The sequence below is a fragment of the Micromonospora sp. DT4 genome, assembly GCF_049841675.1.
Taxonomy (GTDB): domain Bacteria; phylum Actinomycetota; class Actinomycetes; order Mycobacteriales; family Micromonosporaceae; genus Micromonospora.
This window is the reverse complement of record NZ_JBNCKT010000027.1, coordinates 1-55,126: the sequence shown is the minus strand read 5'-3', so window position 1 is coordinate 55,126 and position 55,126 is coordinate 1. Positions and strand designations below refer to the sequence as shown.

The following is a 55,126-nucleotide window of genomic DNA, read 5'->3' as shown; positions in this document are numbered from 1 at the left end:
AGCACCCCGACAAAAACGCACAACTCATCACACTAAGTAACGCAATCTTCGACTGCAACAAAAATGATCTCAACTAAGAGTGACCGGCAATAGGCGTCACCTGAGTCGGCGGGTTGTCGGTCGGGTGTCCCAGCGATAGAGCGTGCGGGCTCGTTGGATGAGTTGACGGATCGTGACCGATCGCGGCGGCCAGGTAGAGGTAGAAGTCGATGATTTTGGCGTTGCGGTCGGTGCAGCGGCGGATCTTGCCGAAGCCGTTCATCCACGAGTTCGTGCGCTCGACTACCCACCGTTTGCCGACTTGGATCGGGGCGGGTACGCCCTTGCGGGCGATCTGCGCGTCGAAGCCGATCTCGTCGAGCAGCTCGCGGGTGCGGTAGCCCGCACCCGCAAAAACCCCACCAGCAAATACAGCCCAAACGCCGGACAACACCCCACAACCACACAGACCTACAGCTTCCACGCCGAAATCACAGTCTTCGAGAAAGGACTTGCCTCCCGCTCACAGCGCTAAACGCAACGACGTTGACCTCCTGGTTCCAGCGCGATCATGAGCGGGAAGGCGCGACCAAGCTGGCTTTGGCGCGGGCGAGCGGGCGGCGCTGCGCGGCGGGTCAGCCGGCCTGGCAGGTACGGCACCAGTAGAGGTTGCGGCCGGCCAGCTCACCCCGACTGACCTCGGTGTCGCAGATGTGGCAGGGCGCGCCGGCGCGGCGGTAGACGTACACCTCGCCGCCGTGGCGGTCGACCCGCGCCGGCCGGCCCATCACCTCGGGCAGGTGGACGTCGCGGACGGTGTCGATCCGACCGCGTTCGAGGGCGAGCCGCATCAGGTCGACCAGGTCGGCCCAGAGCGCTTCCCAACCGGCCCGGGTCAGCCCTCGACCGGGCATCGTCGGCGGCAGGCCGGCCCGGAACAGCGCCTCGGTCACGAAGATCAGACCGGCGCCGGCCACCACCGACTGGTCGAGCAGCAGCGCCGCGAGGGGCGTCGGGCTGCGGGAGATCCGGGCGTACGCCCGCTCGGGGTCGGCGTCGGCGCGCAGCGGGTCCGGGCCGAGGCGGGCCCGCAGGGCGTCGACCTCGGGCGGGGTGAGCAGTTCGCAGGCGGTCGGGCCGCGCAGGTCCAGCCAGTGCCGGTCACTGGCCAGCCGCAGCCGCACCTGGCCGACGGGCTCGGGTGGGGTCCCCGAACCGTCGGTGAACTTGCCGTACAGCCCGAGGTGCACGTGCAGGGTCAGCTCGTCGGCGAAGTGGTGCAGCAGGTGCTTGCCGTACGCCTCGGTGCTGTCCAGGACGGTGCCGGAGAGCCGCGCGGCGCCCTCGGCGAAGCGGCCCTGCGGGCTGGCGGCGTGCAGCTTGTCGCCGGCGAACAGCTCGGCGTGCCGGGCCGCCAAGCGGTGGATCGTGTGTCCCTCTGGCACGGGTGCCAAGGATAGCCAGCCGTGCCGGGGATGACCTGGTCAGCCTTGGCGCTGCTCCTTCACGCCGCTGACGAACGCCGCCCAGATGGCCGGGGTGAAGGTGAGCGCCGGGCCGGTCGGGTCCTTGCTGTCCCGCACGCCCACCACGCCGGGGAGGTTGTCGGCCACCTCGACGCAGTTGCCGCCGCTCCCGCCGCTGCGGGTGCTCTTGCGCCAGCGGGCCCGGGCGAGGTCAGTCATGATGCTCCTCGATGATCGAAGTGATCGTTTTCTCTGATTCTGCCTCAGTGGACGCGAGCGTCTCCAGGTCCGACCAGACCTGTTCGAAGGCCGTCACCTCGGCCGGCTTGTCCAGGTAGAGCGCGCCGGTGATGTTCTCCAGGTAGACGGTGGTCGGCTCGGTCGAGGCCCGCCCCAAAGGTTGCGGGAAGCCCAGCAGCACGAAGGTGCCGGTCTCGCTGGCCAGGGGTGGGCCGGCGGCGAACGGCAGCACCCGCAGGCTCACGTTCGGCAGCGTGGCCACGTCGAGGAGGTGGCGCAACTGCCCCACCATCGCCCGCCGGTCGGGGATCGTGCGCCGCAGCACCGCCTCGCTCAGGACGACCCGCAGGACGGGCGCGGCGGGCAGTCGACGCACGAGGATGCTCTGCCGCTGCAATCTCAGCTCCACCAACTTCTCCCGATCCTGCGGGCTCATGGTCGGGTTCTTGCGGCGGAACAGCTCGCTGGCGTATTCGCGGGTTTGCAGGAGGCCCGGAATGAGCTCTGCGTCGTATTGACGCAGAGTCGAGGCGGACGATTCCAGGCCGACGTAGAGCGAGAACCAGGACGGTACGACATCGCCGTACGAATGCCACCAACCCTTGGCGCGCGTCTCCTTCGCGAGCGCGGCCACAATGTCCCTCATTTCTTCGGGAACCCGGTAGAGAGAGCACATGGCGCGGGCGTCCACCACGCGCACCGGGACCAGCCCCTTCTCGATGCGCCATACCTTCTGCCGTGAGCAGTCCAGCGCATGGGCAGCGGCGTCCAGCGTCACTGCGGCGTCCTCGCGGAGCTGGGTGAGCAGCCGACCGAGCTGCCGCCGAGGGACCGTGGACCCGCCTGTTTCATCCGTCATGCAACATCACCGCGCCCTTCCTGCAACATTGATTGTTGCGCCTCGCACGCATTTGTCGTGCATTCCTCGTGCGTCAATATGAATTGAGGCTATGGGGGCGGGTGACGTTGCACAAGGGGGCCAGCATGGAACAGGCTGTCTCCTATTCGAGTCACCGACAAATGAGGCAGCATTGGCCGAGGAGCAGCGCGTGTCGTACAACGAATATCTCTTGGTCACCGCGCTGACCCTCGCCCGCCGGCATCAGCCCGTCTGGAGTTGGGCGCGCTGGCGCAGGGTGTGCCGCTGCGGCGCGGAGCTGCCCTGCCGGGCCCGCCACCGTATCCCGATCAACCGTGGGCACTGGCCGACGTGACCAAGCTGAAACCCGGCGACCTCCTGCTGATCGGCGCGGCCTGCTCGGTGCAGTTCTCCGGCGACCGCGCGCTACGCCTCCGACTGGTGAGCGTGGACGCGCGACCGACGTACGAGGGGTGGGTCTGGTTGACCGGCTACGTCCTGAGCGACAAGGGCCTGGCCGTCGACAAGCGGGAGGTGTACGTACGACGGGACGGGTTGCGGGTGCTGCGCGCCACCACCAGGCCCGACGGTCGGGTCCGCACCTGATCGAGCGGCCCTACCCGGAATCGGTGTCAGGAAACGCCCAGGTGGGTATTTCGGGGTCGTAGCGCGTGGGTGCCACCCCTGAACGTCGGCCACCACGCATTTAACAGGAGGTGTGTAGTGGTCAAGATTCCTTCGCTCTCCCGCCGGTCGGAGCAGACGCCGACGCGGGACGAGAACCTCGACGGCCGGGCCGACGGCCGTGATACCCCGGTCGAGGACCGGGGCGCCGACCAGACGTACCGCAGCACCACGGCGACCGGCGACGCCACGGCGACCCCCGGGCGGACCGGACGCACCGGCGAGGCCGAGCGGCGGGCCGCGGAGCGCGCGGCCGTGGTCCGCGCCGCCACCGCCCGGCCGGTGGAGACCGAGACCCGGTCCGACACCACCCGCACGACGGAGGGCGAGACCCGGTCCGACGCCGCCCGCCCGGGTGCCGCCGCCGCGACGGTCGCGGCCCCGACCATCGAGCGCGACAAGGACCTCGACGGTACGACCCGACTGCCCGAGCGCGACACCGACCTCGACCGCACCAGCCGGCGGTCCGACGTGACCGACCGTCCGGTCGACACGACCCCCGCCCGCGACACCGAGCCGGAGCCGCCGGTGACGCGCGGCCCGAAGCCGCGGGCGAGCCTGCTCGCCACCCTCGGCCTGATCGTCTCCGTCGTCGGTGCGCTGTTCGTGCTGAGCGGCACGCTGGCCGGGTACGGCATCGGGCTCGGCGCGGCCGGCGCGGTGCTCTCGGTACTCGGCCTGATGGCGACCCGCCGCCGGCACGTCGCCGGCAAGACCGACGCGCTGTTCGGCATCCTCATCGGGCTCGCGGCGGTGGTGCTCGGCGTCCTCGCGATGACCGGACAGTTCGTGTGGCCGACCACCGACGGCGACTGGGGGCAGCGCCTCCGTGAGTGGCTTGACTCACAGTTTGTTGATCGTTTCTAGCGGGCACTGATCCGCTCGCCGGTGATGCACCGGCGAGCGGCCTGCGGTTCGTCGGCAGCCCGATCAGTCCGGTGGTTCACCGGCGGGAGACACACTTTCAGGGGCGGCGATTCGCCGCCCCTGAAGTGTGTCCGAGGTTCACACGGTCGCCACGTCGCCTCCAGGCGGAGACATCGCGGGCACCCGCTCGCCGCTCGCCTGATGCACCTCGGACGCACGCACGGACGACAGCCGCCGCACAGCGGCACCGGGTGACCGGAGCACGCACCAGCCTTCGCCAGCCGGTCCGCGCAACGAATCGCGGCCAGGCATCCCTCACACGCAACGTATCTACGGTCTGCGCAACTCTCGGTGGTGGATCCTGCCGCTGACGCCGCATAACGTTGAGCAACGGCGCCAGCCCGTGGGCCACGGTGGCCGGGCGCGCCCGACCCCTGGGAGCAGGACAATGACGATGGACGCCACCAGCCAGCGCCTGTTGATGTGCCGGCCGACGTACTTCGCCGTCGACTACGCCATCAACCCCTGGATGGACCCGAGCGCGCCGGTCGACGTCGCGCTCGCCGTCCGGCAGTGGGAGCAGCTGCGCCAGACGTACCTGGACCTGGGCCACACCGTCGAGGAGATCACTCCGGTGCCCGGCCTGCCCGACATGGTCTTCGCCGCCAACGGGGGCACCGTGATCGACGGCAAGGCGATGGCCGTGCAGTTCCGCGACCCGCAGCGCGCCGACGAGGCGCCGGCCTACCGGGCCTGGTTCGAGGCCGCCGGCTTCGAGATGTACGACCCGAAGCACGTCAACGAGGGTGAGGGCGACGTCCTGCTGGCCGGCGACCACCTGCTGGCGGGCACCGGCTTCCGTACCGCCCACGCCGCGCACGCCCAGTTGCAGGAGGTCTTCGGCTACCCGGTGATCACCATGCAGCTCGTCGACCCGCGCTTCTACCACCTGGACACCGCGCTGACCGTCCTCGACGAGCGGACCGTGGCGTACCTGCCGGAGGCGTTCTCCCCCGGCAGCCAGGCCGTGCTGCGCCGGCTCTTCCCCGACGCCGTGCACGCCACCATGGCCGACGCCGAGGTGCTGGGCCTGAACGCGGTCAGCGACGGACGGCACGTCGTGCTACCCGCGCAGGCCACCGACCTGGCCGCCAAGTTGCGCGACCGGGGTTACGAGACCATCGGTGTCGACCTGTCCGAGCTGCGTAAGGCCGGCGGCGGACCGAAGTGCTGCACGCTGCGACTCCGTCAGGGAAAGGCAAGCAAGTGATCGTGGACGACATGCTGCGTACGCCGGGAGCGGTCCGGGACGCCGAGCGCTGGACGGCGCACAACTACCACCCGCTGCCGGTGGTGATCTCGTCGGCCGAGGGCGCGTGGCTCACCGACGTGGACGGCAAGCGCTACCTGGACTGCCTCGCCGGCTACTCGGCGCTCAACTTCGGCCACCGGCACCCGCAGCTCATCGCCGCCGCGCACGCCCAGTTGGACCGGCTGACGCTGACCAGCCGCGCGTTCATCCACGACCAGTTCGCCGACTTCTGCCGGGAACTGGCCGAGCTGTGCGGCAAGGACCTCGTGCTGCCGATGAACACCGGTGCCGAGGCCGTGGAGACCGGGATCAAGGTGGCCCGCAAGTGGGGCTACCAGGTCAAGGGCGTACCGGCCGGTCAGGCCAACATCGTGGTGGCCGAGGGCAACTTCCACGGCCGGACCACGACCATCGTCAGCTTCTCCACCGACGAGGACGCCCGCGCCGACTTCGGGCCGTACACCCCGGGCTTCACGGTCGTGCCGTACGGCGACCTCGACGCGCTCGCCGCCGCGATCGACGAGAACACCGTTGCCGTGCTGCTCGAGCCGATCCAGGGCGAGCAGGGCGTCGTGGTGCCGCCGGAGGGCTACCTGCCGGGCGTACGCCAGGTCTGCACCGAGCGGAACGTGCTCTTCATCGCCGACGAGATCCAGTCGGGTCTGGGGCGCACCGGTCGGACGTTCGCCTGTGACCACGAGGGCGTCGAACCTGACATGTACCTGCTGGGCAAGGCGCTCGGCGGTGGCATCGTGCCGGTCTCCGCAGTGGCCGCGAACGCCGACGTGCTCGGCGTACTCAAGCCCGGCCAGCACGGCTCCACCTTCGGAGGCAACCCCCTCGCCTGCGCGGTGGCCGTCGAGGTGGTCCGACTGCTGGCGACCGGTGAGTTCCAGCGCCGCTCGGCCGAGCTGGGCGAGCGGCTGCGGGCTGGCCTGGAAGGGCTGGTCGGCAAGGGTCTCGTCGGGGTACGCGTCCGGGGCTTGTGGGCCGGTCTGGACATCGACCCGGCGCTGATGAGCGGGCGCGAGGCGTGCGAGCGGCTCGCCAAGCGCGGCATCCTCGCGAAGGACACCCACGGCTCGACGATCCGGCTGGCCCCACCGCTGGTCATCACCGAAGAGGAGATCGACCTGGCGGTCGCCGCGCTAGCCGAGGTACTGGCGGCCTGACCCGACGTGGGAAGGGCGGGCGTCGATGCCGACGCCCGCCCTTCACGTCAGGGGCGGGGCAGGCGCATCGCCATCGTGGGCGCCTCGGCCATCACCGAGGTCGGGGTGAACGGGGCGCCCGTGGGCAGCTCCTCGGCACGGCCGATCTGCACACCGGGGTACAGCTCGATCATGTCGTTCTCGCCCAACACCCGGGACTGCTGCGGCGTCAGCGCAATCCGGTCCGCCTCGGCCATCGACCCGGCCGGTCGGATGCCCGAGCCGTTGGTGCTGACGTCGGTCACGATGACCTCGCCGACCCGCAGCTCGAAGCGCACGTGACCCCGGCTGATCCACCTTCGGGCCTCGTCGTTGAGCCACTGACCGAGCATGATCCCGCCCTCCTGCTCGGGCGCCCGGCCGGCCACCACCGGCTGCTCCTCGCTCAGCACGAACCGCCGCCGGACCAGGCCGCCGACGCGTACCGCGAGCACCTCCGTACGCGGACGCGGGCCGGCGTCGCCGAGCCGCGCGCCGTGCCGGGGGCAGGTCGGCACGCCGTTGCGCAGCGACGGCGGCGGCTGCGCGGCCGGGCTGCGGTCCGCGCCTCCGGCGAGGTCGGCGAACGCGCCACCCCCACCACCGCTGCCGAACAGCGCGCAACCCGACTCCGGGCAGCGCCACTGGCGGGCGAGCAGCTTCGCCTCGGTCGGCGAGCGCTTGCCGGCGACCGGCACGTGCCCCCCGCCCACGTGCGCGATGAACACCGGACCACCCGCGCCCGGCACCGGGGCGACCACCCGACCCGGCCGCTCGACCAGCCACGGGAACCGCCCGCGCAGCCCGTCGAAGCGAACACGGCTGAGCACCGGAAGGCCGAGCAGGTCGGCGACCTCCAACATCCGGTCACCCGGATTGTCGAGCACCTCGACGAGCCCGTCGTCCGCCCAGCGGCGCACCACCATCCGCTCGTTGGACGTCAGGTCGGCGTCGGAGAGCAACGCCCGGTGCACGATCGCGTACACCTGGACGCTGTCCTCCTCCAACTCGCGGGAGAGCGCGTCGATGACCATGCCGAGGCGCAGCAGGCTCGCCGGCCGGCCGCCGTCGATGTCCTGGTAGCGGATGATCTCGGCCAGGTCGAGCACCGCCCGGGCCAGCGACGGGTCGGTGCAGACCCGTCCCTCGATGGCGTCCAGGACCTTGCTGATCTCAAATCTCATGCCGCGCTCCGGACGATGTCGTCAATCCGCTTGGCCAGCTCGATGTCGCGGTGGGTGACCCCGCCGGCCGAGTGCGTGACACAGCGGAAGGTCAGGGTCCGCCATCGGATGTCGATGTCGGGATGGTGGTCGAGTTCCTCGGCCACCGCCGCCACCCGGTCCACCACCGCGATGGCGTCCGGGAAACTGCCGAGCTGGGCGCTACGGCCGATGCCGGTCGGGTCACCCGACCAGTCGGACAATCCGCCCAGCTCTTTCCGCACCGCGTCCGCGGTGAGCAGGTCTACCATGACCAGACCCTACCGGTGACAGTTCCCGTCAGCCGCGCAGCGGCCGGCCCACCTCGTGCAGGTGACCGAGCGCCTGCCGGTACGACTCGACCAGCCCGGTCTCCGCGTACGAGATGCCCTGCTCCGCGCAGTAGGCGCGCACGATCGGCTGCGCCCGGCGCAGGTTCGCCCGAGGCATGTTCGGGAACAGGTGGTGCTCGATCTGGTAGTTGAGCCCACCCAGCGCGGTGTCGACAAGCCGGCTGCCCCGCACGTTGCGCGAGGTCAACACCTGCTTCCGCAGGAAGTCCAGCTCGTCCTCGGCGGTCGGCATCGGTATGCCCTTGTGGTTCGGCGCGAACGCGCAGCCCATCGTCCATACGAGGGCGCCCGCGCCGACGTCCGGGTCCTCGTCCTCGTGGTTCGGGTTGGCGTGGTGCCGGTTGTGCTTGTCGACCCACCAGCCGTAGCTGAGCCCCACCGCCGCGTTTCCGGCGACCAACCCGACCAGCTCGCTGGGGAAGCGCCGACGGAACATCTGACGGTGCCCCGCATCGTGGCCCAGGAAGGCAACCTGGGTGGTGGCCACCGCCAGCACGGCCGCGAGCGCCACCTGCCACCAGGAGTCGCCGACGAGGAACACGGCGACCCAGCCGGCCACGAACGCGCCGAGGGTGAGCACGAGGCGGGCACCGTACGAGGCGGGCCGCCGCTCCAGCAGGCCGGCCTGACTGATCCGTCGGGACAACTGTGCGTAATCACTGCCCCGCCGTCGTACCGGCGGTTCCGCCACCGCTCCGAGCGCCATCGCTGCTCCCCGCCTCATGTGGATCGGACCTGATGGTCCGGGCTCACCGTCAACCCTGCCCGAAAAAGTTGCGCTGAGTAACCCTGAAAACCCCCGAACGGGGGGTAGGGCGAGCCCTACCCCCGGCCTCCGCTCAGCCCAACCGGGCCACCACGGCGCGCAGCCGGGCCAGGTCACGCCGCCGCCGCTCGTAGCTGGCCGCCAGCCCGATCAACGCCAACCCGCCGATACCCAGGTAGATCCACCGGGGCAGCAGGTCCCAGCCCCGGGCGAGCTCGTGCAGTGCCAGGACCGCCAGCACGCCACCGGCGACCAGCACCGGCGCCTGCCAGCGGCGGTGGGCGCCGGCCAGCACGATGCCCAGCGCCGCCGCCCCGAGCAGCAGCCGCCGCCACGGCTGCGGGTCCGACCCGGCCAGCACCGACACCAGGCTCGGCAGCAGCGCGGCGACGAGCCCCGGACCGAGCGCCGGCCAACTGGTCAGCCCCGGCCGCGTTCGCAGCGCCAGCAGGCCCGCGCCGACGGCGAGCGCGGCGGCCGGCAGGGTGTACGCCTCCAGCACGGTCACCCCGCCGGCAGCGAGCAGCACCCACGCCCCGAGCAACTCGCTGCCCGCGGCAACGGCGGCGAACCGCCACCGTCGACCGGCCGGCTCGCCCCGCCGCAGCAGCCGCAGCGCCATGGCCGCCCCCCACAGCACGCAGACGGTCGCGAGATGCCGGGCCACCTCGACGGCGAGGACCGCCGCCACCAGCGCCACCGCCTGCGCGGCGGCGTCCAGCACCCGCCCGACGGGCGCGCGTCGGCCAGTCGCGGCGGCCGCCGCGACGAGGACCAGCGCGGCTACCCCCAGCAGCGGGTACGCCGCCGCCCGCAACGGCTGCCCGGCGGCGAGCGGCGCCGTCACCGCCAGCGCGCAGGCGGCCCCCACCGCCACGACGCTCCCGACGACGCGCACCTCGCCGACCCGCGCCCCGACGGCGACGACCACGGCCGCCACCAGGAGCGTGCCCTCGGCGGCGAGCGTGCCGGACCGGGTGGCCAGGAGCCCCGTCACCCCGGCCACGGCCAGCACGGCCCCCGCCGGCGCGACGATCGACGCGAGCGCCAGCCGGGGCGTCAGCAGGGCGGCGAGCAGCAGCGCGGACACCCCGGCGAGCAGGGTGGCGGCCGGCAGCATCGGCCAGGGCACGCCCACCGCGACGAGCAGCACCGGCAGCGCAGCCCCGACGAACGGCACGGCGGCCAGCAGCGGTGGGCGTACCCGCCGACCGGCCACGACCGCGGCCACCGCCAGCGTGACGAGCGCCAGCCCGGCGGGGAGCAGCCCCCGGTCGGCGACGACGGTCGGCGCGCCGGACCAGACCCGCCCCGACGAGCCGTAGGGAGCGACAAGCGCCACGAGCACCGCCGGCAACGCGGCCAGCACCGCGACCCCCGCCAGGACGACACCCACCGCCGCCAACACACCCGGCGCGCCGGCCACCGGCGGCCCCCCAGCCGCCGCTTCCCGGACCGCCGGCCCCACGGCCCCGGCCGCGCCCGCCCCGGCCGCGCCCGCCCCGGCCGTCTCGCCCGTCGACCGCCCCCCGACCACCCACTGCTCCCCCGGCCCGACCGGCTCTTCGGCGGTCGTCGACAGACCGCCCCGGCGGGCGACGAGAGCGACGCCCAGCGCCGCCAGCGCGGCGTACAGCGGTACCGGCTCGTCCCCCGCCGCCAGCAGCGGCGCGACCCCCGCCGCGAGCACCGCGACCACCGCGCCCGGCACCGCGTACCCCAGCAGGTCGACCCGGTGGCGACGCACCGCGAGCGCCGCGACCAGCGACAGCCCGGCGGCGGCCAGGGCCGCCCGGGCCTGCCACCACGGCGGCGCGCCGGCCGCGAACAGCGCCACCGCGGCGAGGCCGGGCGGCGTGAGCTGCGCGAACAGCAGACCCACACCCGCAACCCGGCGGTACGCCCCGGTCCCCCGCCGCGACGCCACCGCCACCCCGAGCACGGTCCCGACGCCCAGCACCACCACCACGCCGACCGGATCGGCCAGCGCCACCAGCAGCGCGTGCCCGAGCAGCAGCACGCCGCCGCAGGCCCAGCCGAGCAGCGTCGCCGCTCGGGTCGCCGGGCGGGCCAACACGGCGAGCAGCAGCACGGACCCACCCACCAGGTCCACGGCCACCACCGTCGCCCACGACGCCGTCCAGCCGGCCGGGACGGCGAGCAGGACCGCCACCGCACCGACCGAGGCCAGCACCACCCACACGCGCCGCCTCACCAGCGCCACGGTGGCGGCCAGCGCCAGCGCCACGGCGGGCGCCACCTGCCAGCCCCAGCTCAGGTCCGGCCCCAGGCGGGCGCCGTGCCACGGCGGCAGCGAACGGGCGGCGGCGGCCAACGCCAGCGCACCGGCGATCACCACGGTGATCTGCGCCGTACCGGCGGCGACCAGCAGCGCGCCGGCACGCGGACCGGTACGCCGACCCGTGGGCAGCAGCCGCACCGCCCCGGCCAGGGCGAGCGCCACCATCGACGCCGCGAGCAACAGCAGCGACGGACGCAGTTCACCCACCGGGCGCAGCAGCGCGGCGGCGAGCACCGGAACCAGCAGCCCGCCGGCCACCGCCCGCAGCGCCGGACCGCCAACCAGCCAGGCCGCGCCGACCCCCGTCACCGCGACCAGCAACAGCGGCGCCCCCGCCAGCAGCGGCGAGCCCCCCGCCCGCCCCAGCAGCAACGGCACCAGGGCACACGCCGCGGCCCCGGCCAGCGCGCCGACATGGGCCACCCCAACGAGCACCCGACCGGCGAGCCGGCCCCCACCCACCCCATCGCGCAGCGCGACCAGTACCATCAGGTCGAGCAGCGCCACCCCGAGCAGCGCCACCCCGAGCAGCGCCACCCCGAGCAGCGCCACCCCGAGCAGCGCCACCCCGAGCGGCGCCAGCGCCCAGCCCGCCGCGCCGGGCTCGGCCTCCACCGCGAGCAGCGGCAGCACCGGCTGGCCCACCACGAGGGCGGCGAACCAGGGCCCCGCCAACCCGCTGAGCCGCCCGTACGCGACGGCGACCGCCGCGCCGGCCCCCCCGACCAGCGCGGCGTAACGGGTACCCGGCCAGTCGGTTACCCCGGCCAGGTCCACCGACCAGGCGGCGTACCCGTCCAGCAGCACCAGCACCAGTCCCACCGCGGCGAACGTCTCCGCCGTACCCCGCAGGCCCCGCCGAACCGCCAAGAGTGGGCCGGCCAGGACGAGCGTCGTGACCGCCGCCAGGATCAGCGCCCGGCCGCCGACCCCCACGGCCGCCCAGGCCACCGCCGTGAAGACCACCGCCGCGGTGCCCAGCAGGAGTCCACCCAGGACGAACAGCAGGCCCTGGACGGTCCGCGTCGAGGTCTCCGCCACGCCGGGCGGTGGCGTCCCCACCGCGCCACCGACCGTCGTCGACGCGGCACGCGGCGCGGCCCCGACGGTTGACGCCCCCGCCGCCACCTGCGCGCGGACGACCGCCGCCAGCTCGGCGCGCCGCCGCGAGGCCGCCGTCAGCAACCCCGCCAACTCGGTGTACGTCCGGCGGGCCCGCTCCACCTCCGGCTCGAGCCGAGCCATTTCCCGGCCGAGTCGGACCACCTCGGCCGCGATCGGGTCCGGCGGTCGGCCGCAGCCGGCACAACCGGCGCCCAGATCGGCCGGGGCGCCGCAGGCGGGGCAGGGATAGCGGGTGTCGTCCACCCGGTCATCATCGAGAAGCCGGAGAGGGCCGGCCCAGAGTGCGCGTACCTAGGGTCGGGTGTGGTCGTGCACCCAGGCCGCGTACCCGGGGTTGCCGCTCTCCACCCTGGACACCAGGATCTCCGGGACCTCGTACGGGTGGCTGGCCCGGAGCTGGTCCACCAGCGCGGCCAACCGGTCCGGTGCGGTCTTGAACTGCACGGACCACTCGGTGCTGGTCTCCACCCCGGAACGCCACCAGTAGGTGCTGTCCACCTGACCGCCGACCTGGGCACAGGCGGCGAGCCGCCCGGCGACGGCCGCGGCCGCCAACACGTCCGCGACCGAACGCGCATCCACCACCGTCGTCACCACGCAGATCTGGTCCACGAGCGCACCCTACGCGGCGACGTCCCGATTGGCCGCAATCCACGTGTCAATCTGCGCCCACCAGTCGAAGAGCCAGTCGATGCGCTGCTGCCGTTCGGTCGGCACCTCCTCGGGCGGCACCGACCAGAAGCGCATCACGATCCGCTTGTCCATGGGCAGTTCCCGCCACACGTCGGCGATCGTGAGCATCCGGTCCAGTCCGGTGTGGGCGACGAAGATGACCCCGGCATCCGGTGCGGCGTCCAGCGCGGCGAGCACCCCACCGGGCTGCGGTGCGAGCACGTGACGCATCCGTTCGGCACGCTGCGCCATGCGTTCGAGGCCGAGCGAGCGCAGCCGGGCGATGGCACGTACCCGCCGCCCCGGGGTGAAGTTTCCGCCCTCCGGGAAGATCACGAAGGCGTCGTTGTCGTCCAGGCCGGTGGCCAGGTGCCCGACCTGGCGTACGGTCTCCTCGCCACGCTTCGAGGCGGGCGCGATGAACCGGTTGGGCAACCGGTTGAGCAGCACGTCGATCGCCGGGTCCCACTGGAGGCTGTCCTTGAGCACGATCCGCGGCTCCCGGTTGAACCAGTTGACCAGACCGTGGATCAGGATGAACGAGTCGCCCGGCCCGGCGTGTCGGGACAGCACCAGCTCGGGGCGGCCGGGCAGCGCGGTGTCCGGATCGGTGCCGACCACGTCGATGTGCAGCCGCAGCGACCAACGGGCCTGCCAGAACAGCACCCGCAGGAACCAGCCGGCCAACACGTAGTGCGCCCGCTGGAAGGCCGGGGACCGGCTGCGCCAGCCGAAGCCGGAGACCAGCCAGAGGACGAACAGCGCGAGCAGCGCGGCAGCGTCCCACACCAGGTAGACGCAGCCGATCCAGAGCAGTCGCAGGGGGCGTAGCCGGCCCGGGACCAGCGGTGAGGCAGCCGCGGCGAGCAGCGCCCAGACCGGCAGCGTGGTCACCACGACGATCGCGAGCAGCACCACGCCGGGGGCGATCAGCAGCCGCCGCAACCACCGGGGAGGCAGTGGCATCAGCGTTCCACGTGGGTGGCGAGGTAGCGGCGGGAAGCGGTGTACGCCCGACTGATCCGACGTCCCACCGCCGCCATGTCCCGGTACGCCCACGGCGTGTCGTCGCGGGGATTGAGCCCTCCGGTCGGCAGGACGTGCACCTCCACCCCCTCGGGTAGCGCGGCCATCTCCCGGAAGAACCGGTGCCGGCGGGATATCTCGAACGCCACCTGCGCGATCTCCCACGGCCGCCGGGGCGGCGTCAGCTCCCGTTCGATCCGGCCCACCTGGAGGACGAAGACCTGGCCGGCGCCCGCGGCCACCGCCTCGCCGATCGGGATGGAGTTGACGATCCCGCCGTCGATGTAGTGCGCGCCGTCGATCTCGGTGGGCGGGAGCAGGCCCGGCACCGACGCCGACGCCAGCACCGCCGGCACCACCGGGCCGCTGGTGAACCAGTGCTCGGCGGCGCGCTCGATGTGGGCGGCGCAGCAGCGGAACGGCACCCGCAGGTCGGCGAAGGTGGTGTCCACGCCCAACTCGGACTCCAGCAGCCGGCGCAGCGGCCGGGGCGAGTGCAGGTGGGTGCGAGCGGCGAAGCGGCGCAGTTGCCGGGCGACCGAGTCGCCGTACACCTCGCTGGCCTCGGGCGACGCCCAGAGCCGGACCAGCCGGTCGGTCACCGCCTCGGACGGGTCGGCGGCGACCAACGCGCCGTTGACCGCGCCGATCGAGGTGCCGAGCACCATGTCGGGCTGGATGCCGGCACGGAACAGGGCCCGCAGCATCCCGACCTCCACGGCGCCGAGCACCCCGCCGCCACCGAGTACGAACGCCACCGGTCCCGGAGCCATGTCCTCATCCTGGCACGCGCCCGCCGCCGACCTGCGAGCCGCCGCCGCAGGACGGTCGGCGCACCCCAGCCACCATCCGTCGACGTGCCGTCCCGTTGGCGTTGACAGGCCGGACACATTCACGCAACCTGATACCGCTCCCACCCCGAGGGCAGGTGCGATCCGTGAAGGCAGCACTGCATCCGGGCCGCTTGCTGGCCCGCAGGTACCGACTCACCGACCAGATCGGCGCCGGCGGCATGTCGGTCATCTGGCGCGCACGGGACGAGGTGCTCGACCGCTTCGTGGCGCTCAAGGTGCTCGCCCCCACGCTGGCCGCCGACGCACGGTTCCGCGACATGGTGCGGGAGGAGGCGCGCGCCGCCGCCCAGTTGGTGCACCCGCACGTGACGTCGGTGCACGACTACGGCGAGACGGTCGACCCGGACGGCTCCATCACCTCGTTCGTCGTGATGGAGTTGCTCAGCGGCGAGGAACTGGAGCTGCGGCTCACCGAGGGGCCACTACCGTGGCCCGAGGCGGTCGAGGCGGGCGCCCAGGTCGCCGACGCGCTGGCCGCCGCACACCGGCTGGGCATCGTGCACCGCGACATCACCCCGGCCAACGTCATGATGACGGCGATGGGGGTGAAGGTCCTCGACTTCGGCATCGCCACCCGGATCGGCGCGCCCGACGAGGACGAGGACGGCGGCACCTTCGGCACCCCGGCGTACGTCGCCCCGGAACGCCTCGACGGCGCACCCGCCCAACCGGCCACCGACGTCTACTCGCTCGGCGTCCTGCTGCACGAGGCGTTGACCGGGCGGGTGCCGTACCCGGCGGACACCTGGGAGCAGCTCAGCGCCGCGCTCGCCGACGGCCCCGCGCCGACGCTGGCCGGCGTGCCGGAGCTGGCCGGCGTGCCGGAGCTGCCCACGGCGGTCGCCCGGATCTGCCTGCGCAGCCTCGCCCGCGACCCGGCGGACCGGCCGACCGCTCGGCAGATCGCCACCGTGCTGCGCGGCCACCTGCTGACGCCCGACCCGCCGACCGCCACGACCGGAGTCCCGGCCCCGACCCTGCCGGCGCCGCTGGCCCCGCCGGCGAGCGGTGCCCCGCCCGCACCCGCGGGCGTCGTGACGACGCTCCGCGCCGACGACGCGACCCGGCCGCCGGCGCCGCCCGGTGACGGTGCCGGCCGGTTGCTCCGACGGCCGGCACTGCTGCTGATCCCCGTGGTCCTGGCCGTCGCCGTGGCGCTCGCCGGCACCGCCCTGCTGCCCGACCAGAAGCCGGATCGTCGGGCCCAGCCCACGGCCGGCCCGACGACGCCCACGCCCAGCGACCCACCGAGCGACCCGCCGGCCACCGAACCGTTCCAACCGGCCCCGGCACCGTCATCGGCACGACCCACCGTCGCCTCCACCCCCGAGCCGGGCACCCTCTCCGAGGCCGCCAACCGGGTCGACGGGCTGGTCGACGCCGGGCTGCGTGACGGTGAGATCCGCAGCGACGTCGGCCTCGACCTGCGCAACTCGCTACGCAACCTGCTCGTCGCCGTCGGGTCCGGCCGGGACGAGCTGGCACCGTCGGTCGCCCGGCTGCGCGAGAAGGTCGCCGTCCGTCTCGGCGAGGGGGCGATCAGCCCGGCGTACGCGCAGCGGCTCGACGCCGCCATCGTCAAGTTGGGCGCGGCACGGGTCTGACTGACCCGGGCGGGGCCGTCAGCGCACCGCGACGGGGGTCGTTCGCCGGACATCGGGCCGACCGAGGGCGAAGCGCTGGTAGACCTCCTCGTAGCCGTACGCCATCCGCTCGACCGAGAAGTTCTCGGCGACGTGCTCCACACAGACCCGCGGGTCCAGCTCCCGCGCGGCACGCAACGCGGCGGGCAGTTCCTCCGGCCCCCGGCACACGAGCCCCGTGCGACCGGGCCGCACCAGTTCCCGAACCGCGCCCCGGTCCAGCGCGACCACCGGCGTGCCGGTCGCCATCGCCTCCAGCATCACCATGCCGAACGGCTCGTCCCACTGGATCGGCATGATCAGGCAGCGGGCGTCGACGAGCATTCGCAGGGTCTCGGCACGGTCGGCGTTGAGGACGACCGTCACGTCCTCGTCGACCAGCGGCGCGACGACCTGCTCGTAGTAGCGCCGCTCGGCTGCCTCGTTGCACTTGCCGGCCAGCAGCAGCGGCAGGCCGGCCTCCCGGCAGGCGCGGATGGCGACGTCCGGGCCCTTGTCGGGGCTGAACCGGGCCAGCCACAGCACCGGTCCCTGGCCGGGCTCGGTCTTACGCGGAAAGCCGCGCAGGTCCAGCGCGTTGTGCACGGTTGCGGCCCAGGGCAGGCCCGTGTTGAGTCCACGCTGGGCGTACGAGATGGCCACCAGGGCGACGTCCTCGCCGGCGTCACCGAGCACGTCGCCGTACTCCCCCACCGGGTTGCCGTGCACGGTCGCCACCGTCGGCACCGACCGGCGGCCGGCCAGCAGCGGGCCGATCGTGGTGTGGTCGTGGATCACGTCGAAGTCGGCCGGTGTGATCAGGCGGTTCACCCGGGCCAGGTGCGCCAGCTCCGGCAGTGACTCGCCGAGCCGCTCGTACTGCACCTCCGGCACGGTGGAGACGAAGCCGCTGGCAGCGGTGCCGTGCCGCTCACCGGCCCCGAACAGCGTCACCGCGTGACCGTGCTCGGTCAACGCGTCCACCAGGCCGGCCACCACCTGCTCCAGGCCGCCATAGCCGGGCGGCGGCACGGACAGCCATGGCGGGACCACCATCGCGATGCGCAACGACCGCTCCGGCGGGCTGTCGGCGGGCGGGTGGTTCACGGCCACGAGTCCTCCCCGTTGGTCCCCCGGTCGGCATGGTTCGCGGCGGGTTCCCCACGCTGCCCCCGGTAAACCGGACAAGACGGACGCTTACCCGCCGACCAGGAGTTGGTCGTGCACGACCCGCACACCCGGCGTCGACCACGCCACCCGCTCCACCTGGTCCCGTTCCCACCACGACCGGACCACCCCGGCGAGGACCAGCGTGTCGCCGTCCACCTCCACCGCCACCCGCTCGGCGCCGAGCGTCCGCGCCAGCGCGCGCTGAACGTCCTGCCGCACCCGCTCGTCCGGCGGTGGCGACGACGGCCGTACCTCGACGAGGTTCGTGATCCCCCGTACGCCGTCCAGCCGGCGCAACTCCCCCTCGGCGGCGCGGCGCTGCCACCCGAACTCGACCTCGCCGCGCAGCATCAACCAGCCGTTGGCCACGCTGACGTCCAACCGCTCGGCGGGCACGAAACTGTCCCACTCAAGGGCACGGGACGCGGCGAGGGCGATATCACCGTCGGTACGCCCCGGGGTCCCCGGAAGCCGTACCTCGATCTCGTCGGCCACCGCGCGCACCCCCCGGACCCGCTGGGCGCAGCGGACGGCCGCCCAACCGCGGGCAGCCCCGTCGACGTAACCGGTGAGGGTGACCACTCCCTGGTCGACGGTCACCCCGATCTCGTTCGGCCGCACCTGCGGGTCCCAGGCCAGCTCGGCCAGGACGTCCCGCTGGATCCGCTGGTCGTCCTCGACATCCAGAGTGCTCATCGGCCCCACCCCCGTACGTTCGCCCGTTCGCCCGTTCGCCCGTTCGCCCGTTCGCCCGCTCGCCCGCTCGCCCGCTCGCCCGCCGAGCCTGCCGGGCGCACGGGTGACGGCGGTTCACCCTCTTCGGGTGAACCGCCGTCCGGGTGGAGGAAGCGGCGGGTGACGGAGCCAACCCCCTTGGCCCCGCCACCCGCCGCCGGAGGGAGGCAGGTTCTGTGGCGTCGGTCAGGACGTCTCGGCGAGCGTCACGGTCACCTTCTTCTCGGCCCCGTTGCGCTTGAACTGCACCTCGACCCGGTCGCCGACCTTGCCGGCCTGCACCGCGCCGACCAGGTCGTCGGAGTCGTTGATCGCCTTGTCGCCGAAGCGGGTGACCACGTCGCCCCGCTGGAGGCCGGCCTTCTCGGCGGCGCTGCCCGCGGTGACCGAGGCGACGAGCGCGCCGCCGCCCTCGGCCTGGTTGACGCCGACCCCGAGCGACGGGTGGCTGACCTTCTCGCCGCGCTGGAGCTTGCCCGCCACGTCCTTGGCCTTGTTGCTGGGGATGGCGAAGCCGACGCCGATGTTGCCGGTGCTCTGCCCGGAGGTGGCGATGGCGGTGTTGACGCCGATCACCTCACCCCGGGTGTTGACCAGGGCGCCACCGGAGTTGCCCGGGTTGATCGGCGCGTCGGTCTGGAGCAGGCCGGAGATCGAGCTGACGGCCTGGCCCTGCTGGTTCGGGTCCTGCTGCTGACCCTCACCAGCCCGGATGGTGCGGTCCCGGGCACTCAGGATGCCGGCGGTCACCGACCCCTGTAGACCGAGCGGGCTGCCCAGAGCCAGGACCTGGTCGCCGACCTGCATGGCGTCGCTGTCGCCGAACGTCGCCGGCTTGAGGTCGCTCACCCCGTTGGCCTTGACCACGGCCAGGTCGGTCTTCGGGTCGGTGCCGACGATCTTCGCCTGCACGTTCCTGCCGTCGGCGAAGACCACCTGCACGGTGTCCCCGCTCGCGGAGGCGACCACGTGGTTGTTGGTGAGCACATACCCGTCGGCAGTGAGCACCACGCCGGAGCCCTCACCGCTGTCGGTGGCGATGGAGACGACGCTGTCCTGGACGGCGGCGGCGATCTTCGGCAGGTCCGCGCTGTTGAGCACCGGCGCCGCCGTGTAGGTGCGGGTGACGCCACCGCCGTCGCCGTCGAGAGCGAGCGCGAGCGCACCACCGGCCACGCCGGAGCCGAGCATCAGGGCGAACACCGCGACACCGGCACCGGCGAACTTGGCGATCCGGCCCGGCCGCGACCCGGAGCCGGGCGGCGTGGCCTGCGGACCCCAGGGCGGCACGGGCTGTCCCGGATGCTGGGCGTACTGGGCGTGCTGGGCGTGCTGCGGGTAGGCCGCGCCCGGCTGGCCCCCGCCGGCCCAGCCGGACTGCTGGCCCGCGTACCAGGGGGCACCGGGGTAGCGACCGTCGGTCGGCTGCGGGTAGCCGTGCTGGCCGGGCATCGGGTGGCCGGAGACCGGGTACGGCGGCGCGGACGCGCCGGCGGCCGGTGGCTCGTACCCGGTGGGCTGCCCGGCGGCCGGCTGGTACCCGGTGGGTTGGGCCGCGGTCGGCGGCTCGTACCCGGTGGGCTGCCCGACGTGCTGGACGGGCGCGGTCGGGGCGTCGGCCACGGCCGGGATCGCGGCCGTCGGCGCGTCGGCCACGGCCGGGGTCGCGGCCGTCGGCGCGTCGGCGTCGGCCGGAACAGGGGTGGTCGGAGAGTCGGACTGCACGCGCTCGTCGCGCGGCAGCTCGGCGGTGGGGTGCGACGGCTCGGCGTCGGTGGGGGCCGGCCGGCGCTGCGGGTCGGACTCGAACTCGGTCATGTCCCTACCTTCTCCCCCGGCACTGCGATCAAGCTGGAACGATCCTGGAAGTTGGCTGAAAGTCACTCGCCGCTCTCCTCGTTCGCCGGCAGCAGAGGCAACCGGACCCGGAAGGTGGCCCCACCGCCGGGCGTCTCGCCCACCTCGACCGAGCCGTGGTGGGCGGACACCAGAGCCGCCACGATGGCCAGGCCGAGCCCGGTGCCGGTGTTGCCGTCGGCGCGTCGGGTCCGGGCCGCGTCGGCCCGGTAGAACCGCTCGAACACCCGCTCCGACTGCTCCGGGGACAGCCCCGGGCCGGTGTCCGCCACCTCGATGACCGCGAGGTTGCCCGTCTCGGCGCGCAGTCGCAGGCGGATCTCGGCCTCCGGCGGGGTGTGGGTGAGGGCGTTGGTGACGAGGTTGCCGATGACCTGACGCAGTCGCGCGTCGTCGGCGAAGACGACGAGTGGACCCGATCCGGGCTCGATGTCCAGGTCGATCCGCCGGTCCGGGGCCATCGCGCGGGCCGCGTGCACCGCGTCGGAGGCGAGCACCGGCAGCTCGACCGGGGCCAGCGAAAGCGGTCGTTCCCGGTCCAGTCGGGCCAGCAGCAGCAGATCCTCCACCAGCAGACCCATCCGGGCCGCCTCGTCCTCGATCCGGCGCAGCAGGCCGGCGATCTGCTCCGGAGCGCGGGCCGCGCCCTGCCGGTACAGCTCGGCGAAGCCACGGATGATGGTCAGCGGGGTCCGCAGCTCGTGCGAGGCGTCCGCGACGAACTGCCGCATCCGCTCCTCGGAGCGCCGGGCCCGCCCCTCGGACGCCTGGGCTGCGGCCGCCGCGTCCCGGGCGCTGCTCTCCGCCGAACGGGCGGCCGTCTCGGACGCCGCCCGGGCGGTGAACGCGGCCTCGATCTGGGTGAGCATCGCGTTCAGGGCGCGGGACAGTCGACCCAGCTCGGAGGTCGGGTGCTCCTGACCCTGCTCGGGGTCGGGCACCCGGCGGGTGAGGTCGCCGCCGGCGATGGCGGCGGCGGTCTGCTCGATCTCGACGAGGGGCTTGAGGCTGGTCCGGACGATCGCCGCGCCGACCGAGGCCAGCATGATCAGCACCGCGCCGCCGACCAGCAGGTCGATCCAGACGAGCTGTTTCACGGCCAGGTCCACGTCGGTGAGGTGCTGACCGATGGCGGCGAGCTGGCCGTTGGGCAGCTCGGTGTAGAGCATCCGCCACCGCACGTGGCTGTCCCGGGCGCGGACGGTGAAGGGCTTACCCTCCAGCTTCTCGAAACCGGCGGCATCGGACGGCCACGACGGCAGGTCGCCGACGTCGAAACGCTTGTCGTCGTAGACGGTGACCCGACCGCCGTTCGGGCTGGCGACCACCACCACGTAGTCGGTCGGGACGCCGAGACGCCCCTGCTGTGCCGTCACCACGGCGCTCTCGATGGTGCGCGCGGAGCCGATCAGCTCATTGTCGACCTGGCCAACCAGGTAGTTACGCAGGAAGAACGTGGTCAGCGAGCTGATCACGAGCAGCGCGGCGGCGACCAGCAGCAGCACCGCGGTCACCAGCTTCACCCGCAGCGGAACGCTACGAACGCGACCCTTCGCCTGCTGGACCGGGTTCACGCCGCCGGCTTGCGCAGCACGTACCCCACGCCGCGGAGGGTGTGGATCAGCCGGGGCTGACCGGTGTCGACCTTGCGGCGCAGATAGGAGATGTAGGACTCGACGATGTTGTCGTCGCCCCGGAAGTCGTAGTTCCAGACGTGGTCGAGGATCTGCGCCTTGGACAGCACCCGGTTGGCGTTGAGCATCAGGTAACGCAGCAGCTTGAACTCGGTCGGCGAGAGCTGCACCCGCTGCCCGGCCCGGTGCACCTCGTGGGTCTCCTCGTCCAGCTCAAGGTCGGCGAAGGTGAGCCGGGACGGGGCCTGCTCGCCGGTGGTGGTGCGTCGCAGCACGGCGCGGATCCGCGCGGTCAGCTCCTCCAGGCTGAACGGCTTGGTGACGTAGTCGTCGCCGCCCAGGGTGAGCCCGCGAATCTTGTCGTCCGTGGCGTCCCGCGCGGTCAGGAAGACCACCGGGGTACGCGTGCCGCCCTCCCGCAGCATCCGGATGACCTCGAAGCCGTCCAGGTCCGGCAGCATCACGTCGAGCACGACGAGGTCGGGCCGGTGGTCCTTGGCGGCGTTCAGGGCAGCGCTGCCGCTGGTCGCGGTGGCCACGTCGAAGCCCGCGAAGCGCAGGCTCGCGGAGAGCAGTTCGAGGATGTTCGGGTCGTCCTCGACGACGAGAAGTCGCGCCTCGGTCTGGGTAGCGGACATGGGCCCAATCATCGGTGAACTCACTGCACCGGCGCTGGACGCTTCCTGGAAAAATCCTGTGAGTCGCCGACCGGTCAGCGCAGCAGCCGGCGCAGCCCGTCCAGGGCGCCGTCGAGCAGCCGGATCGCCGTACGCAGTTGAGTGTCGCTGAACTGTCGCGCCCGCGCCAGACGGCCCACCTCGGCGGTGAACGCGGCCAGCCGCTTGTCGAACTCGTCGAGCAGGGCGGCGCGTGGCGCGTCGTCCGGCGGGGGTCGGTACGGCGACGCGGGCGGTACCCACCGCGCACGTCGGGTCTGGCGGGTGGCCTCGCTCAGCTCCCGCTTGAGGTCACGCGTCGAGCCACGCACCTCGCTGCGGATCTCGCCGGCCAGGGTGGAGAGGTCCGCCACCGAGGCCGCGATGTCCGCCTCCAACGCGGCCAGCTCACCGGCCCGCTGGCGCAGCTCGTCGAGGCCGGCGTCGGTGATGCCGTACGTCTTGCGCCCTCCGGCGGCGGTGTGGGTGACCAGCCCCTCGGCCTCCAGCCGTTGCAGCCGGGGGTAGATGGTGCCGGCGCTGGGCGCGTAGAGCCCGAGGAACCGGTCTTCCAGGAGGCGGATCAGCTCGTAGCCGTGCTTGGGGCCGTCGTCGAGGAGCTTGAGCAGGTAGAGCCGGAGCCGCCCGTGGCTGAACACGGCGGTCACGGCAGCTCCTCGGAATCGGCGTCGACCGCCCGGGCGAGCAGGGCGATGCTGCCCGAGGTGGCGGAGGCCCAGAGTTTACCGTCACCGCTGCCGAGCACCCCCTCGCTGTTCGGCAGCGGGTATGTCGAGCTGCGCACCTGCGCGAAACCGCTGGTGATCCGGCCGGCGGCGGTGTTCAGCCGGACGGAGAGGTCGCTGTCCTCGCGGACCCGGACAGTGATGCTGCCGGAGATCGTGGTGAGCCGGATGTCGCTGCGGCGGGGGTTGTCCAGGTCGCAGGTGATGGCGCCGGAGACGGTCTGCGCCCGGACCCGTTCGGCGGCGCTGTCGGCGAGGACCACCTCCCCGGAGACGGTCTCCAGGGTGAGGTCGCCGCGGACGCCCAGCGCCTCCACCGGCCCCGAGGTGATCTTCGCGGAGGTGGTGCCGCGCAGCCCCATGAGGGTGATCTGACCCGCGGCGACGTCGACCGTGGTCTGCCGGCGCAGCCCGGAGACGACCACCGAGCCGGCGCCCAGTCCCAGGTCGGCGAGGACGTCGGCGGGCGCGGCCACCGAGACGTCCACCCGGGGGAAACGGTGGATCGCCCAGAGCCCGCGCAGGAAGCCCGACCATCCCCACTCGCGCTCCTGGCGGATGCTGAGGCGACCGTCGGAGTGGTCGATCAGGACCGGCCGACGACCGACCTGGGTGATGTCGATCCGGGTCGGCCCGTCGGCGGCGACCACGTTCAGCCGTCCGCTGACGAGGCGGACGTCCAGCCTGGTGACCGGGCCGTCCAAGGTGAGCCGCCGAGGCGTCTCGACCGTCCATCCGGCCATGGCTGTGCTCCTTCCAACGGCGCACCGGGGCGCGCCTCCCGAGGAGACAATAACGCGATACATCGCGATATGACAAGACTGTCGCGAGATGTGGTGCAGCGTCCGCCAAGATCCGCACAGTCTCCCGGATGTGTTGCTGCCTCAGGCGCCCGGGAAGCAGCAAGAACCCTGTCGTTGCGCGGATCTTGACGGGCGTTTCCACCCGCAGGCGGGGTCGCGCGCGGGCGGGTTCGCGCGCGGGCGGGATCGGCGCGCGGGCGGGATCGGCGCGCGGGCGGGATCGGCGCGCCGGTAGGGATCGGCGCGCCGGTAGGGGGCCAGCGCGCAGGCGGGATCGGCGCGCCGGTAGGGGGCCAGCGCGCAGGCGGGATCGGCTCAGGCGGCCAGGTCCAACTCCCGGCCAGGGTGAGGTGTCGACGCCGAGACGGCCGGGGGCAGGGTGGCGACCGGCCGCAGCCGGGTTCGCGTCGGGACGGCCGCCACCAGGTGTACGGCCGATTCGGCGGCCCGGGCCAGCAACCGCCGGTCGGCGTCCTGCCCCGGGTGCAGCGCGGCGGCGATCGTCACCGAGACCACCAGGTGCCGGGCCGCGACCACCCGGGCCACCGAGCGCAGCAGGGTGTCCGCGCCGAGGAAGGCGGCGACAGTGGTGCACGCCCCGGTGTCCGCGCACCGGTACCCGAGCCGCAGCGGCACCACCGGAGCGCCCGCGTCGATGGCCGCCTGGAACATGGCCGGACGGAAGCCGCCCCCGGGGCGACACTCGGCCGCGCCGTCCCCGGCACACCAGGTCGTACCCTCGGGGAAGACCGCGACCGAGCGGCCGGCGCGCAGCGCGTCGGCGAGCCGGCGCACGGTGGCGGGCAGCGCCCGCGGCCGGGACCGGTCCACGAAGACCGTGCCCGCCGCGGCGGCCAGCAGCCCGACCACCGGCCACGACCGGATCTCCCGCTTCGCCACCATCCGGGTGGGCGCGACCGCCAGGACGGCGAGGATGTCCAGCCACGAGACGTGGTTGGCGACCAGCAGCGCGCGCCGCCGGGGCAGCCGCCCCCTGATCACCAGCCGGACGCCGAACGCGCGCACGGTGCCGCGGGCCCAGCCGCGCAGCACGGCCTGCCGCTCGGGCGCCGGCAGCACGGGCAGCAGCAAAGCCACGCCCACCCCGGCCAGCAGCATGCCGCCCGCCGCGACCAGCCGGAGCACCCGACGGGCCACCGGCACGGTGGACACCTCGCCGGCCGTCGGCAGGCAGTCGTCGTCGCAGCCCGACGAGGGTCGCCACAGGTCGTGCGCCACGACGCTCACCGCTCGTCCCCGCCCAGGAAGTGTCGCAGGTAGCGCGGGTTCATCCGGTCCAGGGAGAAGAGCACATAGAAGTCCGCGCACCCGAAGTCGGGGTCGTACGACGGTTCGCCGCAGATCCACGCGCCGAGTCGTAGGTAGCCGCGCAGCAGCGGTGGCACCGCCACGCGAGCAGCCGGCTCGGCGTCGGCGGCAGGGGCGGCCAGGGCTGCGGCCGGCTCGGCGAACCACGGGCGCAGCGGGCGAACCCGCAACGGCGGAGGCGACAGGTGTCGGGCCTGGGCCTGGGCCCACACCCCGGCGACCGTCCGACCGCCGTCGTCGACCGGCACGGAGGCGCAGCCGCCGAGCCAGCGGGAGCCGCGCAGGTGCAGGTAGCGGGTGAGCCCCGCCCACATCAGGTTGATCACCGCACCGGAGCGGTGGTCCGGGTGCACGCAGGACCGGCCCGTCTCGACGAGGTCGTCGCGGAGCGGGTCCAGCGCACCGAGGTCGAACTCGCTCTCGGCGTACCGCCGGTCGGTACGCCCCGGCGGCAGCAGTCGGTACGTGCCGACCACCTGTCCGGTGCTGTCCTCCCGGACGATGAGGTGGTCGCAGTGGGCGTCGAAGGGGTCCACGTCCAGCCCGGCTCCGCCGGGCAGGAGGGTGGCGCCCAACTCGGTGGCGAACACCTCGTGGCGCAGGCGTTGCGCGGCCGCGACCTGGGTGGGGTCGTCGGCGATCAGCAGGGTGTATCCGCTGGTCGTCAGTGGCGTGCCAGCGACATGCAGAACGGCCATGGGATCTGTGTAAGGGCCCTGGGTGCCATCGGTGGGCACCGCTGGTGTCGGACGGATGAACGCCGGCCGGCGGATGCCCGCGAGGTGTGCCCGTGCGAGGCTGCGGGACGGTCGGCGACGATGCCGTCCACGCCCCCACGGAGGTCACCCATGCGCATCGAGTCCCGCTACAACGGGCCCACCGGCTCCGGTAACGGCGGCTGGAGCGCCGGACTCTTCGCCGCCGCGGCGGGGCCGGGCCCGGTCGAGGTGACACTGCGTCGGCCACCGCCGCTGGAGACGGCGCTGACCCTCGTCGACGGCGAGGTTCGGGACCCCGCCGGCGAGCTGGTGGACGAGGTCCGACCGGCGGGTGTCGTGAACGCCGTCGTACCGCCGGTCGACGCCGCGACGGCGGTGGAGGCGGCCACCCGCTACCCCGGGTTCGCGGCGCACCCGTACCCCGGATGTTTCGTCTGTGGTCCGAGCCGGACAGACGGGCTGCGGATCTTCCCCGGGCGGCTGCCGGACGGCCGGACCGCCGCGCCGTTCCGCGCGCCCGGGCAGGTCAGCGACGCCACCGTCTGGGCCGCGCTGGACTGCCCCGGCGGCTGGACGGTGCTCGCGCCGGAGCGCCCGTACCTGCTCGGCCGGATCGCCGCCGTGGTCACCGCCCGGCCGGCGCCCGGCGACGAGTGCGTGGTGACCGGCGCGCTGATCGGCGTCGACGGCCGCAAGGCGCTGGTGCACACCAGCCTGTACGGCCCGGACGGCGCGCTGCTCGGCGCGGCCCGGGCCACCTGGATCGCCCGCTGAGGCCCCCGTCGTCATCCTCGGGAAGGAGCGCGTCCGCCCGGAGTAGGACCACGCCGTAGGTACCCGGCCTGATTGACCTTGTTGCTCCGTACCGTCACGCTGTGCCACGGCGTACCTCGACGCCACACGGGAGGAGAACGATGACTGACGGGCAGCGAAGCCCCACCAGCGACGGTCAGATCGTGGTGTCCGGTCTGACGAAGCAGTACAAGAACGTGCGGGCGGTGAACAACCTGTCCTTCACCGTGGCACCGGGGCGGGTGACCGGCTTCCTCGGCCCGAACGGCGCCGGCAAGACCACCACGCTGCGCATGCTGCTGAACCTGGTCACACCGACCGGGGGTACGGCGACCATCAGCGGTCACCGCTACGCCGACCTGGCCGACCCGCTGCGGCACGTGGGCGCGATCCTGGAGGCGTCCAGCGCGCACAAGGGCCGCACCGGCATCAACCACCTGCGGGTGATCTGCGCGGCGGCCGGTCTGCCCAAGCAGCGGGCCGACGAGGTGCTGGAGCTGGTCGGGCTGACCCCGGCGGCGAAGCGCAAGTTCAAGGGCTACTCGCTGGGCATGAAGCAGCGGCTCGGTATCGCCGCCGCGATGCTCGGTGACCCCCGGGTGCTGATCCTCGACGAGCCGGCCAACGGGTTGGACCCGGAGGGCATCCGGTGGATGCGTGGGTTCCTCAAGAACCTCGCCCACGAGGGCCGTACGGTGCTGGTCTCCAGCCACCTGCTGTCGGAGATGCAGCTGCTCGCCGACGACGTGGTGATCATCGCGGCCGGGCAGCTCGTCCGGCAGGGGCCGGTCGAGCAGGTGCTCGGGTCGATGGCGCAGGGCGCCCAGGTCCGGGTCCGCACCCCGCAGGCCGAGGCGCTGACCACCGCGCTGAAGGCGCAGTCGGCCACGGTCACCACGGACGAGCATGGCGTCCTGCTGGTCTCCGGGGTGGACGCCCCGACGATCGGCCGGGCTGCCCTGGCCGCCGGCGTGGAGCTGCACGAACTGACCACCGAACGGCCCGACCTGGAACGGGTCTTCCTGGAGCTGACGGCCGGAAAGGCGGGCATCCGATGAACCTGGTCCGATCCGAGCTGCTCAAGATCCGTACCACCAACACGTGGTGGATCTTCGCGCTGATCAGCTTGCCGCTGTGGGCGCTCACGCTGCTCATCAACTGGTTGCAGGCCGACGCCCTCACCAGCACCAACCCCGCGGAGGTGGGTGACCAGGCCGCCCAGTTCGAGGCCGCGGCCACTCCCGACGCGCTCTCGTCGAACCTGTTCACCACCGGGCAGTTCTTCGGCCTGCTGATCATCATGTTGCTCGGGATCATCGTGGTGACCAGCGAGTTCTTCCACCAGACGGTCACCACCACGTTCCTCACCCAGCCGCACCGCACCGCGGTGATGATCGCCAAGCTGGTCGCGGCGGGCGTGCTGGCGCTGCTGTTCTGGCTGGTCACCACCGTGCTCAACCTGATCGCCGGGTCGGCGGTGCTGAGCGCGGTCGGGATGGACTCGCAACTGGGCAACGACGCGGCCTGGCGGGCCATCGGGCTGAACCTGCTCGCGTACCTGCTGTGGGCGGTGTTCGGCGTCGGCATCGGCGTGCTGATCCGCAGCCAGATCGGCGCGACCGTGACCGGCATCCTGCTCTACCTGGGCGGCTCGATCGGTGCGGCCGTGGTGATCGCCATCCTGGCCGACCGCTGGGGTGACTGGATCAACAACCTGCAACTGCTGGTGCCGTCGTTGGCCTCCTCGCTGATGGTCACCGGGACGGACATCCCCGGCAACCCGCCGCGCTGGGCCGGCGCGGCGGTGCTGATCGGGTACGCGGTGGTCACCGGCGTGGCCGGCGCCCTGCTGATCCGTCGGCGCGACATCTCCTGACCGACCGGACTCCGGGGTGGCGGCGGCACGGCCGCCACTCCGGAACCGCCGGTCCGTCACCCGCCCGGACAGCCCTGGCCGCCGCTGACGGGTATGCACTGGGTGATCCGCGGGGCCGGCTCCTGGTCGGCAGGGAGGTGCCCGGTAAGCACCGCCATGCTCCTGCCGTAGCACCCCGTGCCCCGTGTTGATCCATGGGCCCGATCCTCGCGGAGGAGGGCCCTCGGACATCCGTAGGGATACTCAGTCCCGCCGTAGCAGCCGACCGCGATCACCGCAGGGGTTGCCGAACTTCTGGCATCTTCTGTGAATCCGGCCACCCGACCGAGGCGGAAATGCCGGGGCGATCCGTACGGCGTAGCCTGGGAGTCGTTCTGTCCGTCCTCCTTGACCGGGCGCGGCGGACACCGCGTGACACACAAACCCGCGTGAAAGAGGCGATTACCGGCCGTGTCGACCCAGCAGACTTCGCAGGAGAACCCACTGGCGGGTTTCGGCCCGAACGAGTGGATCGTCGAGGAGATGTACCAGCGGTACGTCGCCGACCCCACGAGCGTCGATTCGGCCTGGCACGACTTCTTCGCCGACTACCGACCAGCGCCGGGCGCCGCGACACCGCGCGGGGCGGAGAGCGCCGGCAAGCCGGCCGCCGCCCCCGAGCCGGACGGCCAGCCGGAGGCGGCAGCCACGGTGAGCCAGCCGGCCGCCGCGCAGCCGAGTGCCAAGCCGGCGGCGAAGGCACCCGCGCCGACCGCCGCCACCCCGGCCAAGAGCGCCCCGGCGCCGGCCAAGGAGACCCCGGCCAAGCCGGCCGCGAAGGCGCCCGCGCCGAGCTCCGACGGCCCGCAGACCACGCCGCTGCGGGGTGTCGCCGCGAAGATCGTCCAGAACATGGACGCCTCGCTGAGCGTGCCGACCGCGACCAGCGTGCGCGCGGTCCCGGCGAAGCTGCTGGTCGACAACCGCATCGTGATCAACAACCACCTCGCCCGTGGGCGGGGTGGCAAGGTCAGCTTCACCCACCTGGTCGGCTACGCGATGGTTCGCGCGCTGGTCGAGCACCCCGAGATGAACAACTCGTTCGCCGAGGCCAACGGCAAGCCGGCCGTGATCCGCCCGGCGCACGTCAACCTCGGCATCGCCATCGACCTGGCCAAGCCGGACGGCAGCCGCAACCTGGTGGTCCCCTCCATCAAGGGCTGCGAGCAGATGGACTTCCGGCAGTTCTGGCAGGCGTACGAGGACGTGGTCCGGCGGGCGCGGCGCAACGAGCTGACCATGGAGGACTACAGCGGCACCACGATCTCGCTGACCAACCCGGGCGGCATCGGCACCGTGCACTCGATGCCGCGGCTCATGCAGGGGCAGAGCGCGATCATCGGCGTCGGCGCGATGGAGTACCCGGCCCCCTACCAGGGCATGTCCGAGGCCACCCTCGCCGAGCTGGCCGTCAGCAAGATCATCACGCTGACCAGCACGTACGATCACCGGATCATCCAGGGTGCGCAGTCCGGCGAGTTCCTCAAGGTGATGCACCAACTGATCCTGGGCGAGCGCGGCTTCTACGACCAGATCTTCACCTCGCTGCGCATCCCGTACGAGCCGGTGCGCTGGATGCGGGACGTGGCCGTCAACTCCGAGGGTCAGATCAACAAGACCGCCCGGGTGCACGAGCTGATCCACGCGTACCGTGTGCGCGGTCACCTGATGGCCGACACCGACCCGCTCGAGTTCAAGATCCGCAAGCACCCCGACCTGGACGTCCTCCAGCACGGGCTGACCCTGTGGGACCTGGACCGCGAGTTCCCGGTCAACGGCTTCGCCGGCCGGCAGCGGATGAAGCTGCGCGAGATCCTCGGCGTGCTGCGCGACTCGTACTGCCGCCGGGTCGGCATCGAGTACATGCACATCCAGGACCCGGAGGAGCGGCGCTGGATCCAGGAGCGGATCGAGCGCAAGTACGAGAAGCCGTCGGCCGACGAGCAGAAGCACGTGCTCAACCGGCTCAACGCCGCCGAGGCGTTCGAGACCTTCCTCCAGACCAAGTACGTCGGCCAGAAGCGCTTCTCGCTGGAGGGCGGCGAGTCGCTGATCCCGCTGCTCGGTGAGATGTTGGAGTCCTCCGCCGAGAACGGGCTGGACGAGGTCGTCATCGGCATGGCCCACCGGGGCCGGCTCAACGTGCTGGCCAACATCGTCGGCAAGCCGTACGAGAAGATCTTCTCGGAGTTCGAGGGCCACCTGGACCCGCGCTCCACGCAGGGCTCCGGCGACGTGAAGTACCACCTGGGCCAGAACGGCAAGTTCACCACCCCGGACGGCGCGCACGCCGTGAAGGTGTCGGTGGTGGCGAATCCGTCGCACCTGGAGGCCGTCGACCCGGTGCTGGAGGGCATCGTCCGGGCCAAGCAGGACCGGATCGACCTCAAGCTGGAGGGCTACACCGTGCTGCCGCTGGCGGTGCACGGTGACGCCGCGTTCGCCGGGCAGGGTGTGGTCGCCGAGACGCTCAACCTGTCGCAGCTGCGCGGCTACCGCACCGGCGGCACCGTGCACGTGGTGGTCAACAACCAGGTCGGCTTCACCACCGCCCCGGAATACAGCCGGTCCAGCCTCTACAGCACCGACGTGGCCCGGATGATCCAGGCGCCGATCTTCCACGTCAACGGCGACGACCCGGAGGCCGTGGTCCGGGTGGCCCGGCTGGCCTTCGAATACCGGCAGGCGTTCAACAAGGACGTCGTGATCGACATGGTCTGCTACCGCCGGCGCGGCCACAACGAGGGCGACGACCCGTCGATGTCCAACCCTCAGATGTACAAGATCATTGACTCGAAGCGTTCGGTGCGCAAGCTCTACACCGAGGAGCTGATCGGTCGCGGCGACATCACCGTGGAGGACGCCGAGGAGCTGCTGCGCGACTACCAGGCGCAGCTCGAGAAGGTCTTCAAGGCCACCCGGGACGCCGCTGCCGCGCCGCGCCAGCTCAACCGGCCGCGCCGCGAGGAGGAGCCGGAGCCGGCGGTCGACACCGCCACCGACGCCGCCGTCGTCAAGGCGGTCGGCGAGGCGCACATCAACCTGCCGGAGGGCTTCACCCCGCACAAGCGCATCCAGCAGTTGCTCGACCGGCGGGCCAAGATGTCCGTCGAGGGCAACATCGACTGGGGCTTCGGCGAGATCATCGCGTTCGGGGCGCTGCTGCACGACGGCGTCACGGTCCGGCTCGCCGGGCAGGACTCGCGTCGCGGCACCTTCGTCCAGCGGCACGCCTCGGTGGTCGACTCCCGCACCGGCGACGACTACCTGCCGCTGAAGTCGCTCACCGGAGACGGTGAACGCTCCCGGTTCTTCGTCCACGACTCGCTGCTCAGCGAGTACGCGGCGATGGGCTTCGAGTACGGCTACTCGGTGGAGAACGTCAACGCGCTGGTCGCCTGGGAGGCCCAGTTCGGTGACTTCGTCAACGGCGCCCAGTCGGTGATCGACGAGTTCATCTCGTCCGGCGAGGTGAAGTGGGGCCAGCGCTCCGCCGTCACCCTGCTGCTGCCGCACGGTCACGAGGGTCAGGGCCCGGACCACACCTCCGGCCGCCCGGAGCGGTTCCTGCAGATGTGCGCAGAGGACAACATGCGGGTCGCCATCCCGACGACCCCGGCGAACTACTTCCACCTGCTGCGCCGCCAGGCCCTCTCGCCGAAGCGCAAGCCGCTCGTGGTGTTCACGCCCAAGTCGCTGCTGCGGCACAAGCTCTGCGTCTCCCCGGTGGAGGACTTCACCACCGGCACCTTCCAGCCGGTGCTGCGCGACACGGCCGCACCGGCGCCGGAGGAGGTGAAGCGGGTGCTGCTCTGCTCCGGCAAGGTCTACTACGACCTGTTCCAGGCCCGGCAGGAGCGCGGCGTCACCGACACCGCGATCCTCCGGATCGAGCAGCTGTACCCGCTGCCGGTGGAGGAGATCCGCGCCGCTCTGGCGCAGTACCCGAATGCGGAGGACTTCGCCTGGGTGCAGGAGGAGCCGGCCAACCAGGGCGCCTGGTCGTTCGTCGCGCTCAACCTGCTGGAGCACCTCACCGACGTGCGGCTGCGGCGGATCTCCCGCCCGGCCGCGGCGGCCCCGGCGGTCGGCTCGGCCAAGACCCACGAGGTCGAGCAGACCGCGCTCATCGAGGCGGCACTCCCCCGCCCGTGACCTGACCGCACCGCGACAGCCGGGGCAGGGCCGTTCCCACGGTCCTGCCCCGGCTCGCGTCGGTCCATCCGATCACCGAACCGCCCGGCGCGTGCCGGGCCGAGCACGAGGACGTACGCCGTGTACTTCACCGACCGTGGCATCGAGGAACTGGTCGAACGCCGGGGCGACGAGCAGGTGACCCTGGAGTGGCTGGGCGAGCGCCTGCGCGACTTCGTCGACCTCAACCCCGACTTCGAAACCCCCATCGAACGCCTGGCCACCTACCTGGCCCGCCTGGACGACCCCGACGACGAAGACGCCTGAGTCCACGGCCACCCCGTGGCCCTCGGCGGGGACCGGCTTGACGCTGCTGGCGAGGGGTCGGCACCTGTGTCGTGCGTCCTTTGCTCTGCTTCAACGGGCGCAACGGCGCGCGTCCGATATCCGGACACCAGGTGTTGCGCGGGTTGAAGCAGAGCAAAGGAGGACCTGAACACCTCGCCGACCGGCCGGCGAAATGCGCGAACTCGGGTCCCTTCTCAGCCCACGCGGTTCGGCACACTCGCGATCTTCTAGGGTGGGGGCTGTGGCTCGCAGCGTGTATTTGACCAGCGTGGGTTCGGGCGGAGGCAAGTCGACCATCGCCCTCGGACTGGCCGAGTTGTTGTCGCGGCAGGTCGGGCGGATCGGTGTGTTCCGGCCGCTGGTGGCCGACGTCGGGCCCGACCCGATCCTCGCCCTGCTCAGCGAGCGGTACCGGGTCGAGGTGCCGATCGGCGAGCTGGCCGGGGCCACCTACACGGAGGCAGCCGCGCTGGTGGCCGACGGCCGCCGCGAGGAGCTGATCTCCGCGATCGTGGAGCGGTACCGGGCGGTGGAACGGCAGTGCTCGGCGGTCGTCGTCGTCGGTAGCGACTTCGACGAGCCGGGAGACCCGGCGCACCCCCGCGAGCTGGCCTTCAACGCCCGGTTGGCCACGGAGTTCGGCAGCGTCGTGGTGCCGGTGGTGGACGGCTACGAGCAGGAGCCGGCGGCCGTCGCGGCGGCCATGCGCGGGGCGTACCACGATGTGGCCGACCTGGGCGCGACAGTGCTCGCGGTGATCGCCAACCGGGTGCCCGGGCCGATGACGCTGCCGGAGCTGCCGGTGCCCGCGTACGCCATCCCGGAGGTGCCGAGCGTGTCGGCGCCGACGGTGGCCGAGGTGGCGGCGGCGCTCGGCGCCACCCTGCTCGCCGGGGACGACGCCGCGCTCGGCCGGGACGTGCTGGACTTCGTGGTCGGCGCGGCGCACGTGCCGACCCTGTTGGGCCACCTCACCGAGGGGGCGCTGGTGATCACCCCCGGCGACCGGGCCGACCTGCTCGTCGCCGCCAGCGCGGCGCACGTGGCCGGGCAGGTGTCGGTGGCCGGATTGGTGCTCACCCTGGGCGAGCAGCCCGATCCCCGGGTGATGCGGCTGGTGGAGGGTCTGAACACCGGCCTGGCGGTGCTGTCCGTGAGCAGCGACAGCTACGACACGGTCGAGGCGTCCAGCCGGATCGAGGGGCGGCCCAGCGTGGCCAACCCGCGCAAGGTGGAGGCCGCGCTGGGCGCGTTTGAGCGCTGCGTGGACACCGATGACCTGGCCCGCCGGCTACGGGTCAGCCGATCGACGCGGGTCACCCCGCTGATGTTCGAGAACGAGCTGATCGACCGGGCCCGCTCGCAGCGCCGCCACCTGGTGCTCCCCGAGGGCACCGACGAGCGGATCCTGCGGGCGGCGGAGATCCTGCTGCGCCGGGGCGTGGCCGACCTGACGCTGCTCGGCCGTCCCGACGACATCGCCCGCCGTACCCGTGAGCTGGGCATCGACCTCGGCGACGCGCGGCTCGTCGACCCGACCACCAGCGGGTGGCACGACGAGTTCGCCGCCGAGTACGCGCGGTTGCGCGCCCACCGGGGGGTCACCGCCGAGCTGGCGTACGACATCGTGGCCCAGCCCAACTACTTCGGCACGCTCATGGTGGCCACCGGGCACGCCGACGGCATGGTCTCCGGCGCCACGCACACCACCGCCGCCACCATCCGACCCGCCTTCGAGATCATCCGTACCGTCCCGGACGTCTCGGTGGCCTCCAGCGTCTTCTTCATGCTGCTCCGCGACCGGGTCCTGGTCTACGGCGACTGCGCGGTGAACCGCGCCCCGGACGCGGCCCAGCTCGCCGACATCGCGATCTCGTCGGCAGACACCGCCGCACGGTTCGGCATCGAGCCCCGGGTGGCCATGCTGTCGTACTCCACCGGCAGTTCCGGCGCGGGCGCCGACGTGAAAAAAGTCGCCGAGGCCACCGCGATCGTCCGGGAACGCCGGCCCGACCTGCTGGTCGAGGGACCGATCCAGTACGACGCGGCGATCGACCCGGCGGTGGCGGCGACCAAACTGCCGGACAGCCCGGTCGCCGGGCACGCCACGGTCTTCATCTTTCCCGACCTGAACACGGGCAACAACACGTACAAGGCGGTGCAGCGCTCCGCCGGGGCGATCGCCGTCGGCCCGGTGTTGCAGGGCCTGCGCCGGCCGGTGAACGACCTGTCCCGGGGCGCGCTGGTGCCGGACATCGTGAACACGGTGGCGATCACCGCCATCCAGGCTGCCGCCGGGGAGGCGTCATGAGTCGGGTACTGGTGCTCAACTGCGGGTCGTCGTCGGTGAAGTGGCGGCACTACGACGGGGACGACACGCTCGGCCAGGGCACCGTCGAGCGGGTCGGCGAGCCCGGCGGCGGCCCGGCGGACCACGCCGGCGCGGTCCGGCAGATCCTGGACGGGCTGGACCTGGGCGGGCTTACGGCCATCGGGCACCGGGTCGTGCACGGCGGCCGGACGTTCACCGCCCCGATGCTCGTCGACGACGCGGTGCTGGCCGCGATCAAGGACCTGTTCCCGCTCGCCCCGCTGCACAACCCGGCAAACCTGGCCGGCATCGAGGTGGCCCGGGCGGCCCTGCCGGACGTACCGCAGGTCGCCGTCTTCGACACGGCGTTCCACCACACCCTGCCGGAGGCCGCCGCGACCTACGCGATCGACCGGGACACTGCCGAGCGGTACGACATCCGCCGGTACGGCTTCCACGGCACCTCGCACGCGTACGTCTCCCGGCGTACCGCCGAGCTGCTGGGCCGCCCGTACGAGCAGCTCAACACGATCACCCTGCACCTGGGCAACGGGGCGAGCGCCTGCGCAGTCGCCGGTGGCCGCAGCGTCGCCACCTCGATGGGTATGTCGCCCCTCGAAGGGCTGGTCATGGGCACCCGCAGCGGCGACCTCGACCCCACGGTGATCTTCCACCTGTGGCGGGAGGGCGGCCTGTCGGTCGACGAAATCGACGACCTGCTCAACCACCGCAGCGGCCTGCTCGGCCTGACCGGCGCCAACGACATGCGCGAGGTGCTGCAACGCCGGGCCGCCGGGGACCGGGCCGCCGCGCTGGCCTTCGACGTCTACTGCCGGCGAATCACCGGGTACGTCGGGGCGTACTACGCGCTGCTCGGCCACGTCGACGCGATCGCGTTCACCGCCGGGGTGGGCGAGCACGCCGCGCCGGTGCGGTCCGCCGCGCTGGCCGGCCTGGAACGGCTCGGCATCAGCGTGGACGACACCCGCAACGACGGCGAGGGCGACCGGGTGATCTCGCCCGACGGCGCCGAGGTGAGCGTCTGCGTCATCCGCACCGACGAGGAACGGGAGATCGCCCGGCAGACCCGGGACGTGGTCGGGACGACCTGAGGCCGCCCCGACCCGCCCGATCAGCGCCTTGCCACGCGGATGGTCAGGGCCTTGCCACGCGGGCTGGTCAGCTCATTGCCAACCAGGCGACGACGGCCACCAGCAGCACGACGACCACCGCACCGACGATGAGCGGCAGCCGGGACGGCGCGTCGGCCGGGCCGGTGGCCTCCGGCGTCTGGTTGAAGGCGCGGAACGCCTCGGTGTTGCCGCTGGGGTCGGTGTAATTCTCAGCCATGCCGGTGACCCTAGCGAAGCCGTACCCGACGCACCGCCCCCACCTCCGCGATCCCATCGAACCGGCCGGCGGAGGTGACCCGACCGGGCGGCGGGCAGAGCCGGGCCGGACGGCGGGGCGCGGTGCGCGTCCCGACACCGACGGTGGGACGGGGCGCACGGCTGGTCGCCCTCCGCGCCCTGCCGCAGCTGGAGGACCCGCTCAAGGGCACCACGTTCACCCTGGCGGTGATCGGGCCCGTACACCCCGCCCAAGCCCTCCGGCCCGCACCGTCGGACGGGGCACAATTGAGTCCATGCCCCGACGCGTCACTCCCGCACTGATGGCCAGCATCGTGCTCATCGCCGGCCTGGTCGGCTGCTCAGCGGACACCCGCCCGAGCGCGAGCGGGCAGACGCCGCCGGCCGAGCCGACGACCGCCGCCGCGTCGACCCCGAAGGTCGCCGCCGGAGTGGCCCCGAAGAACACCTTCGCGGTGGGCGTACGCCAACTCAAGCTGAACCGGGACGGCCGGGTGCTGCCGACGACGCTCTGGTACCCGGCGGCCGGGCAGTCCGGCGGCGCGCCCAAGCGGTCGGCGACGGCCGCCGAGGGCCGGTTCCCGGTGGTGATGTTCAGTCACGGCCTGGGTGGGCGACCGGACGACTATGCCAAGCTGCTGACCCGCTGGGCGGCGGCCGGTTTCGTGGTGGCCGCGCCGACGTTCCCGCACACTTCCAAGGGCACCGACAACAACGTCCTCGACGTGCTCAACCAGCCGGCCGACGTGTCGTACGCGCTGGACCAGGTGTTGGCGCTGGACGGCACGGCCGGCGACGGACTACGCAGCCGGTTGGACGGCGAGCGCGTGGCTGCGGCCGGGCACTCGGCCGGTGGGGTGACGACCATCGGCCTCTTCACCGCCGGTCGGGACGAGCGGCTGGACGCGGGTGTGGTGTTCGCTGGCACGGCGCTCGGGGTGGGCACCGCGTTCGCCGGTGCGGCCGCGCCGCAACTGTTCGTGCACGGCGAGCTGGACGAGGTGGTCGACTACGCGGCGGGCAAGGCGGCGTACGACAAGGTGCCCTGGCCGAAGGCGCTGCTCAGCCTGCCCAAGGGCGACCACGGGCGGGCGCTGCTCGGCGACACCGCGACGCTGCGGGTCGTCTCGGACACGTCCGTCGAGTTCCTGCGCTGGTCGCTGTACGGCGATGCGGAGGCCAGGAAGCGCATCTCCACCGATGCGACGCGCGGCGACATCGCCACCTTCGACGACCACCTCTGAACCACGCCCAAGATCCGCGCAGCATCAGGGATAGTGCTGCCTCAGCGCGCCGGGACGCAGCAGTTTCCCCGAAGTTGCGCGGATCTTCGCGAGCCGAGGCGAGGCGGGGCGGGCCGGGCCGGGGGCGAGGGCGGGCCGGGCCGGGGGCGAGGCGGGCCGGGGCGGGGGCGGGGCCGCGGTCAGGCCGTGTGGTCGACGACGATCTTGCCGAAGGCTTCGCCGGAGTGCAGGCGGGCAAAGGCGTCCTCGACCCGGCTGAACGGGATCACGCTGTCCACCACCGGGCGGACCTCGTTCTCGGCGCAGAACGCCAGCAGCTCGTACAGCTCCCCGGGGGTGCCCATCGACGTGCCCAGGATCTCCAACTGCATGGCGAAGAGCCGGCGCAGGTTGACCGACGGCTGGTGGCCGGCGGTGGCGCCGGAGACCACGATCCGGGCCATCGGGGCGGCCGACTTCATCGAGTGCTCGAAGGTCGCCGCGCCGACCGTCTCGATCACCACGTCGACCCGCTCCGGCAGCCGGGCACCGGAGTCCAGGGCGGTGGCCCCGAGCGCGGTGATCCGCTCGCGCTTGGCGGCGTCGCGGCTGGTCGCGTACACCCGCTTGCCCATCGCGACGGCGAGCGCGACGGCCGCCGTGGCGACGCCGCCTCCCGCGCCCTGCACCAGCACGCTGTCGGCGTCCGCGACGCGGCCCTTGGTGGTCAGCATCCGCCACGCGGTCAGCCAGGCCGTGGGCAGGCACGCCGCGTCGGTCGCCGCCATGCCGTCGGGCAGCGGGATCAGGTTCGCCCGGGGTACGGCGACCCGCTCGGCGAGGGTCCCGGCGAAGTGCTCGGAGAGGATGGAGACTCCGCGCGGGTCACTGGGAGTGACGACGACCGGGTAGACGACCACCTCGTTGCCCTCGGCGTCCACGCCGACCGCGTCGCAACCGAGGATCATCGGCAACTGGGCCTCGGTGAGCCCCACCCCGCGCAGCGACCAGAGGTCGTGGTGGTTGAGCGAGGTGGCGCTCACCTGCACGGTCACCCAGTCGTCCTCCGGGTGGGTCGGCTCGGGCCGCTCACCGACCGTGAGGGCGGCGAGCGGATCGGCGTCGTCGAAGCGGGTGGCGAAGGCAGCACGCATGATCGGCACGGTAACAAGCTGAGCGCTCGTTAAGAAAGGCTCACCGCCGGGCCACGCCGTCGCGGCGGGCGGCCTCGGCGACGGCCTCGGCGACGGCCGGGGCGACACGCGGGTCGAGCGGCGACGGGACGATCGCGTCGGCGGTCAGCGACTCGGCCACCACGCCGGCGATGGCGTCGGCGGCGGCGACCTTCATCCCCTCGGTGATCCGGGTGGCCCGCGCGTCCAGCGCGCCGCGGAACACCCCGGGGAACGCCAGCACGTTGTTGATCTGGTTGGGGTAGTCGCTGCGGCCGGTGGCGACCACCGCGACGTGCCGGGCAGCCACCTCGGGGTGCACCTCCGGAGTCGGGTTGGCCAGCGCGAACACGATCCCGCCGGGTGCCATACCGGCGACGGCGGCCTCCGGGATCTCGCCTCCACTGACGCCGATCAGCACGTCGGCGTCGCGCAGGGCCTCGGTGATGTCGCCCTGGCGGCCGTCGGCGTTGGTGCTCGCCGCCAGCTCGGCCTTGCCACCGGTCAGCTCGGCGCGGTGCGGGCCGATGATCCCCTTGGAGTCGCAGACCACCACATGGTCGGGGTTGACGCCCCCGGCGATGAGCATCTTGGTCACGGCCACGCCGGCCGCGCCCGCGCCGCTCACCGTGACCCGCAGGTCACCGAGCTTGCGGTTGAGCAGGGCGGCGGCGTTGCGCAGCGCGGCGAGCACCACGATGGCGGTGCCGTGCTGGTCGTCGTGGAAGACCGGGATGTCCAGCGCCTCGTCGAGTCGCCGCTCGATCTCGAAGCAGCGCGGCGCGCTGATGTCCTCCAGGTTGATCCCGCCGAACGACGGGGCCAGCGCCCGCACCACCGCGATGATCTCGTCCACGTCCTGGGTGTCCAGGCAGACCGGCACCGCGTCCACCCCGGCGAACTGCTTGAACAGCACCGCCTTGCCCTCCATCACCGGCAGCGCGGCGCGCGGTCCGATGTTGCCGAGCCCCAGCACCGCCGAGCCGTCGGTCACCACCGCGACCGCGTGCGACGCCCAGGTGTAGTCGTCGGCCAGGTCGGGATCGGCGGCGATCGCCTCGCACACCCGGGCCACCCCCGGGGTGTACGCGAGGGAGAGGTCCTCGCGGCTGGTGAGCGGCACCGTCGACGCGACGGCCATCTTGCCGCCGACGTGCAGTTGGAAGACGGGATCAGCGGGGTCCACGATGGACGAAGACATGGCGGTGACTCCAGGATCTGTCGAGCAGATGTGAGGCGGCGGGCCCGGCCGCGAGGTGGGCGGCGAGCAATGGCACGCGGCGCGGGGGGTCACCCGGGCACTTTCCGAGCATAGTGTCGACCCTGCCCCCCGGATGTGAGCAGGGTCATATCAGGCGACGAGGCACCCGTCCGGGGCGCGGCCAGTAGCGCGCCACCACCCGACCCCGTACGTCCGCCACGCCGTACGCCCGGGAGTCGTCGGTGATCAGGTCGTTGTCGCCGCGTAGCCACCAGCCACCGTCCTGCGGCCGGACCGCACGCTTGACGACCAGCAGCTCCGGCCGCGTCCGGAAGACCGCGACCACCACGTCACCGGGTCGGGTCGAACGTCCGCCCGAGCGGACCAGCACCGCGTCGCCGTGCCGCAGCGTCGGCGCCATGGACGGGCCGATCACCGCGACCGCCGTCAGCGGGCCGCGCAGGCGGGGCGCCTCACCCGGGTGATCGGCGCGCACTGGTTTCACCTCCGCCCGGTTCGGGGAGCATTCTCAGGAGTAATGTCGCCTTTGATCATCGCAAACTTTTCCTGGAGGATCCCGATGCGACTTCCGCGCATCCTTGCGCCCCGCGTCACCGCGAGCGCTCACTGCGACCTGCCGTGCGGCGTCTACGACCCGGCCCAGGCCCGGATCGAGGCCGAGTCGGTCAAAATGATCTGCGAGAAGTACCAGGCGAACACCGACCCGGAGTTCCGCACCCGGGCGGTCATCATCAAGGAGCAGCGCGCCGAGCTGGTCAAGCACCACCTGTGGGTGCTCTGGACCGACTACTTCAAGGCGCCGCACTTCGAGAAGTACCCGAACCTGCACACCCTGTTCAACGAGGCCACCAAGCTCGCTGGCGCCAGTGGCGTCAAGGGCAGCCTCGACCCGGCCACCGCCGACCAGCTCCTCGCGAAGATCGACGAGATCGCGAAGATCTTCTGGGAGACCAAGAAGGCGTGACCACCCCCGTCACCCCGACGATCCGGCCGGTACGTCCCCAGGACGTACCGGCCGTCGTCGCCATGGTGCACGAGTTGGCGGAGTACGAACGCGCCCCCGAGCAGTGCCACCTCACCGACGACCAGCTCACCTCGGCGCTCTTCGCGACTGCGCCGGCGCTCTTCGGTCACGTCGCGGTCGACGAGCGCGACGAGCCGGTCGGCTTCGCCCTGTGGTTCCTCAACTTCTCCACCTGGGCCGGAGTGCACGGCATCTACCTGGAGGACCTCTACGTCTCCCCGGCCGCCCGGGGCACCGGCGCGGGTCGACTGCTGCTCGCCACGCTGGCCGACATCTGCGTACGCCGGGGATACCGGCGGCTGGAGTGGTGGATGATCGAGTGGAATCCGGCCGCCGGCTTCTACGCCTCGATCGGCGCGGAGCAGATGAGCGAGTGGGTCCCGTACCGGCTCAGTGGTGACGCCCTGCGGGATCTCGCCGCTCAGGCGGAGGCCGCCGACACGCACCCGGGCGACTGACCGGGTAGAGTCCCCGACCGGGGGGATGAGCGTGACTCAACTGACCGGCCAGCCAGCGACCGACGACGACGTGGTGCACCTCACGGTGCCCGCCGACGGCGGTTACCTCGGCGTGCTCCGCACCGCCACCGCCGGCCTCGCGGCCCGGCTGCAGTTTGCCCTCGACGAGATCGAGGATCTGCGGATCGCTGTCGACGAGGCGTGCGCCATGCTGCTCGCCATCGCCACTCGGGACGCCGAGTTGGAGTGTCGGTTCTCCGTCACCAACGACGCGCTGACCGTCGAGGTGACCGTGCCGACCGTCCGCGGTGCCACGCTGCCCGCCGAGTCGTCCTTCGCCTGGAAGGTGCTCACCGCGCTGACGACGTCGGCGTCCGCCACGGCCGCCGACGGCCGGGCGACGATCTCGTTGCTGACCCGCCGCTCCGGCGGCTACTGACCGACGGGCCCGGCGCCAGGTCGCGAGCTGAGCCGCGGCGTTCCGGGTAGGGCCGCACGCTCGCGCTGAGCGCGCTCCGCCGGGCAGGGACGCGCGCTGCGCCGCGTACCGCCGGTCGGGGTCACTCGAAACCGAGGGCCTTGGTCGTGGGCGGGCTGACGAGCAGCCAGCCGACGCCCAGGCCGAGCGCCATCAGCGGTACGCCCAGCCAACCCAGGCCGGCCTGGATCATGAACCAGCCGATCGGCAGCAGCATCAGCTGAAGGACGATCGCGGGGGCGCGTGCGCCGGCCCGTCGGCGCAGCAGCGCGCGGCCCAGCGCCCAGAGTGCGGCGGCGGCCCCGACGGCGAACGCGGTCACCAGCAACGCCGACGCGAGGTCGGTGGTGGTGGCGGTCAGGTCCGCCCAGACCAACCAGACCGCGATCAGCCCGACGGCGACCGCCTCCGCCCACAGCAGCCGCACCGCCCAGCGAAGCGTGACGGGAATCGGGGCCGAGTCGATGGTCACGCGCGCCACGATACTCGTGCTAACGAGAGGTACAGTGCCGCCCATGCGGGCCGTCCTGGTGGTCAATCCGAAGGCCACCACCACCAGCGAACGCAGCCGGGACGTGCTTGTCCGGGCGCTGCGCAGCGAAGTCGATCTCAGTGTGCGCTACACCCGTCGCCGGGGGCACGCCATGGCGCTGGCCCGGGAGGCGGCTGCCGAGGGCGTCGACCTCGTCGTCACCCTGGGTGGTGACGGCACCGTGAACGAGGTGGTGAACGGCCTGATGACGGCCGAACCGCCGGCCGGCGTCGAGGGCGCTTCGATGGCAGAGCAGCTGCCCGCGCTGGCCACCGTTCCAGGCGGTTCGACGAACGTGTTCGCCCGCGCGTTGGGTCTGCCCCGGGAATGGCCGGACGCGACCAGCATGATCCTGGAAGGGCTGCGCCTGCGCCGGGAGCGCACGGTCGGGCTGGGCCGCGCGGACGATCGCTACTTCACCTTCTGCGCCGGGTTCGGCCTGGACGCCGCCGTGATCCACCGCGTGGAGCAGGCCCGCCGCAAGGGGCGGGTCTCCACTCCCGGGCTCTACCTGCGCTCGATCATGAGCCAGTACTTCTTCGCCTCGGACCGGCGGCATCCGGCGATCAGCCTGGAGCGTCCGGGTGAGGAGGTGGAGGGTGAGTTGGCCACCGTCATCGTCCAGAACACCGCGCCGTGGACCTACCTGGGTGATCGGGAGGTCAACCCGAACCCGGAGGCGTCGTTCGATCTCGGCCTCGACGTGCTGGCGCTGCGTCAGCTACGGGTGGCTAGCACAACACGGACAGTGACCCAGTTCATGTCCCGGCAGCCGGATCCGAACGGTCGTCAGGTGTTGCGGCTCCATGACACTGCGGAGTTCACGCTGCTCTCCAGCCGTCCGCAGGCGTTCCAGCTCGACGGCGACTATCTTGGCGAGCGGGATAAAGTCAGATTCACCTCCATTCCGGCCGCACTCAGAGTAATCTGCTAGGTCTCGGGTACTGCCCTTGGTCGACGCGGCGCCGCAACCGCACCGGCAGGCGCCGCCACACCGAGGGGTAGGTGCCGGAAATGTCAGCAATGTCAGGCGGACTGTACTATATTGATCCTCGGCTGTGGCACGGCGGGTAACCAGGAAGGCACTGGAACCCGGACAAATGGGTTGTGGGCTTGCTCACCTGCCCAGAGTTTTTCCGAGCGCCACTCTTGACATCACGAGCGTTCGTGAAAGTATTCACAAGCGAACTTGAGTTACCGGGACATTGCCTGGATATGCTCGTCAGGTTGAGCTGTTCCAGCAGGTCCCCGGGGGCTAACTGCCTGCTCACGCACTGCCGAATGGTCAGACGCGAACGGTCACCATCGGCACTGCGGATGCATATAGGTAAAGCACTACCCGCAATAAATTGCTACCCATCCAGAATGAGGAGTGTTGCCGCCATGGACTGGCGTCACCATGCTGTCTGCCGCGACGAGGACCCGGAGCTGTTCTTCCCGATTGGGACGTCCGGACCGGCTCTCCTGCAGGTCGAGCAGGCCAAGGCCGTCTGCCGGCGCTGCTCCGTCACCGACCAGTGCCTCCAGTGGGCGCTCGAGTCGGGTCAGGACGCCGGCGTCTGGGGCGGGATGAGCGAGGAGGAGCGGCGCGCTGTCAAGCGGCGCGGCGGTCTCCGGGTGCTGCGCGCTCACTCCGCCTGATCCCCCAACGACACAGCAGTACGCCCCGGCGGGTTCGCCTGCCGGGGCGTACTGCTGTCCGGAACCGTCCCCGCCCCGACGAACGGTCAGACCGACTCGTCGACCCGGTGCAGCACCAACTCGGCCAACTCGGGCGCATCCGTCAACGGGGCCGCCACCGCCACGGCACCGGCCGCCCGCGCCGACTCGATCACCGCGTCGTGGAACAGGCCCGGCGCGAGGAAGTACGCGGACACCGCCACCCGGCGCGCGCCGGCCGCCCGCAGCCGGGCTACGGCCACACCCGTCGCCGGTGGGGCCGCCGAGGCGTACGACACCCGGCAGGGCGCCCCGAACTCAGCGCCGAGCGCATCCGCCACCCGGCCCACGGAACCACGCGCACGCGCGTCCCGGGTGCCCGCGGCGGCCAGCACCAGGGCGTCGAAGCGGCCCGGGGTGACCTCGCTCAGCCGACGGCGCAGCCCCGCCAGCAACGCCGGCGCCACGGTGCCGTCCGCGGGGCCCAGCACGTCGGTCACCCGTACCGTCAGTGTTGACCCAGCCGCCGTCGCGGCGGCCACCGCCGCCGGTATGTCCACCCGGCGGTGGTACGCGGCGGTCAGCAGCAGCGGCACCACCACCGCGCTCCGGTGCCCCGCCTCGGCCAGCGTGCGCAGCACCTCGGCCGGTCCCGGCTCGGTGTGGTCCAGCCAACTCGCCCACACCGACAGGCCCGACCGGGCCGCCGACACCGCCCGGGCCAGCGCACGGGTGGCCTCGGCGGCGCGTGGATCCCGGCTGCCGTGCGCGACCAGCACCACCGGGTCCGCTCCGCCCGCCGCACCCGGGCCGGTCGGGGTCGTCGACGACGCGGTCAGACGTGCAGCCCGCACTCGGTCTTCTCGAACATGGCCCACCGGCCGGCCCGCGGGTCCTCGCCCGCCTTCGTCCGGCGCGTGCACGGCCAGCAGCCGATCGAGCCGTACCCCTGCTTGAACAGCTCGTTGACCGGCACGTTCCAGCGGGCGATGTAGGCGTCCACGTCCCCCTGCGACCAGGCCGCGATCGGGTTGACCTTGACCTTGCCGCGCCGGGCGTCGAACGTCACCACCGGCGTGTTCGCCCGGGTCGGCGACTCGTCCCGGCGCAGACCGGCGGCCCAGGCGTCGTACCCGGACAGGGCCCGCTCCAACGGCTCCACCTTGCGCAACTGGCAGCAGTCGTCCGGCGACTTGTTGAACAGTCGCGGACCGTACTGGCCGTCCTGCTGCCCCACGGTGAGCCGGGGTCGGATCGACCGGACGTTCACCGGGAGCGTACGGGCGACCTCGTCGCGTACGCGGAGGGTCTCGGGGAAGTGCAGACCGGTGTCGAGGAAGACCACGTCCACTCCCGGGGCGACCCGGGACACCAGGTGGGCCAGGACGGCGTCGGCCATCGAGCTGGTGACGCAGAACCGGTCGCCGAACGTCTGCGCCGCCCACCGGGCGATCTCCAGCGCGGGGGCGCCCTCCAGGTCCCGGGCGGCGTCCTCGGCCAGCGTGCGCAGCTCGTCCGGGCTGCGAACGGCCGGCTCGGTCGACGTCTGGGCACCCGGACCGACAAGGCGCAGGCTCGCGGCGGAGACGAGACTCATCGGGTCACCGCCTGCGAGAGCAGCCCGGTGAACTTCACCGAGAAGACCCGGGCGCAGGCGTGGCACTCCCAGGCGCCGTGCCCTGCCTCGTGCGGCCGCAGGTCCTCCTCGCCGCAGTACGGGCAGTACAGGGGTGCCGCTCGGTTCTCGCTGCTCATCGCAGTTCCTCCTCGTCGACTCTGATCACCCAGTTGGCGAACGTCTCGCCCTCGCTGCGCCCGGCCAGGTAGCGACGGGCCAGCCGTTCCACGTACTCCGGAAGCTCCTCGGCGGTGGTCTTGAGGCCGCGCAGCTTGCGGCCGAAACCGGCGGTCTGCCCCCGCGCCATGCCCAGCCCGCCGCCCAGGTGCACCTGGAAGCCCTCCACCTGCCGGCCGTCCGGGCCCACCACCAGCTGACCCTTGAGGCCGATGTCGGCCACCTGGGTACGGGCGCACGCGTTCGGGCAGCCGTTGATGTGGATCGAAATGTCCGCGTCGAAGTCGCGCAGCCGCTGCTCCAGCCGGGCCACCAGCTCCTCGCCGCGGGCCTTGGTCTCGACGATGGCGAGCTTGCAGTACTCGATGCCGGTGCATGCCATGGTGCCGCGCCGCCAGGCCGACGGCCGGGCCTCCAGGCCGATCCCGCGCAGCGCGTCGACGAGCGACTCCGTCCGCTCCGACGGCACGTCGAGCACCAGCAGCTTCTGGTACGGGGTGAGCCGGACCCGGTCGCTGCCGTGCGCCTCGACCACGTCGGCCAGTTGGGCGAGCTGCCCACCCGAGACCCGCCCGACCACCGGTGCGGCCCCGACGTAGTGCCGCCCGTCGGCCTGCTCGTGCACGCCCACGTGGTCGATCGGCTTCGCCGGCAGCTCCGGGGCGGGGCCGTCGAGCAGCGTACGACCCAGGTACTCCTTCTCCAGGACCTCGCGGAAGCGCTCCACACCCCAGTCGGCCACCAGGAACTTCAGCCGGGCCCGGTTACGCAGCCGGCGGTAGCCGTAGTCGCGGAAGATGCCGACCACCCCGGCCCACACGTCGGGGATCTCGGCCAGCGGCACCCAGACGCCGAGCCGCTGGGCCAGCATCGGGTTGGTGGAGAGCCCGCCGCCGACCCAGAGGTCGAAGCCGGGGCCGTGCTCGGGGTGGTCGACGCCGAGGAGGGCGATGTCGTTCGACTCGTACGGCGTGTCGACCAGCCAGGAGATGGAGGTCTTGAACTTGCGCGGCAGGTTGGAGTACTGCTTGTCGCCCACGTACCGGGAGACGATCTCGTCGATCGCCGGGGTCGGGTCGAGCAGCTCGTCACGGGCCACCCCGGCGACCGGGCTGCCCAGCACGATGCGCGGACAGTCGCCGCACGCCTCGGTCGTCTGCAGGCCGACCGACTCGAGCCGACGCCAGATCTCCGGCATGTCCTCGACGCGGATCCAGTGGTACTGGATGTTCTGCCGGTCGGTGATGTCGGCGGTGTCGCGGGCGAACTCCCGGGAGATGTCCGCGATGACGCGCAGCTGGGCCAGGCTGAGCTGGCCGCCGTCGATGCGCACCCGGAGCATGAAGAACTCGTCCTCCAGCTCGTGCGGCTCCAGCACGGCGGTGCGCCCGCCGTCGATGCCTGCCTTGCGCTGGGTGTAGAGGCCCCACCAGCGGAAACGGCCGCGCAGGTCCTGCGGGTCGATGGAGGCGAAGCCACGGTGCGCGTAGATGTTCTCGATGCGGGCGCGGACGTTGAGCGGGTCGTCGTCCTTCTTGATCCGCTCGTTGGGGTTGAGCGGCTCGCGGTGACCGAGCGCCCACTGACCCTCACCCCGGGGCCGGCGCGGCGGCCGGGCGGGCCGGGCCGTCGGGTCCCCGGACCGGGCCGGGATGCTGCTGACCGCCATCGCGGCGTCCTCCGTTGTTTGCTGTGCCTCGGGCTACGCGGGGCGCGGCGGCCGGCCCGCGAAGCGGGCGGGACAACGGTGTCTTCAGACAGCCGGCGCGGAGCGCGCCCGAGACGGATTGGTCGGGCGTCGTCAGTAGGCCGGACAGATCGCGCTGCGCACGCGGCCGTAATCGACGTGGCGACGAGCCACGAACCGGCGGACGACTGCGGCGGTCATGGGCCCATGCTGCCACACCCCATGGGGGCCGGCCAATGTCCGCGTGTGGGATCCCACATCACGGGTCAACCCCTCCCCGGCCCCGCGATCTTGCACGTTCTGTTGCGAGACAAGGGGCACCACGCCCATATCGGCAACCGAAACTGCAAGATCGACGCGGCTTGGTGCGGCCAGGTCAGCGCGGCACTTTGCGGGGTGAGCCCGGGGGCCTCGGCGGCATGGCAGGCTCGGGGCTGTGGGCGGATTGTCCGGGAAGGCGATCGGGGTCGCGCGGGGCGTGCCCGTCTGGCTGCTTCCGGCACTGCTGACCCTGGCGATCACGCTGACCGGGATCGGCTCGGCCCAGCTCTGGCGCGACGAGCTGGCGACCTGGAGCGCCGCCACCCGGTCGCCGGGCGAACTCGCTCGACTGGCCGGAACCATCGACGCCGCCACCGGACCGTACTACCTGTTCATGCACGTCTGGACAGCCCTCGTCGGCGACTCCACGACCGCCCTGCGGGTGCCTGCCGCAGTGGCGATGGCCGTCGCCGCCGGGCTGCTCGCCGTCCTGGGCGCCTGGCTGATCGACAGGCGGGCCGGCCTCCTCGCCGGGCTGCTGTTCGCGGTGCTGCCCAGCACCTCCCGGTACGGGCAGGAGGCCCGCCCGTACGCCTTGGCCACCGCCCTCGCGGTGCTCGCCACGCTGATGCTGGTGGCCGCGCTGCGCAGGCCGGGTTGGGCCCGTTGGGCCGGGTACGCCGTCGCCGTGGCCGCGCTCGGGCTCACCCATCTGGTCGCGCTCACCCTGCTGGCCGCGCACGCGCTGGTCGTGCTGATCTGCTGGTGGAGAGGCCCCGCCGTGGCCGGCATCGCCGAGCCCGGCGGTCGGGACCGGGGGGTGTGGCGCTGGGCGGTCGCGCTGGTGCCGGCCGTGCTCGTGGTGACACCGCTGCTGCTGCATGCCCGCGCACAGCGGTCGGAGCAGTTGAGCTGGGTCGCCCTGGCACGGCCGGACGACCTGAGCGCGCTGCCGGGCGGCGTGGCCCAGAGCAGCGTGGTGGGCGGCCTGCTGGTCGGGGTCGCCGCGCTCGGCGCGGCCCAACTCCGACGGCGTGCTCTGCTACCGCTGAGCGCGGTGCTGCTGCCGGTCCTGCTGCTCTTCGTGGCCGGCGCGGTCGTACCGCTGTGGGTCCCCCGCTACCTGGTCTTCGTGGCGCCGTTCGCCTGCCTGCTGGCCGGCGCGGCGCTGGCGTCGGTGCCCGCGCCGGCCGCGCTGGCCATGGTGGTCCTGGCCGGGCTCCTCGGCCTTCCCGACCAGGCCGCGCTGCGGCGGACCCACGAGTGGCCGCGCAGCGCGCCGGTGGACTACGCGGGCGTTGCCCGGGTGATCGCCGACGGCCAGCGCCCCGGAGACACCGTGGTCTACTCCCCCCGGCACAGTTGGCTCTTCCTCGACCTGGGCATCCAGTACCACCTCGACGACCCACCACGGGACGTGCTCGTCACCGAGGACGAGGTCGCCCGGGGCGACCTGTGGGCCGCCGAGTGTCCGCGACCGGCGCAGTGCCTGGCCGGCTCGGCACGCGTCTGGCTCGTGGTCGCCGGCCGGCACGCCGAGCCGCTGGCCGCCGTGCCGGGCACCAAGGGCGACGCGCTGCGCGCGCGATTCACCGTCGCCCAGGTCTGGCAGCGCCCAGGCCTGACCGTAGCCCTGCTGACCAGCCGCTGACCCACAAGCCACCGGGCGGACCCGCGCGGCGTCGGCTGACGACCTCATCGCCCAAGAGGCGCGGCCGGCCCACTGCGATGAGCGTGATGCCTGTGCGTCATCTTGATGACGCACAGGCATCACGCTCATTCTGGTGTCCGCCCCGGAAAGGGGTCGTCAGCAGAGGGCGGCTCAGCCCTGGGAGCGGCCGTCCGGGGCGGTGCGGGCCAGCGGGACGATCAGCAGCGCCTCGGTGCCGCCGTTGGCGCCCGCGCGCAGTTCGATGGTGCCACGTAGCTCGCCCGTGACCAGGGCTCGGACGATCTGGAGGCCGAGCCTGCTGCCGCGTTCGGCGTCGAACTCGGGCGGTAGCCCGCGCCCGTTGTCGGTCACCGATACGTGCAGCATCTTGCGGAACCGGTGCGCGGAGACCACCACCTCGGGCCGCAGCGACGGATCGACCTCGGGAGCGGCGGCCGGCACCATGCCCGAGGCGGCGGCGGGCGCGGCCGGCTCCTCGGCCTCGTCCGTCGGTGGGAAGCCATGCTCGACGGCGTTGAGCAGCAGCTCGTTGAGCACCATCACCAGCGACGTGGCGATCTCGGCCGGCAGTACGCCGAAGCTGCCCTGACGACGCATGCCGACGCTCACCTCGGTCGCCGCGACCTCGGTGGCCGCGCTGGCCACCCGGTCGACGATCCCGTCGAACTCGACCGCCTCGTCGCTCGACATCGAGAGCGTCTCGTGCACGAGGGCGATCGAGGCGACCCGGCGTACGGACTCCTCGAGTGCGACCCGGGCCTCCGGCATGGACACCCGGCGGGCCTGCAACCGCAGCAGCGCGGCCACGGTCTGGAGGTTGTTCTTCACCCGGTGGTGGATCTCCCGGATGGTGGCGTCCTTGGTGATCAGCGCCCGATCACGGCGACGGACCTCGGTGATGTCCCGCACCAGCACCAGCGCGCCGATCGGCACACCGGCGGGCATCAGCGGCAGCGCCCGGGTGAGCATCGTGGCGCCGCGCGCGTCGATCTCCCGGCGGGGCGGCGCCTCGCCGCGCAGCGCGGCCAGGATGCCGTTCGCCGCCTCGGTGCCGTCCAGCGGATCGCCGGCCAGCCGGCGGTGCAGCGCGGCCAGGTCCTCACCCACCAGGTGGGAGGCGTAGCCCAACCGCCGGTACGCGGACTGCGCGTTCGGGCTCGCGTAGGTGACCTTGCCACCGGCGTCCAGGCGCACCAGGCCGTCGCCGACGCGGGGTGCGGAGGTGGTCTCACCCGGGTGCCGGGGCGGCGGGAAGGTGCCGTCGGCGATCATCTGAGCCAGGTCGTCGGCGGTGGTCAGGTAGTTGAGTTCGAGCTGGCTGGGCGTACGCGCGGTGGAGAGGTTGGTGTCCCGGCCGACGACGGCGATCACCTCGCCGGCCTCGCCGTCGGCGGTGCGGAGCCGGACCGGGATCGCCTCGTGCCGGGCCGGCACGTCGCCGTACCAGACCGGGTCGCCCTCGCGCCAGATCCGCCCCTGGGAGTAGGCGACCCCGAGATGGGCCACCTCCGAGCCGCCGATGATCCGGCCCACCTGGTCGTCCTGGTACGCGGTGGGCGCGGTCGTCGGACGGACCTGGGCGACGCAGAGGAACGTCCCGTCGGCGTCCACCGGCACCCAGAGCAGCAGGTCGGCGAAGGACAGATCGGAGAGCAACTGCCAGTCACCGGCGATCCGGTGCAGGTGGTCGATGTCGGCCGGACGGAGGTGGGTGTGCTCCTCGGCGAGGTCGCGCAGCGTGGACACGGTGACCAGGGTGCCACGCCGCGCCACGCCTCACATCGTCGCGGTGACCTTCTTCAGGCCGCGCGGTGCGTCCGGGTCCTCACCGCGGCTCAGTGCCAACGCCAGCGCCAGGCGCTGCAACGGCAGGATGTCCAGCAGCGGGGCGTACCGCTCGTCGACCTCGGGGACGGCGAGTCGCGCGGTGCCCGGCACGTCGGCGGAGCCGACCACCACCACGTCGGCGCGGCGCTCGCCGAGGCGGGGCAGCACCTCGCCCATCGACCGGCCGCCGGGGCCGGAGCCGATCACGGCGAGCACCGGGACCTCCGGGTCGGTCATCGCGAGCGGGCCGTGCAGCAGGTCGGCGCCGGAGAAGGCGAGCGCCGGCAGGTACGAGGTCTCGATCAGCTTCAGCGCGGCCTCGCGGGCGGTCGGGTAGGCGTACCCCCGGCCGGTGGTGACGAGTTGGCGGGCGAAGCGGTAGCGCGGCGCGAGCTGGGCCGGGGTGTCGTCGGCCAGGGTCCGCGCGGCCAGGTCGGGCAGCGCGGCGAGCGCCTGCCGCTCGGCCGCCGGGAGTACGCCGTCGCCGGCCCGGATTCCCTCCACCAGCATCAGCAGGGCGAGCAGTTCGGCGGTGTACGTCTTGGTCGCCGCCACCGCGCGCTCGTGCCCGGCGGCGATGTCGATGCTCAGCTCGGCCGTCTCGGCCAGCGGGGAGCCGGGGGCGTTGGTCACCGCGAGGGTGAGCGCGCCGGAGGCCCGCGCGGCGCGCAGCACCTCGGCCAGGTCGGGCGAGCCACCGCTCTGGCTGACCCCGACGACGAGCGCGTCGGACAGGTCGGGGCGCGCGCCGAACAGGGTGACCACGCTCGGCGACGCGAGCCCGGCGGGCAGGCCGAGCCGGATCTCGGTCAGATACGCACCGTAGAGGGCGGCGTGGTCGGACGTGCCCCGGGCGGTGAAGACGACGTGCCGAGGTCGACGCTCGGCCACGGCCGCGGCCACCCGGGCGATCGCCGCCGCGTTGGCGCTGTCGACCAGGCGCGCGTAACCGGCCGGCTGCTCATCGATGTCGGCGGCCATTCCGGACCCAGCGGTTGTCACGGACACTCCCCTCTTGCGCGATTGCCGCGCGTTTCCTGCTCAGTCTTGCACTATTTTGCTGACCTGAGCAATTATTCGAGCAGCAGTGCGCAGTTGATCACTTGATCATCTCAACATCAACTACGCTGGCCCCGCCGAGTAGCTGCGACGAGAGGACACCGTGCCCGAGGGAAGGGACAACCCCGCGCTCTCCGCGACGGAGGAGCTGGCCCTGGCCCGTCTGGCACTGGGCGAGGGTGACCTCCACCACGCCGCCCGGCACCTCGCCGGGGCGCTGACGCGGGCGCCCACCCTGCCCGAGGTGCACGAGACGCTGGCCCGCCTCGCCGCGGCCGACGGCGGCGGGCTGGACCTCTTCCCGATCAACCATCACACCTTCGTGGGCGCGGCCGTCGCCCGCGCCCACCTGCTGGCCGCCGCCGGCCGCCCCGCCGAGGGTCTGGAACTGCTCGCCGCGGCGACCAGCCACGCGCCCGGCACCGAGTGGGCGGGCGTGCCGTGGGTGACCGCTCCCGAACTGGCCGAGCGGCTGGAGCCGGACCGCCTGGCCCGCGTTCTCATGCAGGTCTGCGCAGCCTTGGGCGACCCGGTGCCGCGCGCCGGCCGGGCCGCCCTCGCGCCGTACCTCACGCTGGCCCGCAACGCCGTCACCGTCCATCCCGAGAACGGGATGCTGCTGGGCGCGGCGTCCGCGCTGGCCCGGCGTCTCGGCGAGGTCGCGCTGGCGATCCGCTGGGCCAGCCGAGGGGTACGGTGCCAGCCCTCGAAGATGGGCGAGGTCTGGCTCGGGTACGCGTACCGCAGCGCGGGCCGGACCCGCGACGCCCTCGCGGCCCTGTACCGGGCGGTCGACCTGAACCCCGACGACCTGGCCATCTACGCCGACATCGCGGGCACCCTCGCCGACACGGGCCGGCTCGACGACGCGCTGGAGTGGACCGAGCGGGCACTGGCCCGCGACCCGACGTTCGACTGCGCGGTGCACACCGCTCACCGCCTGCGGCACCTGCGCGACGGCGACGTGTCCCACCTCGTCGCGCTCGCCGACTTCATCCGTGACCACCCGGACGACAGTCACGAGCACGGCGATCTGGCCCAGTGCTGCCGTGGGCGGCCCTGGCTCGGGCAACTGACGCCGGCCGGCGGCCCCCTGGTGGACGCGCTCCGACAGGCGGTCGTGGATGACGACAATGGCGTCGGCAGCGTCGTACGCCTCGCGGCGGCAGCCCCACCGAGCGCCGTACGGACGGCAACGTCCGTGGCGCCCGGGCTGCGGATCGAGGTCGAGGGCTCGGTCGAGCCGGACCCGCACGAGCCTCGGCGCGCGTCCGCGCGGCGGCTGTGGACCTTCGCGGGGCATGTGCCGACGCCGGCGCTTCCCGCGCCCTCGGCGGCGGCGGTCGCGCGGATCGGCGCGGTGGCCCAACCGGCGTGGCCGCACCCGCCGGCCGCCTACGACGCGGCCGTGAGCCTGGCCGGGCTCGACGTGGACGACCTGCTCGGGCTGCTGGTGCACCCACCCGCCCCGCCGGCCAACGCGCTGGGGCGACTGCTGGCCGCCCAGGATCCGTCGATCTGGGTACGCGGGGTGCAGGTGTGGGCCTGCCTGGGGCTGCTGCACCAGCGCACCGACGAGCCCTGGGACGGCTCGATGAGACGACAGGTGCTGCTCGACCTGGTCTGGGGCGTGGAGGACTGGGTCACCGAAGCAGCGCTGTTCGCCCTGGTCACCGCGGCCTGGGTGGACCCGGCGGTGCGGTCGGACGTGGCCCGGGTGGTGGCGGAGCGGTTGGCCGACGTGGCGACGGTGGCCCAGGCGCGGCCGATGCCGATCGCGACCTCGCTGGCCCACCTCGCGCTGGCCATCCCCGCCGTCGACCCGGCCACCACGGCCCTCGCCACCCGGATGCTCGGCGACCGGGCCCCCCGACTTCCCCGCCCCCGCAAGCCGCTACGCCGCCTCTGGCAGCGCCTGACCCACCGACGCTGATTCCCCGCCGTAACGCGGAAGCGGGGGGGGCGCCCCCCCGCGGGGGCGCGGGGGGGGGGGGGGGGGGGGGGGCCCGCCGGCGCGGG

General features: G+C 72.7%; 51 protein-coding genes and 1 pseudogene. 21 read left to right on the top strand and 31 right to left on the bottom strand.

Annotation, left to right across the window (positions count from 1 at the left end):
- Nucleotides 1-96 precede the first annotated feature (96 nt).
- From ACLQ24_RS11135 to ACLQ24_RS11120, 4 genes and pseudogenes are all read right to left on the bottom strand, one after another.
- Nucleotides 97-376, bottom strand: a pseudogene (locus ACLQ24_RS11135) (IS5/IS1182 family transposase); the annotation flags it as partial.
- A gap of 238 nt (nt 377-614) precedes the next feature.
- Nucleotides 615-1,424: an Fpg/Nei family DNA glycosylase gene (locus ACLQ24_RS11130; RefSeq protein ID WP_425890947.1), complete on the bottom strand. Its 810-nt coding sequence runs from the start codon at nt 1,422-1,424 to the stop codon at nt 615-617.
- Between the two features lie 39 nt (nt 1,425-1,463).
- Nucleotides 1,464-1,664, bottom strand: a complete 201-nt coding sequence (locus ACLQ24_RS11125; RefSeq protein ID WP_425890945.1) for a DUF397 domain-containing protein — start codon at nt 1,662-1,664, stop codon at nt 1,464-1,466.
- Entirely contained in the window at nt 1,657-2,544 is an 888-nt protein-coding gene (locus tag ACLQ24_RS11120; RefSeq protein ID WP_425890944.1) for a helix-turn-helix domain-containing protein, read from the bottom strand. Before ACLQ24_RS11120 ends, ACLQ24_RS11125 begins: the two co-directional genes overlap by 8 nt.
- Nucleotides 2,545-2,734: 190 nt before the next feature.
- Here ACLQ24_RS11120 and ACLQ24_RS11115 point away from each other — a divergent pair, with 190 nt between their 5' ends.
- From ACLQ24_RS11115 to rocD, 5 genes are all read left to right on the top strand, one after another.
- The gene (locus ACLQ24_RS11115; protein WP_425890942.1) at nt 2,735-2,899 is read left to right on the top strand and encodes a hypothetical protein; all 165 of its coding nucleotides are present in this window, start codon (nt 2,735-2,737) and stop codon (nt 2,897-2,899) included.
- Complete coding sequence (locus ACLQ24_RS11110) at nt 2,896-3,150, top strand: hypothetical protein (protein WP_425890940.1); 255 nt, start codon at nt 2,896-2,898, stop codon at nt 3,148-3,150. The genes ACLQ24_RS11115 and ACLQ24_RS11110 overlap by 4 nt, the downstream gene beginning before the upstream one ends.
- Before the next feature lie 117 nt (nt 3,151-3,267).
- Entirely contained in the window at nt 3,268-4,095 is an 828-nt protein-coding gene (locus ACLQ24_RS11105) for a thrombospondin (protein WP_425890938.1), read from the top strand.
- A gap of 454 nt (nt 4,096-4,549) precedes the next feature.
- Entirely contained in the window at nt 4,550-5,365 is an 816-nt protein-coding gene (gene ddaH / locus ACLQ24_RS11100) for a dimethylargininase (protein ID WP_425890956.1), read from the top strand.
- The gene (gene rocD, locus ACLQ24_RS11095; protein ID WP_425890954.1) at nt 5,365-6,579 is read left to right on the top strand and encodes an ornithine--oxo-acid transaminase; all 1,215 of its coding nucleotides are present in this window, start codon (nt 5,365-5,367) and stop codon (nt 6,577-6,579) included. Before ddaH ends, rocD begins: the two co-directional genes overlap by 1 nt.
- Nucleotides 6,580-6,626: 47 nt before the next feature.
- On the opposite strand, the gene ACLQ24_RS11090 is transcribed toward rocD, so the two are convergent.
- The 7 genes from ACLQ24_RS11090 to ACLQ24_RS11060 form a co-directional block, all read right to left on the bottom strand.
- Nucleotides 6,627-7,781, bottom strand: a complete 1,155-nt coding sequence (locus ACLQ24_RS11090; protein ID WP_425890936.1) for an FHA domain-containing protein — start codon at nt 7,779-7,781, stop codon at nt 6,627-6,629.
- Nucleotides 7,778-8,071, bottom strand: coding sequence for a 4a-hydroxytetrahydrobiopterin dehydratase (locus tag ACLQ24_RS11085; protein ID WP_425890935.1), 294 nt, complete (start codon nt 8,069-8,071; stop codon nt 7,778-7,780). The genes ACLQ24_RS11090 and ACLQ24_RS11085 overlap by 4 nt, the downstream gene beginning before the upstream one ends.
- 28 nt (nt 8,072-8,099) lie before the next feature.
- A complete protein-coding gene (locus ACLQ24_RS11080) occupies nt 8,100-8,858 on the bottom strand; it encodes a fatty acid desaturase family protein (protein ID WP_425890933.1) in 759 nt (252 codons plus the stop codon).
- Between the two features lie 133 nt (nt 8,859-8,991).
- On the bottom strand, nt 8,992-12,588 hold the full coding sequence (locus ACLQ24_RS11075; RefSeq protein WP_425890931.1) for an SCO7613 C-terminal domain-containing membrane protein: 3,597 nt from the start codon (nt 12,586-12,588) through the stop codon (nt 8,992-8,994).
- A 48-nt stretch (nt 12,589-12,636) separates the two neighbouring features.
- Nucleotides 12,637-12,957, bottom strand: coding sequence for a divalent-cation tolerance protein CutA (gene cutA / locus ACLQ24_RS11070; RefSeq protein ID WP_425890929.1), 321 nt, complete (start codon nt 12,955-12,957; stop codon nt 12,637-12,639).
- A gap of 9 nt (nt 12,958-12,966) precedes the next feature.
- Nucleotides 12,967-13,983: a 1-acyl-sn-glycerol-3-phosphate acyltransferase gene (locus ACLQ24_RS11065; RefSeq protein ID WP_425890927.1), complete on the bottom strand. Its 1,017-nt coding sequence runs from the start codon at nt 13,981-13,983 to the stop codon at nt 12,967-12,969.
- Nucleotides 13,983-14,816, bottom strand: a complete 834-nt coding sequence (locus ACLQ24_RS11060; RefSeq protein WP_425890925.1) for a patatin-like phospholipase family protein — start codon at nt 14,814-14,816, stop codon at nt 13,983-13,985. Before ACLQ24_RS11060 ends, ACLQ24_RS11065 begins: the two co-directional genes overlap by 1 nt.
- Before the next feature lie 164 nt (nt 14,817-14,980).
- On the opposite strand from ACLQ24_RS11060, the gene ACLQ24_RS11055 reads away from it, so the two are divergent.
- Nucleotides 14,981-16,501 (top strand): serine/threonine-protein kinase, encoded by a 1,521-nt coding sequence (locus ACLQ24_RS11055; protein WP_425890923.1) that lies wholly within the window; start codon nt 14,981-14,983, stop codon nt 16,499-16,501.
- 18 nt (nt 16,502-16,519) lie between these two features.
- On the opposite strand, the gene ACLQ24_RS11050 is transcribed toward ACLQ24_RS11055, so the two are convergent.
- The 9 genes from ACLQ24_RS11050 to ACLQ24_RS11010 all read right to left on the bottom strand — a co-directional run bounded on the left by ACLQ24_RS11050 (nt 16,520) and on the right by ACLQ24_RS11010 (nt 26,147).
- The gene (locus ACLQ24_RS11050) at nt 16,520-17,575 is read right to left on the bottom strand and encodes a glycosyltransferase family 4 protein (RefSeq protein ID WP_425890953.1); all 1,056 of its coding nucleotides are present in this window, start codon (nt 17,573-17,575) and stop codon (nt 16,520-16,522) included.
- A gap of 141 nt (nt 17,576-17,716) precedes the next feature.
- Nucleotides 17,717-18,385: a BON domain-containing protein gene (locus ACLQ24_RS11045; RefSeq protein ID WP_425890921.1), complete on the bottom strand. Its 669-nt coding sequence runs from the start codon at nt 18,383-18,385 to the stop codon at nt 17,717-17,719.
- 225 nt (nt 18,386-18,610) lie between these two features.
- Nucleotides 18,611-20,242, bottom strand: a complete 1,632-nt coding sequence (locus tag ACLQ24_RS11040) for a trypsin-like peptidase domain-containing protein (protein WP_425890920.1) — start codon at nt 20,240-20,242, stop codon at nt 18,611-18,613.
- A 62-nt stretch (nt 20,243-20,304) separates the two neighbouring features.
- The gene (locus tag ACLQ24_RS11035) at nt 20,305-21,855 is read right to left on the bottom strand and encodes a sensor histidine kinase (RefSeq protein ID WP_425890918.1); all 1,551 of its coding nucleotides are present in this window, start codon (nt 21,853-21,855) and stop codon (nt 20,305-20,307) included.
- Complete coding sequence (locus tag ACLQ24_RS11030; protein ID WP_425890917.1) at nt 21,852-22,553, bottom strand: response regulator transcription factor; 702 nt, start codon at nt 22,551-22,553, stop codon at nt 21,852-21,854. Before ACLQ24_RS11030 ends, ACLQ24_RS11035 begins: the two co-directional genes overlap by 4 nt.
- Before the next feature lie 74 nt (nt 22,554-22,627).
- Nucleotides 22,628-23,239 (bottom strand): PadR family transcriptional regulator, encoded by a 612-nt coding sequence (locus ACLQ24_RS11025; RefSeq protein ID WP_425890916.1) that lies wholly within the window; start codon nt 23,237-23,239, stop codon nt 22,628-22,630.
- Nucleotides 23,236-24,060 (bottom strand): DUF4097 family beta strand repeat-containing protein, encoded by an 825-nt coding sequence (locus ACLQ24_RS11020; protein WP_425890914.1) that lies wholly within the window; start codon nt 24,058-24,060, stop codon nt 23,236-23,238. The genes ACLQ24_RS11025 and ACLQ24_RS11020 overlap by 4 nt, the downstream gene beginning before the upstream one ends.
- 375 nt (nt 24,061-24,435) lie before the next feature.
- Nucleotides 24,436-25,368 carry a lysophospholipid acyltransferase family protein gene (locus tag ACLQ24_RS11015; RefSeq protein WP_425890912.1) on the bottom strand — a complete coding sequence of 311 codons (933 nt, stop codon included), beginning with the start codon at nt 25,366-25,368 and terminating at the stop codon, nt 24,436-24,438.
- Nucleotides 25,365-26,147 carry a GNAT family N-acetyltransferase gene (locus ACLQ24_RS11010; protein WP_425890910.1) on the bottom strand — a complete coding sequence of 261 codons (783 nt, stop codon included), beginning with the start codon at nt 26,145-26,147 and terminating at the stop codon, nt 25,365-25,367. Before ACLQ24_RS11010 ends, ACLQ24_RS11015 begins: the two co-directional genes overlap by 4 nt.
- Nucleotides 26,148-26,297: 150 nt before the next feature.
- On the opposite strand from ACLQ24_RS11010, the gene ACLQ24_RS11005 reads away from it, so the two are divergent.
- The 7 genes from ACLQ24_RS11005 (at nt 26,298) to ACLQ24_RS10975 (ending at nt 36,780) form a co-directional block, all read left to right on the top strand.
- Entirely contained in the window at nt 26,298-26,942 is a 645-nt protein-coding gene (locus tag ACLQ24_RS11005; RefSeq protein ID WP_425890909.1) for a hypothetical protein, read from the top strand.
- 140 nt (nt 26,943-27,082) lie between these two features.
- Nucleotides 27,083-28,018 (top strand): ABC transporter ATP-binding protein, encoded by a 936-nt coding sequence (locus tag ACLQ24_RS11000; RefSeq protein WP_425890907.1) that lies wholly within the window; start codon nt 27,083-27,085, stop codon nt 28,016-28,018.
- A complete protein-coding gene (locus ACLQ24_RS10995; protein ID WP_425890905.1) occupies nt 28,015-28,836 on the top strand; it encodes an ABC transporter permease in 822 nt (273 codons plus the stop codon). The genes ACLQ24_RS11000 and ACLQ24_RS10995 overlap by 4 nt, the downstream gene beginning before the upstream one ends.
- A gap of 450 nt (nt 28,837-29,286) precedes the next feature.
- Nucleotides 29,287-33,030: a multifunctional oxoglutarate decarboxylase/oxoglutarate dehydrogenase thiamine pyrophosphate-binding subunit/dihydrolipoyllysine-residue succinyltransferase subunit gene (locus ACLQ24_RS10990; protein WP_425890903.1), complete on the top strand. Its 3,744-nt coding sequence runs from the start codon at nt 29,287-29,289 to the stop codon at nt 33,028-33,030.
- 120 nt (nt 33,031-33,150) lie between these two features.
- Nucleotides 33,151-33,336 carry a DUF6104 family protein gene (locus tag ACLQ24_RS10985; RefSeq protein WP_007464679.1) on the top strand — a complete coding sequence of 62 codons (186 nt, stop codon included), beginning with the start codon at nt 33,151-33,153 and terminating at the stop codon, nt 33,334-33,336.
- Between the two features lie 253 nt (nt 33,337-33,589).
- Nucleotides 33,590-35,668, top strand: coding sequence for a phosphate acetyltransferase (gene pta / locus ACLQ24_RS10980; protein WP_425890901.1), 2,079 nt, complete (start codon nt 33,590-33,592; stop codon nt 35,666-35,668).
- The gene (locus tag ACLQ24_RS10975) at nt 35,665-36,780 is read left to right on the top strand and encodes an acetate/propionate family kinase (protein ID WP_425890899.1); all 1,116 of its coding nucleotides are present in this window, start codon (nt 35,665-35,667) and stop codon (nt 36,778-36,780) included. The genes pta and ACLQ24_RS10975 overlap by 4 nt, the downstream gene beginning before the upstream one ends.
- Nucleotides 36,781-36,847: 67 nt before the next feature.
- On the opposite strand, the gene ACLQ24_RS10970 is transcribed toward ACLQ24_RS10975, so the two are convergent.
- On the bottom strand, nt 36,848-37,018 hold the full coding sequence (locus tag ACLQ24_RS10970; RefSeq protein WP_425890898.1) for a hypothetical protein: 171 nt from the start codon (nt 37,016-37,018) through the stop codon (nt 36,848-36,850).
- Nucleotides 37,019-37,313: 295 nt separating this feature from the next.
- Between ACLQ24_RS10970 and ACLQ24_RS10965 the strand changes: the two genes are divergently transcribed.
- Nucleotides 37,314-38,282 carry an alpha/beta hydrolase family protein gene (locus tag ACLQ24_RS10965; RefSeq protein ID WP_425890896.1) on the top strand — a complete coding sequence of 323 codons (969 nt, stop codon included), beginning with the start codon at nt 37,314-37,316 and terminating at the stop codon, nt 38,280-38,282.
- 179 nt (nt 38,283-38,461) lie between these two features.
- On the opposite strand, the gene ACLQ24_RS10960 is transcribed toward ACLQ24_RS10965, so the two are convergent.
- The 3 genes from ACLQ24_RS10960 to ACLQ24_RS10950 form a co-directional block, all read right to left on the bottom strand.
- Nucleotides 38,462-39,424, bottom strand: coding sequence for a zinc-binding dehydrogenase (locus ACLQ24_RS10960; RefSeq protein WP_425890895.1), 963 nt, complete (start codon nt 39,422-39,424; stop codon nt 38,462-38,464).
- A gap of 31 nt (nt 39,425-39,455) precedes the next feature.
- Nucleotides 39,456-40,634: an NAD(P)-dependent malic enzyme gene (locus ACLQ24_RS10955; protein ID WP_425890894.1), complete on the bottom strand. Its 1,179-nt coding sequence runs from the start codon at nt 40,632-40,634 to the stop codon at nt 39,456-39,458.
- Nucleotides 40,635-40,779: 145 nt separating this feature from the next.
- Nucleotides 40,780-41,130: a S24/S26 family peptidase gene (locus ACLQ24_RS10950; RefSeq protein ID WP_425890892.1), complete on the bottom strand. Its 351-nt coding sequence runs from the start codon at nt 41,128-41,130 to the stop codon at nt 40,780-40,782.
- An 84-nt stretch (nt 41,131-41,214) separates the two neighbouring features.
- On the opposite strand from ACLQ24_RS10950, the gene sodN reads away from it, so the two are divergent.
- Genes sodN through ACLQ24_RS10935 form a run of 3 tightly spaced genes read left to right on the top strand, consistent with a single transcriptional unit; the run spans nt 41,215 to nt 42,576 of the window.
- Nucleotides 41,215-41,619 (top strand): superoxide dismutase, Ni, encoded by a 405-nt coding sequence (gene sodN, locus ACLQ24_RS10945; RefSeq protein ID WP_355050524.1) that lies wholly within the window; start codon nt 41,215-41,217, stop codon nt 41,617-41,619.
- The gene (locus tag ACLQ24_RS10940) at nt 41,616-42,137 is read left to right on the top strand and encodes a GNAT family N-acetyltransferase (RefSeq protein WP_425890891.1); all 522 of its coding nucleotides are present in this window, start codon (nt 41,616-41,618) and stop codon (nt 42,135-42,137) included. Before sodN ends, ACLQ24_RS10940 begins: the two co-directional genes overlap by 4 nt.
- Before the next feature lie 31 nt (nt 42,138-42,168).
- Complete coding sequence (locus ACLQ24_RS10935) at nt 42,169-42,576, top strand: ATP-binding protein (protein ID WP_355237623.1); 408 nt, start codon at nt 42,169-42,171, stop codon at nt 42,574-42,576.
- A 121-nt stretch (nt 42,577-42,697) separates the two neighbouring features.
- Here the strand turns inward: ACLQ24_RS10935 and ACLQ24_RS10930 are convergent, their stop codons facing one another.
- Entirely contained in the window at nt 42,698-43,087 is a 390-nt protein-coding gene (locus ACLQ24_RS10930) for a hypothetical protein (RefSeq protein WP_425890889.1), read from the bottom strand.
- 43 nt (nt 43,088-43,130) lie between these two features.
- On the opposite strand from ACLQ24_RS10930, the gene ACLQ24_RS10925 reads away from it, so the two are divergent.
- Nucleotides 43,131-44,081, top strand: a complete 951-nt coding sequence (locus ACLQ24_RS10925; RefSeq protein WP_425890888.1) for a diacylglycerol/lipid kinase family protein — start codon at nt 43,131-43,133, stop codon at nt 44,079-44,081.
- A gap of 449 nt (nt 44,082-44,530) precedes the next feature.
- The gene (locus tag ACLQ24_RS10920; protein ID WP_007072794.1) at nt 44,531-44,788 is read left to right on the top strand and encodes a WhiB family transcriptional regulator; all 258 of its coding nucleotides are present in this window, start codon (nt 44,531-44,533) and stop codon (nt 44,786-44,788) included.
- Nucleotides 44,789-44,874: 86 nt separating this feature from the next.
- On the opposite strand, the gene ACLQ24_RS10915 is transcribed toward ACLQ24_RS10920, so the two are convergent.
- Genes ACLQ24_RS10915 through ACLQ24_RS10900 form a run of 4 tightly spaced genes read right to left on the bottom strand, consistent with a single transcriptional unit; the run spans nt 44,875 to nt 48,270 of the window.
- Nucleotides 44,875-45,660 carry a sirohydrochlorin chelatase gene (locus ACLQ24_RS10915; RefSeq protein ID WP_425890886.1) on the bottom strand — a complete coding sequence of 262 codons (786 nt, stop codon included), beginning with the start codon at nt 45,658-45,660 and terminating at the stop codon, nt 44,875-44,877.
- A complete protein-coding gene (locus ACLQ24_RS10910) occupies nt 45,642-46,403 on the bottom strand; it encodes a phosphoadenylyl-sulfate reductase (protein WP_425890885.1) in 762 nt (253 codons plus the stop codon). Before ACLQ24_RS10910 ends, ACLQ24_RS10915 begins: the two co-directional genes overlap by 19 nt.
- A complete protein-coding gene (locus ACLQ24_RS10905; protein ID WP_354858473.1) occupies nt 46,400-46,561 on the bottom strand; it encodes a hypothetical protein in 162 nt (53 codons plus the stop codon). Before ACLQ24_RS10905 ends, ACLQ24_RS10910 begins: the two co-directional genes overlap by 4 nt.
- Nucleotides 46,558-48,270 carry a nitrite/sulfite reductase gene (locus tag ACLQ24_RS10900; protein ID WP_425890882.1) on the bottom strand — a complete coding sequence of 571 codons (1,713 nt, stop codon included), beginning with the start codon at nt 48,268-48,270 and terminating at the stop codon, nt 46,558-46,560. Before ACLQ24_RS10900 ends, ACLQ24_RS10905 begins: the two co-directional genes overlap by 4 nt.
- A 454-nt stretch (nt 48,271-48,724) precedes the next feature.
- Here ACLQ24_RS10900 and ACLQ24_RS10895 point away from each other — a divergent pair, with 454 nt between their 5' ends.
- Complete coding sequence (locus tag ACLQ24_RS10895; protein ID WP_425890881.1) at nt 48,725-50,200, top strand: glycosyltransferase family 39 protein; 1,476 nt, start codon at nt 48,725-48,727, stop codon at nt 50,198-50,200.
- A 171-nt stretch (nt 50,201-50,371) separates the two neighbouring features.
- Here the strand turns inward: ACLQ24_RS10895 and ACLQ24_RS10890 are convergent, their stop codons facing one another.
- The gene (locus ACLQ24_RS10890) at nt 50,372-51,967 is read right to left on the bottom strand and encodes a histidine kinase N-terminal domain-containing protein (protein WP_425890951.1); all 1,596 of its coding nucleotides are present in this window, start codon (nt 51,965-51,967) and stop codon (nt 50,372-50,374) included.
- A 30-nt stretch (nt 51,968-51,997) separates the two neighbouring features.
- The gene (locus tag ACLQ24_RS10885) at nt 51,998-53,029 is read right to left on the bottom strand and encodes an SIS domain-containing protein (RefSeq protein ID WP_425890949.1); all 1,032 of its coding nucleotides are present in this window, start codon (nt 53,027-53,029) and stop codon (nt 51,998-52,000) included.
- Between the two features lie 181 nt (nt 53,030-53,210).
- On the opposite strand from ACLQ24_RS10885, the gene ACLQ24_RS10880 reads away from it, so the two are divergent.
- On the top strand, nt 53,211-55,040 hold the full coding sequence (locus ACLQ24_RS10880; RefSeq protein WP_425890880.1) for a tetratricopeptide repeat protein: 1,830 nt from the start codon (nt 53,211-53,213) through the stop codon (nt 55,038-55,040).
- Nucleotides 55,041-55,126 lie beyond the last annotated feature (86 nt).

Bases quoted from the DNA above. Each gene is read 5' to 3' on its own strand.
- ACLQ24_RS11125 (WP_425890945.1), bottom strand. From the start codon at position 1,664: ATGACTGACCTCGCCCGGGCCCGCTGGCGCAAGAGCACCCGCAGCGGC.
- ACLQ24_RS11120 (WP_425890944.1), bottom strand. From the start codon at position 2,544: ATGACGGATGAAACAGGCGGGTCCACGGTCCCTCGGCGGCAGCTCGGT.
- ddaH (WP_425890956.1), top strand. From the start codon at position 4,550: ATGGACGCCACCAGCCAGCGCCTGTTGATGTGCCGGCCGACGTACTTC.
- ACLQ24_RS11090 (WP_425890936.1), bottom strand. From the start codon at position 7,781: ATGAGATTTGAGATCAGCAAGGTCCTGGACGCCATCGAGGGACGGGTC.
- ACLQ24_RS11085 (WP_425890935.1), bottom strand. From the start codon at position 8,071: ATGGTAGACCTGCTCACCGCGGACGCGGTGCGGAAAGAGCTGGGCGGA.
- ACLQ24_RS11080 (WP_425890933.1), bottom strand. From the start codon at position 8,858: ATGGCGCTCGGAGCGGTGGCGGAACCGCCGGTACGACGGCGGGGCAGT.
- ACLQ24_RS11065 (WP_425890927.1), bottom strand. From the start codon at position 13,983: ATGCCACTGCCTCCCCGGTGGTTGCGGCGGCTGCTGATCGCCCCCGGC.
- ACLQ24_RS11060 (WP_425890925.1), bottom strand. From the start codon at position 14,816: ATGGCTCCGGGACCGGTGGCGTTCGTACTCGGTGGCGGCGGGGTGCTC.
- ACLQ24_RS11050 (WP_425890953.1), bottom strand. From the start codon at position 17,575: ATGGTGGTCCCGCCATGGCTGTCCGTGCCGCCGCCCGGCTATGGCGGC.
- ACLQ24_RS11045 (WP_425890921.1), bottom strand. From the start codon at position 18,385: ATGAGCACTCTGGATGTCGAGGACGACCAGCGGATCCAGCGGGACGTC.
- ACLQ24_RS11040 (WP_425890920.1), bottom strand. From the start codon at position 20,242: ATGACCGAGTTCGAGTCCGACCCGCAGCGCCGGCCGGCCCCCACCGAC.
- ACLQ24_RS11030 (WP_425890917.1), bottom strand. From the start codon at position 22,553: ATGTCCGCTACCCAGACCGAGGCGCGACTTCTCGTCGTCGAGGACGAC.
- ACLQ24_RS11020 (WP_425890914.1), bottom strand. From the start codon at position 24,060: ATGGCCGGATGGACGGTCGAGACGCCTCGGCGGCTCACCTTGGACGGC.
- ACLQ24_RS11010 (WP_425890910.1), bottom strand. From the start codon at position 26,147: ATGGCCGTTCTGCATGTCGCTGGCACGCCACTGACGACCAGCGGATAC.
- ACLQ24_RS11005 (WP_425890909.1), top strand. From the start codon at position 26,298: ATGCGCATCGAGTCCCGCTACAACGGGCCCACCGGCTCCGGTAACGGC.
- ACLQ24_RS11000 (WP_425890907.1), top strand. From the start codon at position 27,083: ATGACTGACGGGCAGCGAAGCCCCACCAGCGACGGTCAGATCGTGGTG.
- ACLQ24_RS10995 (WP_425890905.1), top strand. From the start codon at position 28,015: ATGAACCTGGTCCGATCCGAGCTGCTCAAGATCCGTACCACCAACACG.
- ACLQ24_RS10975 (WP_425890899.1), top strand. From the start codon at position 35,665: ATGAGTCGGGTACTGGTGCTCAACTGCGGGTCGTCGTCGGTGAAGTGG.
- ACLQ24_RS10970 (WP_425890898.1), bottom strand. From the start codon at position 37,018: ATGGCTGAGAATTACACCGACCCCAGCGGCAACACCGAGGCGTTCCGC.
- ACLQ24_RS10965 (WP_425890896.1), top strand. From the start codon at position 37,314: ATGCCCCGACGCGTCACTCCCGCACTGATGGCCAGCATCGTGCTCATC.
- ACLQ24_RS10955 (WP_425890894.1), bottom strand. From the start codon at position 40,634: ATGTCTTCGTCCATCGTGGACCCCGCTGATCCCGTCTTCCAACTGCAC.
- sodN (WP_355050524.1), top strand. From the start codon at position 41,215: ATGCGACTTCCGCGCATCCTTGCGCCCCGCGTCACCGCGAGCGCTCAC.
- ACLQ24_RS10925 (WP_425890888.1), top strand. From the start codon at position 43,131: ATGCGGGCCGTCCTGGTGGTCAATCCGAAGGCCACCACCACCAGCGAA.
- ACLQ24_RS10920 (WP_007072794.1), top strand. From the start codon at position 44,531: ATGGACTGGCGTCACCATGCTGTCTGCCGCGACGAGGACCCGGAGCTG.
- ACLQ24_RS10910 (WP_425890885.1), bottom strand. From the start codon at position 46,403: ATGAGTCTCGTCTCCGCCGCGAGCCTGCGCCTTGTCGGTCCGGGTGCC.
- ACLQ24_RS10905 (WP_354858473.1), bottom strand. From the start codon at position 46,561: ATGAGCAGCGAGAACCGAGCGGCACCCCTGTACTGCCCGTACTGCGGC.
- ACLQ24_RS10900 (WP_425890882.1), bottom strand. From the start codon at position 48,270: ATGGCGGTCAGCAGCATCCCGGCCCGGTCCGGGGACCCGACGGCCCGG.
- ACLQ24_RS10885 (WP_425890949.1), bottom strand. From the start codon at position 53,029: ATGGCCGCCGACATCGATGAGCAGCCGGCCGGTTACGCGCGCCTGGTC.